Origin of the sequence: Sporocytophaga sp., from assembly GCF_017745095.1 — a bacterium.
In the GTDB taxonomy this organism is placed as follows: Bacteria; Bacteroidota; Bacteroidia; order Cytophagales; family Cytophagaceae; genus Sporocytophaga.
Genome location: NZ_JAGHZZ010000007.1, coordinates 173,015 through 230,685, shown reverse-complemented (window position 1 = coordinate 230,685; position 57,671 = coordinate 173,015). Strand labels below are relative to the sequence as shown.

The window sequence follows — 57,671 nt, the reverse complement described above, 5'->3', positions numbered from 1 at the left end:
ATTAATTCTGAACGGATTATACACCCATTGGTCCAGATACGTGCAATTTCAGATAGGTTGAGATTCCATTTGTATTGAGCAGATGCCTCTTTTAATAAATGAAATCCTGTTTCATGATTTATTATTCTTGCAGCTTTGTACGCATTTTTTATTTTATCTGAAAGAGAGTCTTTCAAATTATGAGCTGTTGGAGAATGACTGTTATAACTTGAGCTGATTTTTTGTCTGTATGATTTAAAAGAAGAGAGGGCTCTGGCCATTACAGCTTCTGATACAGTTGAAAAGGGAACGCCAAGATCCATGGCAGCTGTGGTTGACCATCCTCCGGTCCCTTTCTGTGCTGCCTTATCCAGTATTTTATCTAAAAGTAAATCCCCGTCTTCTTTTTTTCTCAATATATCAATTGTGATTTCGAGAAGATAACTATTCAAGCCTTCATGTTGCCATTGAGAAAATAAATCTGCAATTTTTTCAGCAGAAGAAAGTGAATAATAGCGAAGGAGAAAATAGACCTCTGTCAGAATCTGCATCTCGGCATATTCAATACCATTATGAACCATCTTAACAAAATGTCCTGCGCCTTCTCCTCCGATATATGTTACACATGACTTTCCTTGTTTATCTTTGGCTGCAATAAGTTTAAGGTAACTGCTGATTTTCTCATATGCATCCTTATCACCTCCAGGCATTATTGAAGGTCCATTGCGGGCACCTTCTTCACCCCCGGAAATACCAGTTCCGACGAAATGAATACCTACCTCATTAAGCTGTTTTGTTCTCTTGTTGGTATCTTTATAAAATGAGTTACCACCGTCAATAATGATATCGCCTCTGTCAAGCACAGGTAATAGTTGCTCTAATTGCTGATCAACTGCATAGCCAGCTTGTATCATCAATAAAATTTTTCTTGGCTTTTCAAGAGATGTAACAAAAGCCTTAAGATCATCAAAGCCATTCATGGCACCTTTAACGCTTTGTTCCTTCACGAAATTAACAGCGATGTTTTCTTCAGAACCGGTTACATGTCTATTAAATACTGAAACTTTAATTCCTTTTTCGGACAGATTTAAAGCAAGGCTTTTGCCCATAACTCCGAGTCCAACAACTCCAAATTGTGCTAATGAATTCATGCTTTCAATTTCTTTAAAATTTCCTGAACGATCAAATCTGGAGTTGATGATACATCAATAAGAATACCGTATTGAGGTCTTTCGAGTAAACCAAATTGAGTGTTCAATAAAGACGATGGCATGTAATGTCCTTCTCTGCAATCCAATCGCTTCTTAATGATATCCATATTGCCATCAAGGCATATCCAAGTTATTGGTGTTTGTTTTGATAATAGTATTTGCCTGTAATCTTCTTTTAATGCAGAACAGGCTAATACAGCTCCTCCGGTCAATTCCCATTTTGCAAGGTTTTCGGAGAGAGTAGTAAGCCATGGCAGACGGTCCTCATCTGTAAGAGGTACTCCCTTTGACATTTTATTTATGTTGTTCTCGGGATGAAAATCATCACCATCAAAAAATGGCAGGTTGAAATGCGATGAGAGCAACTTTCCAATAGTTGTTTTTCCGCATCCTGAAACACCCATTATTATATAAATCATTCTGAAAGTTAATGAAAATAATAAAATTTGGACACAGTTTAGAATGGAATAGAATAGTTTAAGATAAGTCAGGAAACAAGGAATTATGAATGAATTTTAAAATCTTTATTCTTTATTTATTGTTGATACATAAAGCGTAACGCAGTAAATTTAGGTATGAGTAAAGAGCCCAAGAAACCGGAAAAAATATTTTATGTATGTACTGGCAGTAAGTGTAAAAAAAAGGGAGGGAAGCTGATCCAGAAAAGTCTTAAAGCATTAATCAAAGAAAATAAATTAAGAGGTTTAGCTGTGATAAAGACAGGTTGTACAGATAGATGTAAATTAGGTCCCGTGGTTTGTGTACAGCCGGAAAATTCCTGGCACTTTTTTATGGATGTGCAAAAAGCGGCAGGATTGTTAGAGGAGATTCAGATTCCTGAAGAGGAAAAAAATAAGGAGTAACTTTTCAGTTGCTCCTTATTTTTATGTTTTTTTTCAAAAAACTATTCGTGAGTATATTTAATATCAGGAATCTTTTTATCGATCATATAAGTTCCAACTCCTTCTTCTCCTATAACCTCAAATAGCTCCAGAGCCCTTCTAAAAATGAACTCTTCTTCTATTTGTTCCTTTAGGAACCATTGCATAAAATTGGCAGTAGTATAATCTTTTACTTTATAACACACGTCAACCACCCTGTTTAATGCCTGGGTATTTGCAATTTCTTGTTCCAGCCCCCCTATAAATACAGATTTTAATGATTCGAAATCTTGAGGTATCCCTGTTATTTCCGGAGAGAAGGCTTTTCCTCCAACATCGTTCACATATTTAAAGATCTTAAGCATATGCTCTCTTTCTTCTCCGGATTGTTTGTAGAAAAATTCTGAGCTATATAAAAACCCATGCTGATCACACCAGGAGGCCATCGCAAGGTATAATGCAGAAGCTTTTGCTTCTAATTTTATTTGCTCGTTGAGGATGTTTTCAATTTCCTCAGTAAGGGATGTTTTTTGTCTGACTATATCTCTCATGTTCTCTACTTTGCTTTTACAGAGGTTATGATTTTACAAAACTGGGTAAATAGATAATAGTTTACCCTAGGTGTCAAGGTAAATCAATCTTTTATAAAAACAAAATATGAGATAAAAAAATTAAACCGTAACGCGATAAAGTCTTTCAAAAAGTATGCTGTTCAACTCCATCATCACCTTAGCTCCGTTTAGTAACTCTTTAAACTGAATGACTTCCATAGGGCTAAGAATGAATACTCGATTGCTCCCACAAGGACAAATAATTTCAATATCGGATGAAGCATCCGGATTTGAAAGCATTCTTTCAAGGTCAATCTGATTGATGCGCTTACGCAGAGAAAAGAAACATGGAAATTTAAAAGAAGAGATTTGGCCTGCAAATTCAAGAAGAAAATTACCTTCCTTATCGCATTGATAAACAGTACCCTGTGCTGTTGCAAAAATTTCTTTTAAATGTGTTTGTGTTGCTTCCATTTGTCTACTATACAAAGATACTTATTTAATTAGACTTGTTCCAAATAATTAATTAGAATTTTTCTAAATAGTTTTTATGTTTTTTAAATTGATGTAAATTGTTGATTTATAGTTTGTATGAAATGAAAAGGCTCCGGAGTTGCCGGAGCCTTAATGTTCTCAAACAAAAATTATGTCTAATTATTCTCAAGGATTTGGAATAATTCGTCAAGTTTTGGAGACAATATGATTTCTGTTCTTCTGTTTTTTTGTCTTGCTTCTGCAGTTTTGCCTTCAGCTACAGGTGAAAATTCAGATCTTCCTGAAGCTACAATTCTTCTTGGATTGATTCCTGAAGTACCTAAAATACGGGCAATTTCCGTAGCTCTTAACACACTCAGATCCCAGTTGTCTTTCATGCCGCCAGTGCCTTTAGAAACGGGTACATCATCTGTATGACCTTCCACCAAAATGTTAATGTCATTTTGATCTTTCAATGCATCAGCCAGCTTTTTCAATGCTTCTACACCTTTTTTATCTACATCGGTGCTACCTGATTTGAATAAAAGCTGTTCACTAAGTGAAACATACACTTTTCCGTTTTTCACATTTACAGATAAGTCACTTTCTTTAAAAGAAAGTAAAGCTTTACTTACCTTATTTTTCAGATCTGTTACAGCTTTGTCTTTTTCTGCCATTACTCTTTCAAGCTCTTTTACTTTAGCTTCTCTCTCTTGCAGATTAGCTTGAAGTTCATTTACTTTTTTCTCAGCGTCAAAAAGATCTTTTTCTCTTTTTGAAAGGTCTTTGCTCATTCTGTCTATATCTGAAGAGCTTTGTGACTGAAGTCTGTCATGATTTCTTAACAGTTGTTCGTAGGTATCATTCAGATTTTTATAATTCCGTTGAGTTTTCCTTAAAACGATACCTGTTTGGGTTGAATCATCTATTAGTCTTCTTCTTTCTTTTGAAAGGCTATCAATGTCCAGTGAATATTTTGAATTCATTGCTTGAGCAGTTTTAAGCAATGCATCACATTCCGATTTCTCGGCTTCCAGGGCAGACTTCCTAACGTTTAGATCATCAAATTTCTTTTTCGTAACACAAGAAAATGCTGTGCATGTAATAAGGATTCCGATAATTTGTTTTTTCATATGGTATTCTGGTGTTTTAAAAATTTTGTAAAATTTTTCCTGGCTTTAATGCTTAGGATAATGATTTATCTTAAAGAAATCAAAAATCTTTGAAATTATATAATCCTGCTCTTCGTCTTTCATCTCATAAAATAAAGGTAAGCGGATTAAACGGCCGCTTGCTGATTCGGTTACAGGAAGAGATCTTCCGTCATGTTTATTCATAAAGAATGGACTTAGATGTAGAGGTAGATAATGAAAAACAGCTTTTATTTTTTCTTGATTAAGAAATTCAAGCAAAGCATTGCGGTCTATTTCATCTTTACAGAGAATATAAAATAACTGTCCATTCATTGTAGTGCCCTCTGGTAATACAGGTAATGTAACTACTGATAACTCCTGCAGAGGTTTAAGTTTCTGAAAGTAATGATTCCAGAGGGTTATTCTCCTTTTTAGTATGGTATCCATATTTTCAAGCTGGGCATAAAGAAATGCTGCTATAATTTCAGATGGTAAATAAGAGGAACCAATATCCACCCATTCATATTTGTTGATCTCTCCTCGAAATAGCTTAGCTCTATTGGTGCCTTTTTCTCTAATAATTTCAGCACGTTCATAATACTGAGGGTCATTGATAATCAAAGCCCCTCCTTCCCCTGAAATGATATTTTTAGTTTCATGAAAAGATAATGTACTAAGTTGACCAAAAGAACCTAGAGCTTTTCCATTATAATAGGAGTCGATAGCCAGGGCGGCATCTTCAACGAGAGCAATTGAGTACTTCTGAGTTATTGCTGATATTTTTTCCATATCACAGGAAATACCTGCATAATGCACTATAACTAAAGCTTTTGTTTTTGGCGTAATCAGAGCTTCGATCTTACTTTCATCAATATTAAGAGTGTCTGGTCTTATTTCTGCAAAAATAATTTTAGCACCTCTTAATATAAATGCATTAGCGGTAGATACAAAGGTGAAGGAAGGCATAATCACTTCATCACCTTCTGAGATGTTAAGAAGGATAGCGGTCATTTCCAGTGCATCGGTACACGAGCTAGTGAGAAGAACTTTCCCGTATCCAAATCTTTTTTCAAGTAATGACTGAGAAAGTTTACTAAACTTCCCATCCCCGGAAATCTTTCCACTTTCTACTGCTTGACGTATATATTCTAGTTCCTTTCCAATGATGAAAGGCTTGTTATAAGGAATCATTAGTAACCAATAAAGCTAATTCAAGTATACTTTAATTAGCAGTTACAGATATATTCAATAAAAGCTAAGTAGTAGTTCGTGTTAAAATACAAAAACAAATTAGATAAGTAAAAAATCCAAAAATGTAATAACAAAATTTTATTTTTAAACTTTCATCTTAATTATTTTAAAGCTCTAAAACAATCTGATATGTACAATCAACCAATGTTAAAAGAAGGCTCGCTAAAGGGTAAGGTAGTCTTGGTTACGGGTGGAGGAACCGGCCTTGGCAGGTCTATGAGTAAATATTTTCTGGAACTTGGAGCCAAAGTAATAATAGCTAGCAGAAAATTGGAAGTTCTTGAAAAGACTGCTGAAGAGCTAAAAAAGGAAACAGGAGGTGATGTACTTCCAGTAGCTTGCGATATAAGAAATATTCTGGAAGTAGAGAATTTATTGAGTGTAATAAAGTCAAAATTTGGAAAAGTAGATATTCTCGTCAATAATGCTGCGGGTAATTTTATTAGTCCAACGGAGAGACTTTCCAGTAAAGCCTTTGATATAGTCGTAGATATTGTTCTAAAAGGTACCTATAACTGTACCCTTACTTTTGGAAAAGATTGGATCAAGGAAAAACTGAAAGGTACGGTATTAAATATAGTAACGACCTATGCTTGGACTGGCTCAGGATACGTGGTCCCTTCCGCTATTGCGAAATCTGGAGTGCTTACGCTCACTAAATCTTTGGCTGTAGAATGGGGAAAATACGGTATCCGAATGAATGCAATTGCTCCTGGGCCATTTCCAACTGAAGGGGCATGGAGCAGATTGTTTCCTGAGGAGGTTAGTAAAAAAATAGATTTGGTAAAAAGAATTCCATTGGGCCGAACAGGAGAGCATCAGGAATTGGCCAATCTTGCTGCATTTTTAGTGTCTGATTTTTCATCTTTTATAAATGGAGAGGTGGTAACGATAGATGGAGGTGAATGGATAAAAGGAGCAGGGGAGTTCAGTTATCTTGACGAAATTCCAGCTGAAATGTGGGATATGATTGAAAAGAAAGTACGCAATAAAGGTTAATTATTTGTAATACAGAGTGATATAAATATCGGGGAACTTTGGGTACTTCACTGCGTAAAAGCATCTTATTGATAATTATTTATACAATCCCTTATTCAATAAGATGAAAAAAAGTTTTTTTACGCCTTCTCTGCTTGTGGTTTTAACTGGTTTATTGTTATTTTCTTGCGGGAAAAAAGAAGATGAAGTAACTGACCAAGATTTGTCTGCTGCTGCAGATTATAGTTACTCCCAAAAGGAATTTGATGATATATTGAAAATAGGACAGGAGGCTCTTGAGGCTAATAACCTCAGGACATCAAATGGTTGTCCTTCTTATTCTTTAGTTGGAAGTGATTCTTTGATTATTGATTTCGGTTCGGGTTGTACTTTTAATAATAGAGTAAGAAGTGGGAAAATCAAAATACAGTATACTGGCAAATACAGTACAAAAGGCTCAGTTATAAAGTTTTCACTGGATAACTATTATGTAAATGGCAACCATATTGAAGGGGAAAAGACTGTTACAAATATTACCGATACCCTTCCAGCCTGGTCGATAAAAGTTGTCAATGGTAAAATTACATTTGAAGATCAAAAGGTGTCTTACTGGAATTCTGAAAGGGTAAGAACTTTTGTTGCGGGTTATAATTCAACCGCTATTTTGACAGATGATGAATATACGGTATCTGGAACAGCGACGGGTACTAGTAGAGATGGGGAAGATTATACTGCATTGATTACGAAGCCTTTGTTGTATTACGTTTCCTGTTTATTTATTGATAAAGGTCTTGTTTACCCTGTTTCCGGAACAATTGATGTTATCCCAGAAGGTAAATTGACAAGATCAGTAGATTTTGGGAAAGATGACTGTGATAAAATTTCAAATATTACAATAGCAGGAAAAAAAATGGTGTTTTTGCTTCCTTAAAAACTAAAATGCCTAAAGCCTAAAGCCTAAAGTGAGGTTTTCTAACCTTCACTTTAGGCTTTTAGTTTTATAGAAACTTATCAATATTTATCTTCCTAAATGCTCACCTTTTCCAATTTTTAATTCCGACTCCGACAATAATTAATACTATAATAAAGGGAAAGCTTTTTTTGACAGCCAAAGTATTTTTATAAAAAATGAAAATCTTTCTAAAAAAGGATTAGAATTTACCCAGATGAAAAAAAAAGTTTAAAAAAATAGTGAATATTTTTAAAAAGTATATTTCTCAATATCAGAAAGTAATGGATGTAAAGGGGATTTTCTTCCTTCAAAGCTCGAAGAAAAATGAAAAAAAATTTTGCAATTGTTTGGGATGAATCGAAAATCTTCTACCTTTGCAGTCCCAAACATCAAATGGGGGCCTTGTCCGATGGTGTAATTGGCAACACGTCTGATTTTGGTTCAGAAGAGTCCAGGTTCGAGACCTGGTCGGACAACACCAAAAATAAAATTGATCCCGGCTTGCAAAAGACCCGGGATTAATTTTTTAAAGGAAAAAGGGAATTAATTATATATGTCTTACATAAAGCTCTTCTCCGGAACTAACTCCAAATACCTGGCAGAAAAAATCGCTAATTATTACGGAAAACCACTTGGTGCTGTAACTCAACAAAGATTCAGTGATGGTGAAATATATGTTTCATTTGATGAATCTGTCAGAGGTTATGATGTATTTCTGATTCAGTCAACATTCCCCAATGCAGATAATCTTATGGAGCTTCTGCTAATGGTTGATGCGGCCAGAAGAGCTTCTGCGGCTTATGTAACTGTGGTTGTACCGTATTTTGGCTATGCACGTCAGGATAGAAAAGACAAACCAAGAGTACCCATCGCTGCAAAACTTGTAGCAAATCTTCTTTCTGCTGCTGGCGCTGACCGTCTCATGACTTGCGATCTTCATGCAGGACAAATTCAGGGATTTTTCGATTTTCCTGTTGATCACCTTGATGGGGCAGCTATCTTTATTCCTTATCTTAGATCTTTAAATCTTGAGAATTTAATATTCGCTTCTCCTGACGTTGGAGGTGTGGCAAGAGCAAGAGGTTTTGCAAAAATCATGGAAGTGGATCTTGTTCTTTGCGATAAGCACAGAAAGAGAGCAAACGAAATTGCTTCAATGCAACTTATTGGTGATGTTGAAGGTGCAAATGTCGTTCTTGTGGATGACCTTGTTGATACAGGAGGTACACTTTGTAAAGCATCTCAGATTATTATGGAGAAAGGCGCAAAAAGCGTAAGAGCAATTTGTACACACGGTGTTCTTTCTGGAAAAGCGCTGGATAATATAGAAAATTCAGTTTTAACTGAGCTTGTCATTACAGATACTCTTCCTTTAAAGCAGGAATCACCAAAAATCAGAGTGCTGACAGTTGCTGAATTGTTTGCAAAAGCAATCAGGAAACTTCAGGATAACGATTCTATCAGTTCGCTATTTATTATTTAATTAAATTATAAAACACAATGAATTCATTAGAGATTATAGGGTTTAAAAGAGCAAATCTCGGTAAAAGAGAGTCTAAGCAGCTTAGACTTGATGCTAACGTTCCATGCGTACTTTACGGTGGTGAAAATCAGGTTCATTTCTATGCGCCAATGTTTCTTTTCAGAGACCTTGTGTACACTCCAAATGCTTACAAAGTAGATCTTACTGTAGAAGGTAAAAAATATTCATGCATTCTTCAGGATATTCAATTCCATCCTGTAAATGATATGATCCTTCATGCAGATTTTCTTCTTTTGAAAGAAGATAAAGAAGTTAAAATGGATGTTCCAGTTAGAATTACAGGTACTTCTCCAGGTGTTATCAAAGGGGGTAAACTAATATCTAAACTGAAAAAAGTAAAAGTAAAAGCACTTCCTAAAAATCTTCCTGATTTTGTAGAAGCTGATATTTCTTCTCTTGAAATCGGAAAATCTTTAAGAATTTCTGATCTTAAGTCTGGTAACTTTACTTTCTTGAATAATAAAGCACTTCCTGTTGTTAGCGTTGAAACTACAAGAGCGCTAAGAGGAGCTGCTGAAGAAGAAAAGAAATAAGTAAGTAATTAATTTTATAATTTTAAATCCTATTTGTCTTTGACAGATAGGATTTATGTTTTTATAGACTTTAGTAAATCATCACTATGAAATATTTGATTTTTGGTTTGGGAAATATTGGCCCCGAGTATGAGCTGACAAGGCACAATATTGGTTTTTTGGTGCTGGATCGCCTTGCCGATAAGGAAGGCCTGAAGTTTCATTCAGATCGATACGCTTTTGTTACGGAATATAAATATAAAGGTCGGACACTCATACTTATCAAGCCTACCACCTTTATGAATCTGAGTGGCAAGACCGTAAATTACTGGATGAAAACCGAGAATGTTTCTGCTGAAAATATTATGGTGATTACAGATGATATAGCCTTGCCTTATGGTACTTTAAGGATGCGTGGTAAGGGTTCTAATGGCGGACATAATGGTCTTGGGAACATTCAGCAAGTATTGGGCAGTGAAGTTTATCCGAGATTACGCTTTGGAGTGGGAAGTGAGTTCTCTAAAGGACGCCAGATTGATTATGTATTAGGAAAATTTTCATCCAAGGAGTTTGATGAGTTACCCATTTTTATGGATAAAGCTATAGATGGAATTCTGGCCTTCTGTACCATTGGAATTGAAAGGGCAATGAATACTGTAAATACTAAATAACTGGTTTCGGTAAAAGACTTTATTTGTGATGGAGGAAATTTCTGTGGGCTGAGGTGGATTTTTGGAATCGACTTTTGTAAGCCTGTTTTTTATTTCCCTTAATTATTGGAGGTATCAAAAAAAAGACCCCTTAGATTTCTCGAAGGGGTCCCCAGGTAAAAAGATATTAAAAAAATATAAAAAAAATATCAAAAAGATTTGAGTTTTTATTTTCAGTCCCTAATTAAGACTTACAATATATAGATACATTTCACTGAAGAAAGGTTGTAGGTAATTGCAGGATTTTTTTTAATAAATATAAAATTTGATGTAATGTGTGTGCTATAAAAATTACTATTGGGTGTGTAATTTTTTATGGATATAGTTAATTTTTCTATAAAATGTTGTTTTGTTTAGATTACTTTATTATTTAATAGGTGATTTATTGTGCTTTTTGTTAAAAAAAATACTGTAAGTTTTTAACTTTTATTAACTTATGTGTTTAAACATTTATTTTCTTGTTTAATGTTCACGAAAAATGGGGTATAAAAAAAGCCCAATTTTAATCGGGCTTTAATAGTGGTTCCAAACTTGGAGTAGATACAGCTTAACTTACAGTTCCTCCGTTTGTAATTTTATTTATAGGACTTACAAAAGAAAGTTTTCCATCTTTATCTTCTGCCATTAAAATCATTCCTTTCGATTCGATTCCCTTTATTTCTCTTGGAGCGAGATTCGCGAGTAGGCAAACCTGTTGACCAATAATTTTTTCTGGTTCATAGTATTCTGCAATCCCACTTACAACCGTCCTTGTATCAATACCAGTGTCAAGTCTCAGTTTTAGTAGTTTTTTGGTTTTTGCTACTTTTTCAGCTTCAATAATGGTGGCAATTCGAATGTCCATCTTAGTAAAGTCGTCAAATTGAACCGCAGGTTTTTCCGGAGATACGGTCTTGCTTGCCAATTCATTGGCTACCTTGGTATCCTGAAGTTTTTTGATCTGAGCCTCGATAGTTGCATCTTCAATTTTGTCAAATAATAAAGCTCCTGCTTTTAGCTCATGACCGCTTGCTACCAGATTATCTTTGCCTGCATCTTTCCATGTCAGGTTTTTCAATCCTAGCATTTCAGAAAGTTTTGCAGCAGTATATGGCATAAATGGCTCTGCCAGAATAGCAAGGCTCGCAGATATCTGAAGGCTGATATTCAGGATGGTTTTAACTCTTGATTCATCTGTTTTAATCAATTTCCATGGTTCTGTATCCGCAAGATATTTATTGCCAACTCTTGCAAGTTCCATCATGAAAGTCAACGCTTCTCTGAATCTATATGCTTCTATGGAGCCAGCGACTTTTTCCGGAAGTTCTTTCAGTTTCTCAAGTACTTCTTTGTCTATATTTTCAAGTGTGCCCTGAGCAGGTACGATACCTTCATAGTTTTTGTGAGTAAGTACAACTGCGCGGTTTACAAAGTTTCCGAAGATGGCAACAAGTTCATTGTTGTTTCTAGCCTGGAAATCTTTCCATGTAAAATCATTGTCCTTTGTTTCGGGAGCATTAGCGCAAAGAACGTATCTAAGAACATCTGCTTTCCCAGGAAATTCCTGCAAATATTCATGAAGCCAAACCGCCCAATTTCTTGAGGTGGAAATTTTATTTCCTTCAAGATTCAGAAACTCGTTTGCTGGTACATTGTCTGGTAGTATATAATCTCCGTGCGTCTTCAACATTACGGGGAAAATAATACAATGAAATACGATGTTATCTTTTCCTATAAAGTGTACAAGCTTGGTGTCTTCATTCTGCCAATATTTTGCCCATGCATCCGGGGTTCCTTGCTGTTGAGCCCAATCCTTGGTTGCTGATATGTAACCTATTGGAGCGTCAAACCATACATAAAGAACTTTCCCTTCCGTGCCTGGCAGGGGAACAGGTACTCCCCAATCAAGGTCTCTGGTCACCGCACGTGGCTGAAGTCCCTGATCTATCCATGATTTGCATTGTCCATATACATTGGATTTCCACTCTTTATGTCCTTCCAATATCCATTCTCTGAGCCAGTTTTCATACTTATCCAGAGGTAGGTACCAGTGTTTTGTCGATTTTAGTACAGGTTTTTCTCCACTAAGTGTAGAGTGTGGGTTTATTAGTTCTGAAGGACTTAAAGTACTTCCACAGTTTTCACACTGATCACCATAAGCCTTTTCAAATCCGCATTTCGGACAAGTACCTTCAATGTATCTGTCAGCCAGAAACTGAAGCGCTTTGGGATCAAAATATTGTTCAGTTACTTTTTCTTCGAAAATACCTTTATTATAAAGTGTTTTAAAGTATTCGGAAGAGGTTTCATGATGTACTTTAGAAGAAGTTCTTGAGTATATATTAAATGATATTCCAAAATCTTTAAAAGAGTCCTTGATGATTGTATGGTATTTGTCAACTGCCTGCTGAGGTGTGATGCCTTCTTTTTTAGCTCGGATGGTAATAGGGACACCATGCTCGTCCGATCCGCAGACGAAGAGTACATCTTCACCCTTAAGTCTTAGGTATCTTGCGTAAATGTCAGCTGGAACATATACACCGGCAAGGTGACCGATATGTACAGGACCGTTTGCATAAGGCAAAGCAGCTGTAATTGTATGTCTTTTGTAATTTTTACTCATAAGCTAAAAATAAGAACAATTTTATTTGAGAAAACAGCACAAAGGCCGTTCGGTTTTTAATTAAGGAGTGCAAATATAACTGGTGCAATCAGAAATTTTACTTTTTCTTTTGCGAGGTCAACTATTTTTAAAAAAGTCGTGTTAGGACTAAAACAATAAGAAATAGGCTTTTGGGTATAGTTTAGGGCTATTAGGGAAGAATTATTGAGGTTCTTCGTCAGAATTTAACCTAATTACTAAGCAATTCGAAACTATTTTTTTAATTTTGTAGCTTAGTTTTCACAAAATATATGCAAAGCATCAGGAATATTGCAATTATAGCACACGTTGACCACGGTAAAACTACCCTGGTAGACAAGATCATTCACGCCTCTAAAATCTTTAGAGAAAACCAGGAGTTTAACGATCTGCTTCTGGATAACAATGATCTTGAAAGGGAAAGAGGTATTACCATTCTTGCGAAAAACGTTTCCGTAAGATATAAAGGGATCAAGATAAATATTATCGATACTCCCGGTCACGCCGACTTTGGTGGTGAGGTAGAGCGTGTTTTGAAAATGGCAGACGGTGTTATTTTGCTTGTCGATGCGTTTGAAGGGCCGATGCCTCAGACGAGATTCGTGTTGGGCAAAGCGCTTGGTTTAGGTTTAAAGCCGATTGTCGTTGTAAATAAAGTAGATAAAGAAAACTGTCGTCCGGACGAGGTACATGAGTCAGTATTTGACTTGATGTTCAACCTTGGAGCAAATGAAGATCAGCTTGACTTTGTTACTATGTATGGTTCATCTAAACAAGGATGGATGGGACCAGATTATAAAAATCCTACAGATTCTATCATTCCTTTGCTTGATGCAATTGTTGAGCATATACCGGAAGCCCCACGTCCGGAAGGAATTCCTCAGATGCAGGTAACTTCTCTTGATTATTCTGCTTATCAGGGTAGAATTGCAATCGGAAGAGTTTTCAGAGGCGAATTGAAAGAAGGTGCGAATATGGCACTTACAAGGGCCGACGGTTCTATTAAGAAAGTGAAGATAAAAGAACTTCACGTTTTTGAAGGTCTTGGAAAATTAAAAGTAGAATCAGTATCTGCAGGAGATATCTGTGCTGTTACAGGTCTTGATGATTTTGAAATCGGAGATACTTTAACAGATGCTGAAAATCCACAACCACTGGAAAGAATAGCAGTAGACGAGCCTACTATGAGTATGTTGTTTACTATCAATAACAGCCCATTCTTCGGTAAAGAAGGTAAGTTTGTTACTTCACGTCACTTAAGAGACAGATTAATGAAGGAAACAGAGAAAAACCTTGCGCTTAGAGTAGTTGAGACTGATACTGAAGATAAATTTCTGGTGTTCGGAAGAGGTATTCTTCACTTGTCAGTTTTGATTGAGACAATGAGAAGAGAAGGTTATGAACTACAAGTAGGACAGCCACAGGTAATTTTCAAAGAAGTTGATGGTCAGAAATGTGAGCCAGTAGAGATATTGGTTGTAGACGTTCCTGAAGCAACTGCTGGTAAAGTGATAGAGCTTGTAACTCAAAGAAAAGGTGAGTTATCGATCATGGAGCCAAAAGGCGATCTTCAACATCTTGAATTCAATATACCTTCAAGAGGAATTATAGGTTTGAGAAATAATGTACTTACTGCAACTGCAGGTGAGGCAATTATGACTCACAGATTTAAAGCATACGAGCCTTATAAAGGTACAATTCCTGGTAGATTGAGTGGATCTTTAATCTCGATGGAAACAGGAACTACAACTGCTTATGCAATTGATAAACTTCAGGACAGAGGATTTTTCTTTGTAGATCCGGGAGAAGAGATTTACATGGGACAGGTAATAGGGGAGCATACAAGAGGGAATGACCTTACTGTAAACGTGTTGAAAGGTAAGAAATTGACCAACATGCGTGCATCCGGTTCTGACGACAACGTTAAAATCGCTCCAAAAATAAACTTCTCATTAGAAGAGTCTATGGAATATATTCAAGGGGATGAATACCTTGAAGTAACTCCAAAGAGCATAAGAATGCGTAAGATTTACCTTGAGGAAGGTGAGAGAACCAGAATGTCTAAGAAATCAGAAGCTGTTTCTTAATCTTTAATGCAAAGAGAATATGGGTATCATGAGCACCGAAAGGCGCTCATGTATTACTCCAAATCAGGGAAAGGTAAGAAGGTACTTCTTACCTTTCATGGTTTTGGGCAAACCTCAAATCATTTTTATGAGTTGGAAGATGTTCTTGCAAGTGAGTATACTATCTACAGCTTTGATTTATTTTTTCATGGCAAAAGCTATTGGCCATTTAGAGATCAACCTCTCCAGAAAGATTTCTGGAATGAATTTTTTGCCGGGTTTCTGGAAAGTCAGCAAATAGAAAGGTTCAGCCTGCTAGGTTTTAGCATGGGAGGAAAGTTTGTACTTTCAACCCTGGAGTATTTTTATTCAAAGATTGATAAGGTTATTCTGATAGCTCCGGATGGGATCAAAACGAGCTTCTGGTACAATATTGCCACTTACCCGACCCTTCTTCAAGGAATATTTAAAAGAACCATTGTAAAGCCTCGAATCTATCATAATGTGGTAAATACCTTAAACAGGTTTAAGCTACTTGATAAAGGCCTCCACCGGTTTGCAAATACCCAAATGATTACCAGGGAGCAGAGGAGAAGGGTGTATTTTTCCTGGATAGTATTCAGAGATCTAAAGTTCAATACTAAGAAGGTTGCAGTTATCCTTAACGACAACAAGATAGAGCTGGAACTCTTTTTAGGGACTTACGACAAAATTATTAATCTGAAGAATATGAAGTATTTTCTTCGTAATCTGAATAATTATAAATTAGAAGTACTTACCGCCGGGCATTCCAATCTTATACATGCTGTTGCAAAGTATTTTAAGACGCGGATAAATAAATCAGAAGAACATTAAAATTTAATATTCATGAAAGATAAAGTAGTTATAATCACAGGAGGATCCTCAGGAATTGGCAAGGCTTGCGCAGAGGAGTTTGGAAGCAAGGGAGCAAAGATTGTCATAACTGGAAGAAATAAGGTGAACCTTGAAGAAACTGCATTATTGCTTAGAAGTAAAGGAATCCCGGTATTGTCTATACAAGCGGATTCGGCTATGGAGGAAGATAACGAAATGCTCGTCAAAGAGACGATTAAAGTTTTTGGAAGGATAGATATACTTATTAACAATGCAGGTATATCGATGAGAGCTTTATTCACAGATGCAGATTTGAGTGTATTGAAAAAGGTAATGGATATTAATTTTTACGGAACTGTTTATGCTACAAAGTATGCATTGCCTGAAATTATCAAAAATAAAGGCTCTGTGGTAGGCGTTTCTTCTATAGCTGGTAGTGTAGGCCTTCCGGGTAGAACGGGTTACAGCGCGTCTAAATTTGCTATGAATGGCTTTCTGGAAGCACTACGTGTAGAACTCCTGAATAAAAATGTGCATGTGCTGGTGGCTTGTCCGGGCTTTACGACTTCCAATATCAGGAATACATCTTTGTCTAAGGACGGAAGTATCATTGGAGAATCATCAATGGATGAAGGTAAGATGATGAGTGCGGAAGAAGTTGCTGCAAGCATCTACAAAGCTGTTGAGCAAAGAAAGAGAGATCTTGTATTGACCTCACAAGGTAAATCAACCATCTTTCTTAAGAAATTTTTTCCCGGTCTTGTTGATAGAGTAGTCTTCAATCATATATCAAAAGAGAAAGATTCACCGCTTAAATGATTTTCGTCTCCTACTAACAGGAGATGATTTTTTTTGATATAAACAAATTCTCCATTCCAGCTGATTCTATACCAAACATCATCTTCTGACCATACTATAACACGGTGACCTTTTTCTATTTCAGCTACAGGATCAGCACCTGCGGAAGGGCCGCTCATTAAGTAGGAATGGTCCTGACTTATGATTCCCTTCATAGGAACGATATCATAATTGGTAAGAATGTAGGCAAAGGATAATACAAAAACGAAGAAGAGAGGACGTAAACCTAGTCTTTTGCTATAAAACTTTTTGAAAATAAGATACAGATAGATAATTGCAGATACGATAAGGAAGAAGAAGATGATGTAATAGTAATACTGGTTGTAAAGAGAAATAAAGTACTCCAAATCAGTAAATGTATAACCAGTAAGCTGATGAGCAGATGCCAGTTCATCCATTTTTTCAAGCACTCTTTTATCTGGCTGGTATTTATAGAGGAGGTTTAGATAATAAAGAGCCATGGTATAATCACCTTCCTGTTCTTTAATCATAGCCATTTTGAGAAGCATTCTTGGGGAAAACTTTTCAGTAGAAGTAAGTATGCCAGAATAGATACTATAGGATTGTGGATATTTTTTTTCATTGAATAACGAATCTGCAAGCTTCAGGGAATCAGCGTAATTAGCGCAGAAGGCGAGAGGAGTTAGAAAAAAAACAGCAAGTATTGTAAATAAAATTCGCTTCATGTTTTGCAAATATAAAAAAAGCTTATACTTTTGCATCGCATTTACGGAAAACGATTTCGAAAAGGCAAAAAAAAACAAGAATCCGTAGCTCAGCTGGTAGAGCATTACACTTTTAATGTAGGGGTCCTGGGTTCGAATCCCAGCGGGTTCACATTCCGATTTAAAATCCTCACTTGTATAACAGGTGGGGATTTTTTTTTGCTATTGAATAAACAGTTTGTTGTCACAAGTCCTTGTTTTTTAAGTGTCGATTTTTATCCAGTAGGTTTAGATTTCATTTTTTCAAAAAATCAGAATTTATATATATGTAAGTATACTTCACTGGGGCAATTGAATATTGGTTAAGAAGAAGCTACTTTAGTTGAAGTAAATGAAATGATATCCGCACTTTATTGTGGCTATTGTTTGTTATTTATCTTAAGAGTGAATGTTTATGATTATCAAATAATTAATATTATATAAATGTAATGCTAAATTATTTGTTATTAAAAATGCTTATTGTTTTGTCTACTTTTTTTAGTGCAGTTCCAAAATTATTTTAATTAATATAGCGTTAGGGATTGAATGAAACGCCTACTTACATTTTTGTTTCTGTTCATTTATCTGTTAAATCAGACGGTATATGCGCTTTCTGTATTTAATAGTAATGATAGTATCTATGAATTTAAAAAGAAGTGCAAGTATGGCAGAAAGAATAAACAATTTAAAATATCCTCTTCAGGAAAATCAAGTTTATCAGATAAGCAAAAAAAGTCAAATAAGAAGCTTATAACTATTTGTTCTGCTGATATACATATTATTCAGCATAACGAATTTTTAATGATATCATCAAAGCTGATTAGTCATCATCAGGTTTACAAAGTTACTGATTACTCTTGCTGCAGTAACATTCATTCTCCTCCTCCCTGTTTTAATTAAGTTATAAATCAAGACTGATATTATTATTACGATGTAATGGGGATTGTTATATCCTGTCAATATTACTCTGTAAAATTTTTCACTTGTTATACTCTGACCTCATTCTAAATGAAGGCCTTGGGATAACTATGTCGATTATAAAATCTAACTAATTAAATATCCTATGAATTTACAAGATAAAAATAAAGTAAAAACTATTGTACTGAATGTATTAATCAGCATCTCATTATTGCATACGTCATTTATTTACAGACCTATACATGAAAGCACGATATTAAGTGATAAAAAAAAACTAAACTATGCGATTCTTATCAGTCAGCCTAATCACATAAAGGCAGTTGTTAATACAGCAGAGTCGATAACGAAGGACAGCAAATACAGAAGAGAAACTTTAGTAGTCATGGCCTGTGCCAAATCTGTTGAAGCGTTTGTGAAAGGCAGTGAATTTGCTGAACTGATTCAGAAGGGGAAAGCTGCAGGTATTCAATTTAAGATTTGTGGAATGTCTCTTCAACAATTCAATATTGATCCTTTAACAATAATGAATGGAATTGAAATTGTTCCGAATGGACTAACCTACATGTTTGATTTGCAAATGAATGGATATAAAACCGTCGAGTTGTAATTAAATTAAATGCGATTCTTATTTATTATTCCTTCACTTAAAAAGAAAAACGGAAATGGAAACAATTAAAATTTCAGATAAAAATTCTCAATACCAATTGTCCTCCTCAGCAGTTTTGCTAACGGGATTAAGATGGGTTACAGGCTGGCTCTTCTTCTCTGCATTCTGGAGAAGGTTGATTCTGGAAAATAAATTAGATCCTGATGGAATCGGCTATGTTGGTGAGAAGTTTAACCACTTCTTCCCCAATGCTATATTCGTTAAACCTATGATTCATTTTATGATCACTCATCCAGATTTCCTTCAGATATTCCTCATCGTATTTACGATCATTGAAGCTCTGGTTGGATTAGGGCTATTGTTTGGGATATTTACTCGAGCCTCAGCATTAGGAGTGTTTCTCCTCTCTTTTGGAATATTGTTTGGTGCTGGATGGCTTGGAACAACGTGCCTGGATGAATGGCAGATCGGGGCTTTTGGTATCATAGCTGGACTCATTATGATAGTAGCTGGCGCAGATAAGTTTTCCTTAGACAGACTCTTGCTTTCAAGGCTTACTAAACTAAAAGAAAAAAAATGGTTTAAATATATGGGGTCTGGTGACATAAACATTAGCAATAGAATATTTACATACATTTCTTTATTCATCGCAATGTTTTCTTTAATAATAACTTTGTATACCAATCAAGTCTTTCATGGAGGAGTATGGGGAAAACTTCATAACCTATCTATGAAGCCTAATATTGTAATTTCAGAAACAAAGTATGACAAAGTCAAAGGGCTTAGATTCGATCTGTTCAGAGATCAGGGTATTGATACGTATGGTGCATTTATCACACGAATTTCTTTAAAAGATGAAAATGGTGAATTATTAGAAGAGTATTCGTATAGTGAGCTTTCCAAAATACCTGATGGGGACATTGAGAATTATTACATTGCCAAAGTGAAGAAAGGCAAAAACAGTTTGATCATTCCATTAGGAGCCAAAGCCAAAGTAACTCTTCCAATTACCGTCTCAAAAGAAGGCGGGTATTGGATAGAGGTAGAAGACATAAGCGGTAAAGTATGGAAGGAAAGTTTTAGAATTCAGAATTAATACCTTCTGGATAGCTATCCTACAGCTTGACAAAGTGAGGATGGAGTTATATAAAAGTCTTAACTTAAAAGGTTCTAGGAAAGTCCCAAGAGATTCACATTCCGATTTAAAATCCTCACTTGTATAACATGTGAGGATTTTTTGTTAAAGCTTTTTAGGTTTCCTTAAGGGTCAAAAACCAATTATGTGTTTAATCTAAAAAGTAAACCTATGGATATTGATCAATTCTTGTTGTTCACTTGCAATATGAATCATATAGTCAGGCTCTAAATTAATTTCAAATAAGTGCCACCGTTTTTTATTTAAAATTGAAATAGCATCTTCAATTAAAATTTCATTTAAAGGAATGGAAAGACCTCTTCCATCTGCCTTTGCTGTACTTTCTTTCTTGGTCCAATAAACATAAAATGTTTTTAAAGGATTGGCTGATGTTAAAATTACATTCCATTCACTTTCTGTAAATAAAGTTTTAAAATCGCAGAAAGATATCTCTTTCATTTTTTCAATGTCTATCCCTATCGGAAACCCATTTGATACTGCAACTGCTGAAAATTGCTCAGAATGAGAAATGCTAAAATTTATGGTTGAATTGGAAATGTATGGACGGCCATATTTATTATATTCCAACTGATTTAATATATTTTCAGTATTGTAATAATTTTCAAATATTTTTTTTAATAAAATTTTTCCAAATAGGTGCCCTTGAATATCAAGTGGCATTTTAAATTTAAAAATATCTTTTCTCATTGAAAGGGGAAGAGTTCTTATGTATGCAATCAATTTCTTATGATCCAGTTTGTCCTCGAACTTAGTATAAAATATTTCCATTGAAATAATAAGTAAAGGAATGAGTATAATCTTCGGATTAGAGATAATAAAAGAAAGAGAGTGTTATTTAAATCAAACATTCATTCAAATACAACTCTCTTTCTTAAACTTGTTTCAATCAAATTTTAATCAAATTTCTTCAACATGATAATTTTGATTTTCCAAACACTTTTTAATTTGCGCAGCAGTAATACCAATATAAGGTTCTTTAAATAATGTATTATGATTTCCTGGAATTTTAATCAAAGTTATATTATGAGCTGAACAGTATCTATTCCAACCCATGTAAGGGTCAGATGAAGATGAGCTTACCAGTTCATCTAAAGCTTTGAACAATACAATCTTTCCATCATATGGTTTGAGCTTGTAATCACTTATCATACTTCTAAATTGATTAAGAAGGAAATATTGAAGGAGTTTCTGAGATTCATTATAAATCAATTTTATCTTAGCTCTGAAAGAATTATAAGAGAATGCGGCCTTCCAATGAGCAAACTTGTCTGATAAATATTTCTTTGATGCCTTAGAAACCGTGGCTTCTGGAGTATAAACTTCAAATAAAGATAACAGACCAATCTCATCTCCTGCGGCAGTGAGTTGTTGAGCTACTTCGTACGCGATGATTCCACTGGCACAAAATCCACCAATGAAATAAGGGCCTGTTGGCTGAATCTGTTTCATTTGCTTTATAAACATAGCCGCAACTTCTTCTGTTCTGTCTATATTTAATGGCTCAAATCCATACAGTGGCTGATCCTCTCCGAGATATTTTGCTAGATTATGATAGAATAAATATCCTGGCAATAAGAATAACGGAGGTTTATTTCCTTTAGGTTGTATAGGAATAATTCCTGTTTTTTTAATTCCAGAATCTCCTTTTATAACCTTACTGAGCTCTTTAATAGTAGGAGCTTCAAATAATATGGACAATGGATAATTTTGTCCAAACTCCCTTTCAATTTTGGCCATTACTTTTGTAGCGAGAAGAGAATGTCCACCTAATTCAAAGAAATTATCAGTAATGCTGATAGCGTCTCTTCCTAAAATCTCTTCAAAGATCGCCACAAGTTTTTCCTCTGTTGCATTAAAGGCAAACTCAAATGTTTTGTTTGCATTAATATAATTCTTAGTACTATTTGCTAATGCCTGACGATTAATTTTTCCGTTAGAAGTTAATGGAAAGCTTTCCTTTTTGATCAGGTAGACAGGTATCATAAAATCAGGAAGAGTCTTTCTAAGAAAAGTTTTTACATCAGCTTCCGTTAAATTCGTATTGCTTAAATAAAACCCTATAATCTTTTTATCACCATTGTCATCTTTTAAAATCACTACAGAATCTTCTATCAGAGGATGGCTAGATATAGCATTTTCAATTTCTCCCAGTTCTATTCTATATCCCCTAAGTTTAATTTGATTGTCTTTTCTTCCTCCAAATTCTATCGTTCCATTTTCCAGCCATCTTCCAAGGTCTCCGGTCTTATACAATCTTCCTTCAAAACTAAATGGATCAGGAATGAATTTTTCTTGCGTACGTTTTTCATCGTTTATATACCCTCTTGCAACTCCTTTCCCTCCTACATAAATTTCACCTTGCACTCCAATTGGAAGAAGATTAAGAGATTTGTCCAAAATATAAACGGTGGTATTCGTGATTGGCTTACCAATAGGAATGTCTTCTTCACTTGTATGCTCTATTTTATGATATAGAGAAAAAGTTGTGTTTTCAGTAGGCCCATATCCATTGACTATTTCAAGGTGAGGAATTGCTTGTTTAACTTTATTAATATGCTTCACTGATAATTTATCGCCTCCAACAAATACTGATTGAAGAGGCTTAAAAATGTCTACATCTATATCTACTAATTGATTAAACCAGGATACTGTAAACCACATCAAAGAAATTCCATTCTCTTTTATCTTTTCTTTCAGCAATTGATGGTCTAATAAATTTTCTTTTGGATATACAAATAATTCACCACCGTTCAATAAAATTCCCCATACCTCAAATGTTGATGCATCAAATGAAAAGGCGCCTGTTTTTAATAGCTTAGTGCTGCTTGTTAATGTAACATAGTTGGTGTTTTTCACCAGCCTTATGATGTTCTTATGTTCTACTCCAACTCCTTTTGGATTACCAGTGGAACCGGATGTATACATTACATAGGCCAGATGATTGGTAAGTATTCTACTTTCAGGATTGGTATCTTTTTCTTTACTTAATTCTTCACCAAGTTGATCCAAAACAATCCATTGGTAAGAAGAATCTGGAAGATAGTCAAGATATTTTTTCTCACTGATAATTGTTTTAACCTTTGAATCATTTAACATATAAGCAATTCTTTCTTTTGGATAGGCAGGGTCGAGAGGAAGGTATGCACCTCCTGTCTTTAAAACAGCAATCAGAGATATTATACTAAACTCCGATTCATCCATTAATATACCTACCAGTTCTTCAGAAGAGATTCCTTGTTTTTTAAGATAATGTGCTAAATGATTAGATCGAATATTTAATTCATTATAACTGATTTTTTTGCCATTCCAATTTAGTGCAATTGCATCCGGGGATGAGAACACTTGTCTTTCAAATAATTCATGTACTGAAAAATCAGGAAGATTTCTTTTTGTGTCATTCCATACTTTTGTAAGGACTTCTTTCACCGATTGATTCAATACTTCAATCTGAGATAACTTGATTTTAGGGTTTGACATTACTTGTTCTAAGAGCATATGGAATGAATTCAACATTCTTTTTATTGTAATAGAATGGAATAGATCAGATTTATACTCTGCAGATACCAGATAACCTTCTGCTTGTTCGGAAACAGAAACTGTAAGATCGAACTTAGCATGTTTATTTTTCAATAAAATATTCTCTGCTTTAACTCCTGTTAAATGCAATGGATCTTCATGTACATTTTGAAAAGCAAACATTACTTGAATGAGTGAATTTACATCAGCTCCTGTTTCCTTTCTTAATTCATTAGCAAGAATTTCATATGGCAGATCTTGATGATGAAAAGCTTCTAATAATGTTTGTTTAACTTCTTCTATCAATTCATCAAATGCAACATCTTTGGAAAAATCAGTGGGAACAATTAAAGTGTTTACAAAAAAACCAATTAGTCTTTTTGTTGCTGCATCAGCCCGATCTACAATTGGAATTGCAGTATTTATAAATTCGTTTTGGCTATATTTATATAGTAGGGATTGGAATGCACTAAAGAAGGTCATAAAGAACGTAACATCTTTTTCTTTACTAAATTTTTTTAGTGAATTGATTATGGTATTAGGTATTAAAATTTCTTCATATAAGGCGCTATCTGAAATGATATCTTTTCCAGTACGCTCATATGGTAATTTTAATTTGGAAATTTTATCACTTAGCTTATTTCTCCAATAACCTTATTCTTATTTAGATGTTGTTTCTGCGCCCCAACGTAGCTGTTATATTCTCTTGTCAAATCCTCAAGATTTATTTCTTCGTCGATGAGGTTGGAATTATAAAGCTTATTCAGTTCTTCTAATATGATAGCGAATGACCAGGCATCAGAAATAATATGATGAGCAGAAATAATCAGAATACTACTTTCTTTCCCTTTTTTGATCACAGTTAAACGAATAGGAAGATCTTTACTTAGATCAAATGCCTTTTCAGTTTCGTCATCTATTAATTTTTGGATAATTGTTTCTTCATCGTCAGAAGTTGATTTTAAAAAATCAGATAAACAGCATACTCTTACTTTAAAGGTCGCTTTATAATTTAATTTAGCTTTAGGTTCTCCATCTACTTCAATAAAGTTTTTTCTTAAATTTAAATGCTTATCCAGTAGTTGTTTTACACTTTTTTCTAATACACCTGTATTCAATTTGCCTGACAAATTATAGGCTTTAACTACATTGTAAGTAGCTTTATTAGGAAGAAATTGGTAGAGAAACCATAATCTTCTTTCGTTAAATGACAGGTCAAATAATGTTGGTTTTTTGAAGAACAACTGATATAAGCTACTTTCTTTATCTTTTGAGGTAATTAAACCTATCTCATTTTTATTTATTGAAGTATCCAAAGTTTGGGTTCTTATGTTTGATACTTCGATAGGAGTTATATTTTCTATACTTTGTTTTTCAGCAATAAAAGGATTCTTGTTTTGGTGGCTATTTGATATATTAATATTATCTTCATTTACTTGAGCTTTTGATGCTATTAAAGAAGTTAATTTTTCAATTGTAAGATTATTGAAAATGTCTTTCATCGAAAAATCTGTATTGAATTTCTTATTGATATACATTTTCAGTTGCATGGCATGAAGCGAATGTCCTCCTGCGTGGAAAAAATTTTCCTGAATATTGATTTCCTTATTCAGGATCTCTTTCCAAAAGATAACGAGTTCTTTCTCAATGCTATTCTTGCTGATAGATACCTTTTGTTGTTGAATAGGTTTTTTTTCGTCATATTTTTGAAGTAGAGCTTTTGAGTCTACCTTGTTATTCTGATTAAGGGGAAAATGGTCAAGAAGTATAAGGTCGGAAGGAACCATATAATCAGGTAAATATTTTTCAATAAAGTCTCTCATCGATTCTATTGACAAACTTTCTCCCTCTTTTGGAATTACACAGGCGACCATGAATTTATCTTCATTACTTGTGCCTTTAACAATGATTTTACCTTCGTTAACAGATGGGTGCTTTATTAATATCTTTTCAACCTCCTCTATCTGAATCCTGAAACCTCTTATCTTTATCTGATTATCATTTCTACCAATGAAATCGATATTCCCATCTGGTAGCCACCTGCCAATGTCTCCAGTATTGTACAATACTTCTCCCTCTACAAAAGGGCTTTTAATAAATCTTTGTGTTGTTAACTCCGGATTGTTTAAATAACCACGTGCTACGCCAATTCCTCCAATATATATTGTTCCATAGCAATTGACGGGCATACAATTTAAATGTTTATCTAATATATACACCTTGCAGTTAGGGTTGGGTTTTCCTATTGGGATGCGAGAAGTAATAGGGCTGGAGTTTTTCGGTATTGTATAAGTGCAGGAAGAAACGGTTGCTTCGGTAGGCCCATATATGTTAATTATAGGGACGTGTTTATTAAGATTACTAACATCTGAAAATTTCAACGCTTCACCTCCACAAGATATACTGCGTAGTTTCGATAAATCAGGATTAATTGAATTAATGACTCTTAATATGCTTGGAGGTGTAGAAAAATAAGGCATATTGTATTTATTGATTAATTCAAGCGTTTTTTCTACGTCTCTTATTTCTTCTTCTGTTGGAAGTACAACTGTTCCACCTATAGTTAATATCGGGAATAACTTGGAAACTGAAGCATCAAATGCTAATGAAGGCATAGAAGGAACAGTATCTTCTGGGGTAAGCATGTATCGATCCTTTATCAACATTATGTTATTCACAACACTATTATGTTGTATTACAATTCCCTTAGGAGATCCCGTAGAACCGGAGGTGTACATTACATATGCCGCGTTTTCAGGTTTAACACCCGTTTTCGGATTAGCTAAATAATCATTATTTAGCCAATCATTATCACTTATTATAAGTTTTTTCTCTTCTGGAAACTCTAATAAACCTTTTAAACTTGAATTGGTAATTAATAATTTTGGTTTGGAATCGTCCACTAGTAATTGTATTCTCTTAACAGGATAGTTGGTGTCAAGTGGAACATAAACAGCACCAGCTTTTAAAACTCCTATTATAGCTACGACAGATTCTAATGATAATTCAAACAATACAGCAACAAGGTCTTCTTCTTTTATTCCTCTATTAATTAAACGTGCCGCTACAATGTTAGCTCTTCTATTTAATTCCTTATAAGTTAGTGAATGACCGTTGTAAATGACGGCTGTTGAATCAGGAGTTTTATCTACCTGTTCTTCTATTAAATGATGTAAACATATATTATTGCGGTAATTTTTTTCAGTTGCATTCCATTCAAAAAGAATTTTATTTCTTTCAGCTTCATCCAACATATTACATTCGGAGATTCTCTTTTGAGGATTTATTATCGCTTCTCTTAAAATATTGCAATAGTGTTCATTACTATTTTCAGAGATAGAAATTTCCATCAAGTCTAGTCTTGCTTCAAGGCAACCACACATGACATCCTCTTCGGAATTAGATAAATTAATTGAAAGAACTGGTAAGGTATTTTGATTGTCTGTCCTTTGTAAATTTAAATTAAGATTGGAACTACCATCTTCAAGTATATCATCAAAGGAAAAATTAACAACAAATGGATAAGAGTCCTTTTTATCTGCTATTGTTCTCTCTGTATCTTTTTGAATTTTATCATTCAATTGTTGAATTAAAATTTCAAAAGTAGGATCTTCTGAAAGATCTATTTCTATATAGGAGATCCTTTGATTTGATTTGTTCAATACATTTCCATTGGGGTGTATTGAGTTATTATATGATACTAAGAATTTATCTTGATCTGTATATCTTTTTGCCAAAGCAATAAATGCACTTAGTGATAGTATAAATGAGGAAAATTTGTTTTCGTTGAGATGCGATAGTTTTTCTTTGAGTTTATCTAAACTATTTTTTTGTAACCTTACATTTTGTCTTAATACTCTTACTTCACTTTCCATAGTGTTTTTACTAAATTTAATTTACTAATTTTGTGATCTTTTAAAAGCTTGATATTAAAGAAACGTACTATAGATTTTCTTTGTTATTAAAATCATATTAAACCCGTCTTTATTGACTGTTGGTAGATCTTTAGATTAATTAAAGTTTTATAAAGCCATTTATTATTTTTTTAGTAAGTAATATAAAATTTTACAAAATGTTAAATCCATAACATTTTAGAATGTCAGCAAATATTTGTAAGCAAAAATTTTTTACATAGGGTAAATTTATAAGAGTAAGGGGAAGTTTTTTTACCAATGTTCAAGGAAGAAATAATTGATTTATTCTCCGCCATCGGTCTCTTTCTAGTATAATAGTAAATAATATTATAGATAAATGAGATAGAGTATTTCAGTGTATTTTATTTATCAGAAGCAATATTATTCTCCGGTATTGGTTTAATGGATCATTATATCCCATTTGTAAAATTAAATTAAACTGTGTGGTAAATGATAGGATTGGGGTAGAGTGATTAAAAGTCCTAGGGAGGAAATGATTACAAGGGAGTTATTATCGATGAGTGCAAGCTTTATATAATGAGTTTTTATCTATGTATGAACTTTAGTGAGTGAGACAAACAAAGCAAAAGCCTTAAATAGTCTTGTCCTAACTTAAATATCACATCACAGTTGATATTTTATAAATCTATAAAAATGCTAAAAGATCAAAATATAATCTGCCTTGGAAACAATATGTGGGAAAGTAATTTCACAAATACTATGGCAGAAATCATGACTGTTTTAAGTTCAGAAAATAAAGTACTGCATGTAGACTATGCATTTAGTTTTAAAGATTTTTTAAGGGGCCCTAAGGCTATTCCCTTTAAAAAGATATTAGGATTTGAACCAAGATTGCGAGAAGTGAAAACCAGGGTTAGTTCAACTATTAATGTCTTAAGTCCTCCCCCAGTGCTTCCCATCAATATGATACCCTCTCATCCACTTTTTTTAAAACTATTAAGGGTAAATGCTCGCATTGTTGAAAGTGAAATTAAAAGAGCAGTTCAACAACTTAAAATCAAAGATCCGATTATTGTTTCAGGATTTAATCCTTATTATGGAACAATGCTTGCAGGACGGCTTGATGAAATATTAAATATCTATTACTGTTATGATGAAATAGCAACAGGATGGAACTCCAATCATGGGATTCTGATCGAGAATGATTATATAAATAAAGCGGATGTTGTCATTACCACTTCAGAAATTCTGTTTCATTCGAAGAGTAGTAAAACCAAAGAATGCTATTTAATTAAGAACGGAGTTGACTTCAATCGATTTAATATGCATGCAGCAAATGTTAGGAATGCAAAAAGGAAAGTGATAGGGTATACAGGAAGTATTGACGATCGATTTGATATTGAAACGATGAAGTATTTGATAGAAAATTTACCTGATGTTGAATTTCTTTTTGCAGGAAGAACACCCGATGAAAATGCCTTTAGAATTTTATCTAAATTTTCAAATACGAGATGGCTAGGCGCTAAAAAGCCTGAAGAAATCCCAGTAATAATAGGAGGGATAGATCTGGGGATTGTTCCTTATTTAAAAAATGATTATACAAGGAGCGTCTATCCATTAAAGTTCAATGAATACCTTGCAGTAGGTAAGCCGGTGGTTTCGTCAAATTTTGCAGATCTTCCGGAGTTCGATTCCTTTATTCATTTTGTCTCTTCTAAGGAAAGTTTTCTTAATGCTATAAGAGAAGAATTGAATACCGATAATGAAATTAAGAAAGAGGCAAGAATAAAATTTGCATCTGGTAATTCATGGCAAAAAAGAGCAGAGGATTTTTCATCTATCATTGAAAATGCATTGGAGAGAAAAGGATTTTTAAAATCTGCAAGTTGAATTAGTTTAGCTATAAATAGAACTTCATTCTAGAAAAATGATAAACGGATGTTTTACTCAAAATTTAAAAAAAATTATTCCAGAAGTCATGTAGAGAAATGACTTGTGAATCCTTCCCTAAATCTAAATGATTATATCGCAATGAAAAAGAAAGTAATCATATTAGATTTAGGTTATACTTTTTAGCACACACCGACCAATAAGAGATGAAGTTTGCAAAACTCATTTCAGTTAATTCTATTTTTAGAGCTAACCGCTCAGTAATCGACAGTTTATTATTCAAAACAATATTTGCAATAAAATTTGACAAAATCTTAAATTTAATTTTTGCAGGATATTCATGATTTTTCCCCTTGCCAGTTTGTTTTTTTTTTAATTTTTAAACAGTGCCTGCCAGTCCACCTGTTAGCCTTATATATATAAGTAAATTAATTAAGTGCGTGGGAACGAATATCGATTATTTAGAAAATAAGCCTGTCGTAGTTATTGGTGCAGGCATTAGTGGTTGTACATTGGCTTTGTATTTGGCGAAGAAGGGTTATAAGGTACAGGTTTATGAAAAAAGAATGAACCTTATAAATAACAATGAAATTAAGAAAAGGACAGTAGGGATGTCGATCAGTGAAAGAGGAGTTACTACTCTTAAAGATTTGGGTTTGTATGATAGTTACAAATCATTGCTGGTGCCTAAATATGGACGTGCTGTTCATTTACGAAGCGGGCAGGTATATCCTCAGTATTATGGAGCTAACAAAGAGGCCATTTATACTGTCAATAGAAAACATTTTAATTTTTACCTGATGGACGCTTGTTTGGAAACAGGTAATGTAGAGTTCTATTATGGACATAAATTAGAAGGAATTAATGTAGATGATAAGGAGATTACATTTATCACAAATACCAATTATAGTATAGAGGGCCAAGATACTACCACTGAAAGAGTTGTTAAATATGAATATTTATTTGGCTGCGACGGTACTTTTTCTTGTGTTAGACAAAGGTTGGTGGATCAGGGTTTGGTAGATGCAACCCTTTCGACTCTGGACTACAGATTCAAAGAGATTTATATACCTCCGAGAAACGGTGAGTATGTATTGGATCCGAATTATGTACACATTTGGAATATAGCCGAGCTATTGTTCGTTGCGCTGCCTGATGGTAAGAAGGGCTTTAATGGTACTTTGTTCTATACAGAATCTTGTGAAGTAAATAAATTGAAGGATAATGAAAAGTTGTTTGAATTCGTACAGGAAAACTGCCAGTTCCTTTCATTTATTGATAAGGAGCAGTTCATATCCGAGTTCAACAGCAATCCCGAATCTAAAATCTCTGAGATAAAATGCACCAATTGGAACTTTAAAGATCAGGTCTTGCTGGTAGGAGATGCGGCCCATGCTATGCCTCCTTTCTATGCTATGGGTATGAATACCTGTATGGAAAGTGTTAGGGTGTTTGCTCATCTTATCGATGAATTTGGTGGAGATATTGGCAAAGCTATTACTCATTTTACTGAAAGAAGGATTGGCGACACTGAGGCAATGAAGGCTATGGCAAATAAGAATTATAAAAAGCTTAGAAAGTGCCATAACAAAGATTTTGATGAGAAATGGAATCAGGCACATGAGGCCATGAAACATTCCAATGGAGAGTATGAAACAGAGTATTTCCAGGTAGCATTCACGAATAAACCATTCAGCCAAATAGTTGAAAAATATGGACAGGGTGTTGATGCTGAAGAAAATGGTTTACCGCTTATTAGTCATTAATCACTTGCTTTAATAAAGGCCAACTGAATAAAAGAAAATATGATATAAGGGCTTAATAAAGTCAGTCGAATGTAGGAGTTGAATAGCTTGTGTTAAAGCTTGGAAATATTGCAAGAGAAAATTAACTATAGGTAGTCTTTACCGCACGAATCCCAATGAATACAATATTGTAAAATTTATGTCTTTGTTAAGTTAGCTGAAAATAGATTTATTTCTTAGGTTTATCTTAAATCTTCATATAAAAGTATGAATAGATTTTAAAAAGGTTTTCATTCCGATTTAAATTCTTATTTACATTTTCATATGAAGATTTTTGCCTTTATATATTATTTATTATTTTGTTATACAAATTTTAAGATTCTCAATAGGAATTTCTGTACGAAAAAGTTTTGAGTAAGTTATTTTTTCATTAGGTAGTGAATATGGTAAATGAAATTTTACATATTCAGGAGGATTTTGAATCTGAGTTTGACCTAGTAAAAATTTTGTATATGGGAATTTTCTAACCTATTCAAGATATTTTAAGTATACTCATTCTTACCAAAACTCTAGTTTCTCTAAATTTCAATATTTGTAAATAACTTTTTAAAATAAAAATAAATATGGCCAACATCAAAAACATTCAAGGACTATCTGGCAGTGATATTGAAAGAGAATTAAACAATGGAGGAAAATTCGTTGTGTTTCAATATTGCATTTCGATTGTTGTAATGACTTTTAGACGCTCAAGTGATGTGTATTTTATTAAACCTGGAGAGTCAACTGTGAAACATGGTATTGGGTTTACATTACTAACATTTCTTTTGGGATGGTGGGGGATTCCCTGGGGACCTATTTATAGCATAGGTGCTTTATATACCAATATCACGGGAGGAAAAGATGTAACTCAGGAGGTACTGAATTCAATTCAGTCTAAAGATAGTAAGTCTGTAAACCAGCCCATAGGCCAGTCTTAAGCATGAAAAACTAAGGTTTTTGCAAAATTTTAGTATAAAATTAGATGCCCTTCAGGATTTGAAACTTGGTGGGCATTTTTAATTCACGAACATTTAATTTTGTCTTTAGATTAAATATTCGACAACTGTGAGTGTATTTTCCTAACAATTAGGTTAGTACAAGGTTTTTTGTTTTATACCCAATCGTTGATGACCTTATTAAGTTTGCTTTTTGGGAGGATTACTCAATTTATTTTAGGGAAACTTGACACTATGTGGATCAATGTTATTTCTGACGCCATTACTTCCCTCGTTTTTTTTATTATCTCTTTCATTATAGGATATATTATTTGGAAGAGAAAAGATTTTAGACGATACTGGTGGGTCCTGCTCATTTTTCTTTTTATTACAGGGACTGGAATTAGTCATCTTATCGATGTATTAACTGTTTGGAATCCAATTTATAGGCTTGAGTTTATTGTCAGGGGCATTACTTCAATTGCTTCATTAGGGGTGATTTATGCCTTATATGTGCTTGCACCAAAAATTCTGACTATTATAGATAATCTTTCATTTCGTAGTTTAAAAGACCGGCTGAATGATCACGTAAAAGCTTTGGAAAAACATAAGCACTTTATACAAAATCTGGCTGAAGCTAGTCCTAATAAATTGTATGTATATGATATAAATGAAAAAAAGAATATCTATTCAAATAAAGAATTGAATGAATCCCTTGGCTATAGCTCCGACCAATTGAAAAGTATGGGGAAATCGATTGTATCAGAGTTAATACACCCGGATGATGTTCAGCTGATAGAAGACTATTTTGATGGCTTTAAAAGTGCAGAAGATGATGAAGTAAGGTCATTGGATTATAGAATAAAGGATGTAAACGGGGAGTATAGATGGTTTTATTCAAGAGAAAAAGTTTTCAGAAGAGATAAAAATGGAAATGTTTGCCAGATTATAGGAATCGTGATGGACATCACAGATAGAAAGGAGGTAGAGGAAGAATTAAAGGAGAGCCAATTGTTCAGTCAAAAGGTTGCAGAGACCACACCTGATTCCATTTTTATAGTTGATTTGAATACAGGAGAAGTTGTTTATATTAATCGTGAGCCAGAAAAATATTTGGGAGTGACTGCTGATATGCTTACGGAATGGGGCATTTTACATCCGGATGAAAATTCAGCAATAAAAGCCAGGTATGAAAAATATAGAAAATTAAAAGATGATGAGATCACTACATTTGAATTTAGTGTGAAGGACCCTAATACCGGGAAATGGAATTGGACAGCTTCGAGAGAAATCCCTTTTCAAAGGGATGCAGAAGGCAATGTAACCCATATCCTTTCGATTTCAAGAGATATAACGGAGCTTAAAGAAATTCAGGATAAATTAAAAGCGGCGAATCAAAATCTGGAGGAAAAAATAAGGGAAAGAACCTATGAGCTAAAAAAAAGAGAGAGCCAGTTGAGTCTTATAACCAATGCAATACCTGCAATGATAGCGTATATCAATAAAGATAATGTATGTCAGTTTGCCAATCAGAACTTTAAGAAGATCAGAAATGTCTCTGATAGTATTGAGGGTAAAGCAATTCAGGATGGGATGGATGAAGAAACTTATAACATATTTCATGAATTGTTGAACGGATCATTATCTGGAAATGAAACTTCTGCTGAAATTGAATTGGAATTAAAAAGCAAGTTATCAAAGACTATTAGCCTCAATTTTATTCCTGATATATTTGAAAATAAGGTAAGGGGAGTGGTGATTATGGGAATAGATCTTACAGAAAGAATTGAAAATGAAAAAAAACTTGAAAAGAAAAATTTTGAATTACTTAGGATTAACAATGATCTTGATAATTTTATTTATACAGCCTCTCATGATCTGAAAGCTCCTATCATTAATATGGAAGCATTGGTGGATATTATTTTTGAAGGGAGTAAAAATATTAAATCAGAAGAACAGCAGTCGCTTATTGAGATGATAAAAACTTCAATTGAAAGGTTAAAAATTACTATAGAAGAATTAACGGAAATTAGCAGAATTCAAAGAGGTGTACATGATGCTGCTGAAGATATTTCATTTAATACTATTATAAATGATTTTAAGCAAGATTACAGAGAGCAGATAAAAATGGACAAAGTAACTTTTATAGAAGATATTCAGATTGCTTCAATTCATTTTTCTAAAAAAAATCTACGAAGTATTATGTATAATCTCCTGAGCAATGCTATTAAATATAGAAGTGAACGAGACCCTGTAATCAATATAAAAACGGAAAGGTTAGAAGAAGGCAATATAATACTTTCTATTAAAGATAACGGTCTGGGATTGGATAAACGGCAACAAGGCAAATTGTTCCAGATGTTTAAACGTTTGCATACTCATGTGGAGGGGACTGGAGTGGGACTATATATTGTGAAAAAAATGATTGAAAACACAGGTGGGCATATTGAGGTGGAAAGTGAATTAGGTAAAGGCTCGACTTTCACGATTTTTTTCTAATATTTAGACTCTCTGGGTTTTTAATTAGTTGATTTTTAGAAGGAATTTTAAATGGTAAATTGTGAGAATTTAAAGAAAATGAAATTTTGTAAGGGGGAATTTCATATCAAATTATCAGCTCATAAATGTTTATAAATTACCAAACTTGAAGTGATTAATCTCGTATTTTTTGATTAGATTAGTTAAGAATATTAAAAGTATGATTAATTTTTACAATAGTTATTGATCCGTTTTCAATAAAATCTTTTTCTCAATTCATTAATATTATCATGGAAATATATTATCCTAAAGGTCCAAAGTCCGTACCTGAGAACCTCACTAAACCGACTTCCAAATATAAGCTTCATGCTTGGCTTGCACTTAGTGGTTTGTGTGTATTCGTACTTCTTTATTTTTGGTTCATTTATTTTTTTGCCTCTACCTCAGTAAAATCATTTATGAATGTTGGCACAGGAAGTAATCCATTCCTGAATTTGATTGTAGGGGTAATCATGGCATTCCTTGCGCTCTTTTTAACCAAGGCCTTATTTTTTATTAAGAGATTCGATAAAGGTGATGATTTTGAAATAACAGAAAAGCAAGAGCCTGAGCTATTTAAATTTATTAATGAGGTTGCTGATAATGCAGGAGCACCAAGGCCTCATCGTGTATATTTATCAGCACGAGTAAACGCTTCGGTTTTTTATGATCTTTCTATTATCAATCTGGTATTTCCGACCAAAAAAAATCTTGAAATAGGTTTAGGTCTTGTAAACTCACTTACACTTAATGAATTTAAAGCTGTTCTTGCGCATGAATTTGGCCATTTTGCCCAAAAGACAATGGCTGTGGGCAGGTGGGTATATATATCCAGACAGATAGCTTCTCACATAGTTGGCGCCAGAGATTGGTTTGATAATATGATTAAAGGGATTTCAAGCTTTGATCTGAGAATCGCATGGATAGGATGGTTATTAAGTATATTTGTTTGGGCGATCAGGTCCTTGATGGATACTTTATTCACGATTGTAATATTGGCTGAAAGAGCGCTTTCCAGAGAAATGGAATTTAATGCAGACCTGGTTGCTGTATCATTAACAGGTAGTGATGCAATTGTAAATGGTTTATATAGACTAGAAGCAGCGGATAATGCATGGGATCAATCGGTTCAGTATGGTGTAGAAGCTTTATATGAAGGGAAGGCAGTCTCAGATGTATTTAACCTTCAGAAATATTTTATAAAGAAGATTGGTGTCATAATCGATAAACCGGAATATGGGAATCCACCGGTAATAGAAAATTCTTCCTCTCAGCGAATTTTCAAAAAACATCTTGCAAGTCCTCCTAAAATGTGGTCTACGCACCCTTCAGGTTTTGAAAGGGAGGAAAACGCTAAACGAACTTATATCGATGCTCCAAAGGACGAACGTAGCTCATGGATATTATTTAAAGATGCTGAAGAACTTAAGAAAAAGATGACCAAGCATCTTTACAAGCATATTGTTATCAAGGACAAGCAGATAGTAGATATTAGCAATGAGCAAGCCATTGAGGAGATAGATAAAAGATATAATAAGATTTTCTATAATCCCAAATACAGAGGTTATTATCTTAAGTATTCTCTTGCCAGAGATGTTGAAAAAGTTGATGAACTTTATTCTAATCAATATAGGAATGAAGAGATTCATGAGTTTTTGAAAGATTTGTACCCTGAGTCATTGAAGCAGGAACTGGAGTTGCTTGAAAGCAGAAACGAAGAAATAATAATGCTTCAGGCATTATTTGATAAAGTGTATGATGCTCCGGGAGGCGTAATATTGCATGAAGGCAAGGAGATAAAAAGAAAGGATTTACCGGAATTAATTTCTCGACTAAAAAGAGAAGTGAATGAGCAGCAGCAAAAATTTCTGAAATACAATCAAAAACTCAGATCTATACATTCTAATATTGGTGAAAGTTTTGATCCTTCGTGGAACACCTATCTGAAGGGACTTGTAAGTCTCATACATTATGCAGAACATTCTGTTGCTATCATTGCAGATTACAAAAGAGTATTTGATAACACTCTAAGAGTAATTCTGGCAGATGGGAATGTTTCTTCTTCCGAAATGAACAGATTATTGAGCGACGCGAGAAATATTACAAGGTCGCTTGAAGTCATTTATAATAATACATCAAGTGTAAATCCGGGGACTTTAGTCCTGGCTAGAATGAATGCAGAAAGTTGGTCTTCACTCCTTGAAGAATTTAAACTTGGATATGCCAATAATGAAAATATTAATGGTTGGATAGGAGTTGTGGATAGCTGGATTAATCTTGCGGTTAATAGTCTTGAAAAACTGAAGGATGGGGCATTGGAAGAACTGATTGCAACAGAAGAAAAGCTAGCTTCTGCTTATCAGACATCTGCTAATCCTGGCGCAGCTCCTTCTGTTTCCAGTATATCTTATACATATCCTCTTTTATTGAATGGCAATGAAAGTAAAGTAGAGCTTAAACTGAATCTGTGGGATAGGTTTTACTCTGCTGATGGGTTAATACCAACTATTGCCAGATTTTCAGTTGCAGCATCCATTATAGGTGTTGCTTTTTTTGCGGGACAATCAGTAACTGAAACTGATCTGATTATATACAATGGCTTATCAACACCTGTATCGGTAAATATTGCAGATGAAAGTATAAGGTTGGAACCATTGTCCAATGAAAAAATATCTATTTCAACGGATGGGAAATTTACTGTAGAATCCAGAACGGAAGATGGGACGCTGATTGAAAAATTCGAGGAAGAACTCAATAGCGAGAGCGGGACATTAGTGTACAATATAGCCTCAGCTGCAGTGATGCAGAAATGGACAACTTTTTATTCCTATGCTACTTCAATAAGTTCAAGTTATGCTCCTCAGCAGAAAGTATATGGAGCTCCAAGGTGGTTTAAATCGGATGCGGATTATTTTTTTACAGACTTTCCTGAAACTATTAAATTAAAAAGAGGATCCTCTGAATTTAAGTCATTACTTACTGATTATGGAAATAGCCCCTATGAAGTGCTTTCTGTTGTCAATGATAAGTTAGACAGTTTAAATCTCATCAGGAGTCACATACTTTGGGATGATACTAAATCCAAAAGTCTTGGTTCTTGGTTGTCAGTGGCAGCAACTATGAAAGACGGAGATACCTTACTTGCATTAAGATTAAAAAGAAACAAAAATGAAGTAATCACTCTCAGAAGCATGCAGGATGCAGTGTCAGAGGTGCAGGCAAAAAAAGTCTGTCGTGATTGTGAGGAAAGGTACAAGAAAGATCCTGAAAATGCAGATTTGTATTACCTGGCAATTCGTTGCATGGAAGATGGTCCGGAGCAAGATAAGGCATTTATAGATGGTTATAACAAATGGCCTGACAATGCATGGCTTTCTTTGGCAGGAGGATACGTTTTGACAAGTCAGGAAAATTGGACACTTGCAGAAAAGGCTTTGAGAAATGCAATAGAAAAAGAACCTTCTCTAAATAGTGTTTGCGTAGATATTGCGCGGATACATAAGATGAATTATAATAAGCTGGTTGAAAATTCATGGAAATCGGATTATCTTGAATATATAACCCAATTAGAATGGGGAACTTTGACAGACTCCGTTTCTTTAATCTATGTTAATTTGTCTAAAGGCTATCTTAATGAAGCTTTAAAAGTATCAGGTAGTAGTGGGGATAATCGTTCATTTGCTCTCAGGCTGGCGGCAGCATCAGACGGAGTTTCCGAAAACATTGTTCAAGAGTTTCTTAATTTAAGTCCTGAAGAAGGCTTAAATATGAATAGTATAACTCCGAGTATTGGGTTATTAGCAAGAAAAGGAAAAGATATTAGTCCTTATATGGTTATTCTGCGCACCTACTCTCCATCGGATTTTTATAGATTTGACGCATTTGTGAAATCTCTTCAAAATGGAGAAGCTCCTGAAAAAGCAGAAGAAAAAATCAAAGAGTTATCAATTAAAATGAAAGGACATGCCTATGTTTTAGGTGCTGTTTATTTGGGAGAAAAGTCTCCGAAAAGCTGGAAGGAAAAGGCTGATAAGATGTTATTTGTTACTGAGAGACCATATTTTGTTTATTAGAGTAATCGTTCAGTCGTTCATTTCTAAAGTGAAAAAGTAATACACAATATTAAACTTTATAGCTCCATATTTTAGGAGCTTAATCTAAAAAATTACAATAGGAATATGTTTGGAATAAAGCACATTAAATTTGATTCAATGACTTACGTTCTTCATTATAAGAACGGAAGTATAAAAAGAGAGGGTAGAGGTCTTTCATTTTTTTATTTTTCACCCAATAGCTCAATTGTTGCCATTCCTATGGGAAGCAACGATTTACCTTTCATCTTTAATGAATCTACCAACGACTATCAGACCGTTAATATTCAAGGACAGATCAGTTATAAAATCCGCCAGCCTAAGACTTTGGCAGATGTATTAGATTTTACTGTTAATGACAACGGACAGTATAAGAAGAACGATATAGAAAAGTTGAATCAAAGGATCATTAATGATGCCCAAACGGCGACCTCTTCATTTATTCATGAAATAAAACTGAAAGACGCTATCCGTTCAGCAAAAGGTATTGAAGAACAAATATTGGAAGGTCTTAAATCTTCACAAGCTATTGCAATGCTAGGTATTGAAATTTTAGGAGCAAACATTCTAGCAATTAAAGCTACTCCTGAAATGTCCAGAGCACTTGAAACTGAGACAAGGGAGAAGCTACAACAAGAGGCGGATCAGGCTATTTACGAACGTCGGAATTTTGCTGTTGAACAAGAACGAAAAATCAAAGAATCAGAATTAAATACTGAAATCGCTGTTGAAGAGAAGCAAAAGCAAATTGCAGAAAAGAAGATGGAGTCCGAAGTGCAAAAGGCAGAAAACGACAGGAAACTCCGGGAGATGAGACTAGAAGCAGATATAGCAGTTGAAAATCATAGAAAGCAATTGATTGAGCAGAAAACTGCTAATGATAAGAAAGAAGCAGAAACGAGAGGATATGTAATTGAAACTACATTAAGACCATATAAAGACATCGATTGGAAGACCTTGACAGCTTTAAATAATAATCCTGATCCAAAGTTTAATATTTCGCTTGCCTTTAGACAATTGGCTGAAAATGCGGATAAAATAGGAAGTCTAAATATTAGTCCGGAGCTTTTGGATTCAATCCTTAATGATAAGAAAGACATCAGAAAATGAATATAGAGTATGCCATTATTGTAAAAAATAAGACTAGGCTTGAATCTTTAATTGAACGCTTTAATACAAAAGCTCAGGCAAAGTTCTATATTGAAAGTCTTGGCGGAAATTTTGATGATTATGAACTGGAACATGAAATATTTCAAAGTTCACTTATATCCTTACAGACACAATTATCAAAGGTTGTAAAGAATAAAACTGTTGAACGGATATATCTTCCTTCTTTCATTTTCTCAGAGAAAAATCTAATTGTCGTAATAGGACAAGATGGCCTAGTTGCAAACACTGCAAAATATTCGAAGTCTTGTCCGATCGTTGCAGTAAATCCTGACAAGGGAAGGTACGACGGTATTCTTCTACCTTTTGATACGTCAAACTTTATGTTGGGTATTGAAAATGTAATCAGTAATAAATTTCAATCAAAGACAATGAGATTTGCCGAAGCCAGATTAAATGATGGACAAAGGCTTTTGGCGTTTAATGATCTTTTCATCGGAGCATCTTCACATATTTCCGCACGATATAGAATATCATTCAATAAAAAAACGGAAGAACATTCTTCTAGCGGGCTTATTGTTTCAACACTGGCAGGTTCAACAGGCTGGTTAAGTTCCGTTTTTAACATGGCCTATGGGGTCGCAGGTTTGTTGGAAAAAAATTTGAAACCTAAAAAGCCTGCTCTTAATGACAATGAATTATTATTTGCTGTCAGAGAGCCGTTCCAGAGCATCAGGACGCAAACAGGAATAACAGCAGGATTGATTAAAAATCAAAATTATCTGACTATTGAATCACTCATGCCAGCTAGTGGAATCATATTCAGCGATGGTATCGAAACTGATTTTCTGAGGTTTAATAGTGGATCGGTTGCTACAATAGGAATTGCAAAGGAGACAGCAAAGATAGTTGTAAAAGATTAACTGTTGCTGTATAAATAAAATCAAGATGTTAAGAAAGATATTCATTTTTATACTACTCATTAATTGCAGGCTAAATGCGGAATGTGGGAATAGTTTCTTATACCTTGAAGATGTTCGTTATGATGACAATAAAAGTTGATTGGGCAGGTGGTGCATATCCTCCGGGTCAGCAACCGATAACCTACAGTTCGATTTGGAAAAAGGGGAATTGATTTTATTACCTGATTTGATTGATGGTACCCAATATTTTGATTTTTAGAAAAATATTGGTTAGGCGATTGTCGTCAATCTATAAGGGAAATGCATCAATGTGCTTATGGTAATGAAACCGGTGATTTTGAATCCAAAAATGCATACAAGTTAGATGGTCAATGTGAGTTTAGGTGTCATATAATGAATCATGGGTTTATTCTTGGTAAGGAATCTATTTTTACAAGTTATAATGGTGAGTGCTATCCGCATGCCTGGCAGAACTGCAATTATAGCTCATCAAAGTATCTCCGGGTTATCGACATAAATGAATACTTGAGCGACTATGGTAAATGGCTATTAGGATTAAGTACTTATGCCAGGAGGTAAAACCATATTACCATTTTGTTGAAAAAATAAATAAGAAGTACAAGGTATCAATGACATTATACGAATACAAAGATTATAGCATCACAGGGGAGTATTTTTATTGGACTCAGAATAAAAAGATACCTCTAAAGGGACAAAGAAATATTGAAGCAAAATTCATTTCTCTGAATGAATTTGTTGGTACTACTAAGACTGAAAGTTTTAAACTAGAGTGGGATAACTTTCTTTATTCCACAGATGGATTCTGGTATGATAAAGCCAGTGAAAAAAAACTCTTCGTTGATCTCATGAATATATACTACTATATGGATCGAGAGTATCGACGATAAAATCCAATAAGTGGTATCTTTCCCGAAATCTTAGGTATGAATTCGGAAGAGTTTAGCGTTCATCAGGCTGTTATTCGTCAATCTATTTTTTTATATTCTCCTTTTTGGTATGTTTGTTCACCACCAGGCCGTTCAGCCACCAAACTGCCTTTCAGACTTTATTAGTTTAATTTATCTATGGTTTTATTTGACCTATTAGAATGCTATTGTCATTTTAATAAGAATTGTGAATAAATGATAAAACACATCAATTCTCTAGCATCATTTTCTTTTAAGGATGGTGTATATAGAGTATTGAATACAATGAGCATTTATATTATATGCTCATTGTAATAATGAACTCTTGTTAAGATCTAAAGAATGTACTTAGCCCTTCAATACTTTGAAGGGCTTTTATAAGGATTTAATCCCTATTTAGTCAATAGAGATAGTATAAATTAAACCTTCATTTTAATCACTATGAAAAAACAAATACTATTTTCATCCATGCTTTTGCTCGGAGCACTAGCATCCCAAGGACAACAGACACAAGAATGGAAAGGCAAGGTTGCCAAAAATGCCTCCGAGTCTTTACCATATAAACTCGAGTTTAACAAAGCAGCTCCAGAAGGAGCTCCTAATGTAGTGTTGATCCTTTTAGACGATGTGGGGTATGGAGCAATAAGCACTTTTGGAGGCCTGATCAATACTCCCAATCTGGATACACTAGCCAATAATGGACTTCGATATACAAATTTTCATACTACAGGAATCTGTTCACCTACACGTGCAGCCCTACTTACAGGACGTAACCATCACTCAGTAGGTATGGGATTATTTCCACCTCCGTTTATCTATGCCGACTTTCCAGGCTACAACGGATATATTCAACCTGAGAATGGAACTGTAGCAGAAGTTTTACAGGCCAATGGGTATAGCACTTATCAAGTTGGGAAGTGGCACTTAACACCGGGCTCAGAATATTCGGATCTTGGGCCATTTCTGAGATGGCCATCTGGTAAGGGCTTTGATCACAACTTAAGTTTCCTGGGTGGCGCAACGGATCAATATAAATTGGATCTTGTAGAAGACAATCAACATGTAAAAACAGATGGAAGTCATTTAAATAAATTGCTTACAGATAAATCTATCAGTTATATCACCAAACAAAAAGCTATCGCTCCTAATAAGCCATTCTTCCTCTATTATGCAACAGGAGCAGCACATGCGCCTCACCAGGTAGCGAAAGAATGGAGTGATAAATACAAAGGGAAATTTGATGCAGGTTGGGATGTTTATAGAGAAACAGTTTTTGCCAATCAGAAGAAGTTAGGTGTAATTCCGGCCAATGCTAAGTTACCTGATAGAAACAGTTTCCTTCATGCATGGAAAGACCTTTCACCTGAAGAAAAAAAGGTGAATGCTAGATTCATGGAAGTCTATGCTGGCTTCTTAGAATATACAGACTTTGAGATAGGACGTTTGATTGCACACTTGAAAACAACCGGACAATTTGATAACACTGCTTTTTTTGTCATTGTAGGGGATAATGGTGCAAGTAAAGAAGGGACCGAATATGGAGTAACCACGCAAAACCCTAACGTAACTTCAGGTGTGACAAATGCTTTGACTCGTGAAGATTATAAAAAGTTTATTCAGAGTGAATATGATAAAATTGGTGGTAAAGAAGTTATCTCTTCCGCTAATTACCCTTTAGGATGGGCTCAAGCAACTAATACTCCTTTTAAGTTATGGAAGCAAGATGCAAATGCTGAAGGTGGAACACACAATCCTTTGATCTTTTCTTATTCCAAGGCTATTAGTGAGAAAGGTGGAATTCGTAATCAATACGGACATGTGATTGATATTTATCCAACCATTCTTGATTTAACAGGGATTCAGCAGCCGGAAAAAATTAAGAATATCAATCAGAAGCCTCTACATGGAAACAGTCTGGCTTATGCAATAAAAGACAAGAATGCTCCGAGTACACATACACAACAGTATTATACAATATTCGGAAACCGAGCAATAGTAAAGGATGGTTGGAAAGCTTCTGCTGCACACCATCCAAATCCATTGGATCTTGCTTCATATCTGGGGGAAACCAAGCCGGTATTTGTAAACAATGCTGATAATGATGTTTGGGAATTATACAATCTGAACGAAGACTTCAATGAACGTAATGATTTAGCGAAGAAATATCCTGAAAAGTTAAAGGAGCTGAAGGCCTTGTATGATCAGGAAGCTGAAAAATATAATATCTATCCTTTGATAGACATAGAGTATTATATCAAGCAAAATATCAAGACTACAGCAGAACAGAAAAAATAAAACAATCAAACTAAAAATGAGATCAAATAAATTTAAAATACTTGCATCGGCAAGTTTACTTACAATTGGTTTTTATGCCAATGCACAGCACAGTCCTACACAACCCTTCCAAGGAAAGATAGGAAAAACACTTGCGGAAACTAAAGAGTCCCGGCCACAAACACAACCAAAAGCTCCCGAGGGTGCTCCCAACATTATATGGATACTTATCGATGATATAGGTTATGGAGCTTCCACTGCATTTGGTGGTTTAATTGAGACACCTAATTTTGATCGTCTGGCCAATCAAGGACTACGTTATACAAACTTCCATACTGCGGCATACTGTGCTCCGACTAGAGCAGCATTGCTAACAGGAAGAAATACCCATTCTGCCCATTTTGGATTTTTTGCAAGTACTTCTTATGATACGCCTGGCTATGATGGATACTTACCTTTTGAAAAAGCCACTGCAGCAGAAATTCTTCGTGAAAATGGATACAATACATTTGCTGTTGGTAAATACCATTTAACGCATCCATCTGATGCTACGCAGGCAGGGCCATTCAACCGCTGGCCTACAGGGCGTGGTTTTGATCACTTCTATGGGTTTCCTCCTGAAACAGGAGCTGGTGATCAATGGCATCCGATTCTTTACCGTGATACACAAAGAGAACCGGAAGATCCCAAAGGAAGACATGTAAATGAACTTTTTGCCGATGAAGCAATTAATTTTATTGCTGGACAGAAGGCAGCAGCTCCTGATAAGCCATTCTTCCTTTACTTTGCTCCTGGTGCAGTACATGCGCCTCATCAGGTCTCCAAAGTATGGATAGACAAATACAAAGGAAAGTTTGATGCTGGTTGGGATAAATACAGGGAAACAGTATTAAAGAATCAAATAGCAAAAGGTGTTGTTCCTGCAGGCACTACATTGCCTCCAGCCAATCCGGGTGTGAAGCCATGGGAGAAATTATCAGAAGATGAGAAGAAAGTTTATTTGCGTCATATGGAAGTATATGCAGGTTTTCTTTCTCAGACAGATCATGAGATCGGTCGTATCATTGACTATGTTGAAAAATTGGGTCAGCTTGATAACACTCTTATAGCTCTACTTATTGGAGATAATGGGGCAGAAGGTGGTGCAAAAGAATTTGGAAGATTTATTACCACAAACCCTGATGATACTCGTGAGCAGGTCTTAGCGCAGGAAGTGAAGAATCTCGACAAGTTGGGTACTGAAAGTTCTTCGGCTCTATGGCCTGACGGATGGGCAGCAGCAACGAATACACCTTTCCGTTTTTATAAGAGTTATGGAAACTTCGAAGGCGGTACTCATGATCCTTTAATTCTTTTTTATCCGAAAAAGATTAAAGATAAAGGAGGAATTCGCAATCAGTATTCCTATGTAAATGATATTCTTCCTACTACAATTGAACTTGCCGGAGTGAAAGTACCAACAGTCATTAATGGTTATCCACAGGAGCCGATCGAAGGTACAAGTCTTGGATATACTATAGATCCTGCCAATAAGGGTGTAGCAGAAAGACATAATATTCAGTATCAGGAAATGACAGGTTCTCATAGTCTTTATAAAGATGGTTGGAAAGCATCATTCCCGCATGATCGCACAAAAAGAATTCCTGCATCTGAAGAGAGATGGTATTTGTATAATGTACGTGAAGATTTTAATGAGCAAAACGACCTGGCAGCAAAATATCCTGAAAAGGTTAAAGAGCTTGCAGAAGCTTTTGAAGCAGAAGCATGGAAGTACAACGTGTATCCGTTAAAAGATGACTGGGCAGTAAAAAATCAAACTGTTTTTGGTAATTCTAAAAAAATAGTTCTTTATAAAGATAACTTCTTATCAAGAAGTGCAGCTCCTAAATTCTATAATGACTCTTACTCAATAACAGCCAATGCAGAAGTAACATCTACTACACAAGGAGTATTATTCTCTTTTGGAAATGTATTGTCAGGAATAAGTTTGTATGTTAAGGATAAAAAACTTGCCTTTGCTTATAATGCAGATGGAAAACTGATTGAAATTAAATCAGAGAAAGAAATTCCTGCAGGAAAAGTATCATTAAAGGCTGAGGTTTCTTATAACAATGATGGAAAGAATAAATCAGTCGCTTTATTTATCAATGGTCAACCAGTAGCTTCAAAGAATCTTGGAAAGATAAGTAATGCAAGTAGCGGGTATGATGGACTGGAAGTAGGAAGAGATCTGGGAACACCTGTTACTCCTGCATATAAGGCTCCGTTTGCATTTACCGGAAAGTTAAATGAAGTTGTACTTGAATTAATTGAAACTCCTAAATTGGCGGAAGAGCCTGCAAAATAATTGTGAATTGAAAAAAAGCGTTTCAGAAATGAAACGCTTTTAATTTCTTATCGCTTTTATCATATCAAACAGCTTTCAACCATCAAAGTATTCAAGTAAGATGAACCTGCAGTTGAATTACAAATAACTCAATAGTGAACCAAATAAAATTAAACGATGCAAAAGATACAACAAATATCAACTGCCTTGTTCCTGGCAGCGACAACTTTGTCGCCTTCATTTGCACAGGAAGAAAAAACAGGTGAAGGTAAAATTTCCATTTCATGGCAGGAGTCACAACCAGCTTATAAAACTATATATGGAGGTAAGAAAGCACCTGCAGGTGCGCCCAATGTCATTTGGATTTTAATAGATGACGTTGGCTACGGTGCTGCCAGTGTTTTTGGGGGATTAGTCAATACTCCCAACCTTGATAGCCTTGCTAATAATGGTCTTCGGTATACAAATTTTCATACAACAGGTATCTGTTCTCCTACACGTGCGGCTTTGCTGACTGGTAGAAACTCACATTCTGCCCACATGGGATTATTTCCCAGTAATTCAGTAAGGGCGGATTATCCTGGTTATGATGGCAAAATACCTAGCGAAAAAGCTACTATTGCGGAAGTATTGAATGAGAATGGCTATGCAACTTTCCAGCTTGGGAAATGGCATTTGACACCTGATGAAGAAACAACCGATGCAGGTCCATTCACACGCTGGCCTTCAGGCAAAGGATTTGATCACAACTATGGCTTCCTTGGCGGAGCTACAGATCAATACAAACCTGACCTGGTTGAAGATAATGAACACATTAAGCCTGATGGTACACATCTGAATAAGCTGCTTGCAGATAAAGCAATCAGTTACATTACGAGATTAAAAAGCAAAGCTCCTGACAAACCATTTTTCATTTATTGGGCTCCTGGCGCTACTCATGCACCTCATCAGGTGGATAAACAATGGAGTGACAAGTATAAAGGTAAATTTGATACTGGTTGGGATGTATACCGTGAAAAGGTATTGGCTAATCAGAAGAAACTTGGTACCGTACCTGCGAATGCTACGCTTCCTGCTCGTAACTCACTTGTTAAAGCTTGGAAAGACCTTCCTGAAGAAGAACGTAAACTATTCGCGCGTTTCTTTGAAGTGTATGCAGGATTCCTGGAGTACACTGATTATGAGATTGGAAGAGTATTAACTTATTTAAAGGAAACCGGACAGCTAGAAAATACGGTGATATTTGTTTCCATTGGAGATAATGGAGCTAGCAAGGAGGGAACCGATTATGGGGTAACAACGAAATCTATTGCTTTTGGAAGAGATAAACTGACACGTGAAGAATATAGAAAACTTGTTCTAAGTGAATATGATAAGATTGGCACGAAAGATGTTATTACTTCAGCGAACTATCCATTGGGATGGGCGCAGGCAACAAATACGCCTTTTAAATATTGGAAGCAAGATGCTTTTTCAGAAGGAGGTACGCATAATCCATTAATTGTCTTTTATCCAAAGGGAATCAAAGAAAGAGGGATCCGAAATCAGTATGCGCACATAACTGACATATATCCAACCACACTTAAACTGATAGGATTGAACTTACCTGAGAAGGTAAAGAATTATGTACAGACACCTTTAGAAGGACAAGAGCTAAACTCTTCTTTTGCCGATCCGAATGCTCCAACAAAACATACTCAGCAGTATTATACGATTGCAGGTTCGAGAGCTATTTATAAAGATGGTTGGAAAGCAGCAGCAGCTCATCATCCTGATTATATTGATTTTGCTCAATTCGAAGGAGAAAGAAAATCAATTGTCTCAGATCCTACCAAAGATGTATGGGAGTTATATAATCTGAATGAAGATTTTAATGAACGTAATAATCTGGCTGCAAAGCATCCTGAGAAGCTGAAGGAGTTGAAAGACCTTTATGAAATCGAAGCGAAGAAATATCATGTTTATCCTTTGATTGATTGGGATTATGCTGGAAGAATAAGAATGCAACAGAATGCTGTTGTTAACGATGCTAATATAGATAAGAAATAGTTTTATAAAGATAAAAAAAGCGTTTCACTGTTAATGTGGAACGCTTTTGATTTTTTTGATTATTCAACTCTATTTGAATGTTTATAGAATAACTAAAGATAGGGGAAAGAAGCTTAAAGTTTTATTTCCACAATACTACCATTGAAGCTGCTTAAGAACCTTGTAAGGTGCTTTATCTCCATTGTTCGTATCCTTATTTTTTCTTGATAATGCGTGAGTTAATGCTTCATCGTAAGAGTTGCCATATCCTATGGTTACGAATACACTATAACAGTCCCAACCAGATATTTTCTTTTTATACTCAATGATTACTGCATATCTGTAATTAACATTATAATCAGCAGATGATTCAACTGAATAACTATATTTGTCACCATAATATTTAGCTTTCATTTGGCCATCAAGGCTTGTTTTCGCCTGATCATAAGAAGCTTTTGTATACTTTCCTTCCACATACAAAATTCCATAAGCCTTATAATCTTGGAAGTAGTTGCTTCCTTCACGGCAGTCCTGTTTAGCTGGTCCAAATACTCTTCCGAACATAAGATAACGATCACCGGTTCCGGGAGTGAAACCGCCGCTACCATCAGTTCCTCCACCATTATTAGGAGGTGTAGGCTCTTGCGGGTCTGGTGCAGGAGGAGGTATGTTATCATATGTTAGGGTAAAGCCCATAATAACTCTTCCGTAAACAGTCTTTCCGGCATTGGTTATAGCATATGCTCTGTAGTAGTATCTTGTAGAGGGCTGTAATCCGCTTAATAAAGCTCCGAAGGCACCATTGCCGGAACCACTGATTACTTTGCTATCTGATGTTGTTGGTGTTGGATTTGTTGCATCATAACAAATTCCCCTTGAAGTGACGACTTCACTTCCTTCATTTATAACCTCTCCACCAATTAATAAACTGGTAGTCGTTTTTTCAAAAGAACCCCTTGTTTCTACCACAATTGTCGCATGATCTCTTGTTATAAAGCCCATTACTTCACCATAAATGGTCGTACCACTGCTTGTGATTGCATAGGCTCTGTATGCATATATAGTGCTTGTCGATAGCCCAGTGATCTTAGTGCTGAATAATCCGGACACTGTGCCCTGAGAGGTTTTGTTATCAGTTATAGAAGGATTCATGTTGGTTGCACTCCAGCAGAATCCTTTATCAGTAATTGTAGCACCACTATAAAGGGTTATATTCCCATTCAAAGTAGCCGACATTCCTTCCAATTGTGAGTTGTAAGTGTCAACCTTCACGCTGCCAGAAGTAAAGGTAATTTGATTTCCATAAAAGATTTTTCCACTTGGAGCAGCAATATATGCTCTCACATAATATAGCGTATTCGGTTGTAACGGACCAAGATGCCCTTGAAAAGTAGTTGTTTCAGATGGCATCTGACTGGTTCCGGTTCCGGCTGAATAAGCGATAGGATTAGGGCTGATTCCGAATGCTACACCTTTGTCCGTTATAATTCCTGGCCCGCTATAGGTTCCTCCTCCCATTACCCAATTTGGCTGAATGTCGCTTACCGGAGCAGTAGTGATGGTATAAGAAGGACCTAATGGTGTAGTAAAGGAAATTTGATTGCCATATACTGTTTCTCCATTACTCAGAGTAGCATAAGCTCTGGCATAATAGAGAGTGTTTTCAGTTAATCCTGTAGCTTTTAGATTAAATAAATAATCAGTTGACCAGGTATAGGCTGTTATGATTTTATTGCTTAAAGAAGGATTCTGCACAGTTCCATAACAGATGCCTCGAGCCTGAATGTTTTCCTGTCCTATAACTTTGCCACCTATTTCGGCGCTAATGTCAGTGAGATTAGAAGCAGCAAGGGTTGCTACGGAAACTGTACCTGCCTGATATGTTGTTAAGGAACGTTGATTTCCATAATAGGTATTTCCTGTACTTAATGTAGCATAAGCTCTCACGTAATAAGTGGTGTTGACCGTTAATCCGGTCATCGAACTTGAATAGGTTCCAGGGCCTGTGCCATCGGATGTTTTTGAATTGACAATTGTAGGATTCTCTGTTGTGCTCCAGCAAACTCCTCTTACTGTAATGGTACCGGAAGCTGGTGTAGGAACGTTACCTCCTGATGATGCAGTATTACCCTGCACATTATAAGGTAACTCTGTTGTAATGGTAGTTGCATAATATACAGAATACTGTTCGCCATAAACAGTTGTGCCTGTGCTGCTGGTGGCATAGGCACGGTAATAATATGTAGTTCCAGGATTAAGTCCGGTAACAATGCTGCTGAATGCACTTAGACCTGTGCCATTAGTAGTTTTAGAATTGTCGATTGTTGGATTTTCAGCTGAATTCCAGCACACACCTTTCGCAGATATTGTCCCGGTTCCACTTACCGTTCCTCCTGAAGTGCCGCTGTAAGTGGGAGTTAACAGCTGAATGTTAGTCATAGGAGTAGTTGTGACCTGAAAGGTGGTAGCTACTGGAGTTGTAAAACTTACCTCATCTCCATAATGCGTCTTATTTGTATGATCTGTTGCGTATGCTCTTACATAGTAAGTTGTATTGACAGTAAGATCTGTTAATGTACTTGTATAAGTACCTGCACCCTGACCATTGCTGGTTTTACTGTTGCTGATGGTAGGGCCTCCTGATATGCCATAACAAATACCTCTCTCATTGACGGCCATGCCGCCCTCTAATATAACAGAGCCTCCTGACATAGCGCTGTTAGGAGTAATACCGCTTACTGTTGAGGTAGAAATCGTTATTGGAGTGATTTCGGTAGTAAATGAAACCTCATCTCCATACATCGTGCTACTGCTATTTGTAATAGCATAGGCTTTTGCATAATATTTCATGCCAGGTGTTAGTCCTGTTAATGCAATAGTGAAAGATCCGGCACCGGCACCTTCAATAACTTTGTTACCTAGTATGGAAGGAGAAGGAGACAAGCTCCAGCAAATTCCACGTTCAGTTACAATATCACTAACTATTATTTTACCACCCAGCACAACAGAGGTGTTAGCAATAGAAGAAGGAGTTTCTGTAGTAACCGAAGCCAATGGAGAGGGGAATGTAGTAAATGAAAGTTCATCGCTATAGTATGTTGAGTATCCTTCTCCATAAGCATTGACTACGACATAAGCTCTTGCGTAATAAGTTGTATTAGGTTTTAAACCTGTGATTGTTGTCTGTATATCACCACTGCTGTTAGCTGCAATTACTTTTGAATCTCCGACAGAAGGATTAGGCTCCGTACTGTAACAGATTCCTCTTGAGCTAATCGTGCCTCTGCCTGTTCCTTCAATAAGTTCTGCTTTGCTGCTGAAAACTGCAGCATTATGCTGAATTGATACAATCTTGTTGAACTGCACATCAGCATCAATGAAGTCGTAAAAGAAGAAGTATTTGTAACCGGAGTAAATAGTTGTTCCGTTATTGAGCGTGGCATAAGCTCTATAAAAATATGTCCCTTCTTTGGTAAGTCCATTAAGTGCGCTTGAAAAAGCACCACTTCCAGGACCTTCTGAAGTTTTATTATTGTCAGTAGTTATGATTACGACCGGTTGATCTTCAGGAACATCATAACAAATTCCTTTATTTATGATTGTTCCAGATCCTTCAATGATAGAGTTGGTATAGACAATACCTGCTTCCAGAGTAGCCCCGAAATTCGTTATTATCAGAGGCTGAGAATTTAGTGGAAGGGTTGTGAATGAAATTTCATTTCCATATATAACAGTGCCAATGGAATCGATCACATAAGCACGAGCATAATATTTGCTATTAGGATTCAATGGTAGAAGAATTCCTGTCTGTGAATTCGATCCTGCAATGGTTGGTGTAGGAGAAAGTCCATAACATACTCCCTTTTCAGAATAAGATCCTGTTCCGTAAACAGTAATACCTATGTCTGCACGATTACTTTCAAGACGACCCACACCGGAAAGTACTGCAGTTAATGACTGAAGTGTTTTAAAGGTCCATCCCTCGCTATAATATGTCACTCCATCTGCTGTCGTAGCATATGACCTGTATATATAATATCCACCTGACTTTAGATTGGTAAGATTAGTTATAAAGGGACCATTTCCGGAGCCGTCAACTGTCTTGGTATCTGATAGATCTGGATAGCGTTTATCAATCCTGTAATCGGAAACAGTTCTATAAACAATGCCTTTTGAAACAATCGGAACACTCGATCCATTGAATGAAATATCGCTTTTCAGAGTAGCGGTATTAAAGGTTGTTTCAGGTTGTTTGTTGTCTGTGACATTTACGCGATATGGTGTTTTGAAGGTGAAATATGGAATGTTGGGAGGATCAGCGCCATAATAGCTGTATATGTTATCTGTAGTGATATATCCTCTAACATAATAGGTCGTATTCTCTTGAAGGCCTGTTAGGACGGCATTAAATGAACCTGTTCCTGTTCCATTAATGGTCTTGGTATTTTCTATCGTGGGATTGATGCTGGTGCCCCAGCATATACCTCTTGCTGTAACTTTTGCATCTCCTCCTAAACGTTGAACAAGTGCTGCAACATTGGCGGTACTGTGTGTGACATTTGTAGGTGCTGTTACTGTGATGGATACTCCTGGCTGTGAACTGATCAATACAAGCTTTTCTGGAGAATATACCACGGGATTACAAGTGCCTTCCGTAACCTTTGCTCTGTAAAAGGTGTGCTCTGTCGGTTTTGCCCAATAATTATTGAAAGAAGCTCCAGGAATATCAGACCATGTAACAGGCAAACCACTAAATTCAGCGGCCTTTTGCCACATTACTTGTCCTCTATAAGTATCAAGAGATAGTTTTATGGAATCTCCCTTGTATATTATAGTATTTTGAGCCCTTAGGTTTCCGGTGAAGGAAAGTATAAGCAGAGTTAATATTATACTAATTATATTGAATGAACTTTTGAATTTCTTTATCATAATCCAGCAGACAAATTATTCAACCATTATTTTACGAACTAGCAACAAGTCATTGCTGGAAAGCTTGATCATGAGCAAGCCTTTGATGTCTTCCGGAAGATCTATCATTGCATCCAACGTTCCATTAGTGGAAGAAAGAATATCTTCATAAACAGAAATTCCCTGAGGATTGAAGACCTCTAGTTTGAGCTCTTTATCAGGAATAAGGTCAGAAGATATAAAAAGCCTGCTGGTTGTAGGATTGGGATATAATTTGACAGAAGATGCATAGCCATTAAAAATCCCAACAGGAACTCCATCGACTGTAACTGTTATACTTTTAGAATTGCTACACCCTTTGCTGTCTGTTACTGTCATGGTGTAAACTGTAGAAACAGTAGGACTAGCAGCTGGATTTGCTGTATTGTCCTGATTTAAGCCTAGTGGCGGTGACCAGCTGAAGGTATATGGAGATGTGCCTCCACTCACACTTGGCGCTCCTCCAAGCACGGCCTGCTGTCCGTTGGTAATTGATATATTGGTCCCGGCATTAACAGTAAGTACACTGGGATTTTGAGTAACAGAAAAATTTAATGTAGTCTGTGCCCTCATTTGAAAAGATACCAGAAGTAAAAGGAATGGTATCATGTGGATTAGTCTCATATTCAATTGGAATTAGGTAAATACGTTTTCAGTCGCATCAAAGTTTTGGCTGAAATCCATTAAAAATATCTATTTAAAGGGAGATACAACAAGCGGATAAGTCTCTTTTATTTTTTGATTTATGTATGATTGTGGAACTGAGTTGTTTAGTATGTGCAGGATCTTGTAAGTTAATGGTAATGTGTATGGGAGGAAGATAGATCACTAATTGGCTAAAATATTTGATCGAAGAATAGAGCTTTTTTATTTCAATTCACTTTAACCTTTATCAAGCTTGTTAATGTACTTTCTTTTTTATTTCAATCATGATTTTCTCTTCAAGGTCTTAATATTGGAAATTGAGTACTTTTGATATATATTGTAAAGTGTTTATAATAAGGGTTTTTGTTCTTAGGATTAAGCTGTACGAAAGACAAAGTACTTCCTTTAAGCACAATATGACTACGTGAGTAGCTATATTGAATTTTTGAGATTGATTTGATTACTTTTTACATAAGAATTCATTAATATAATATAAAAGAGAAAAATGATAGCAAACCTACCGGTATTTATTACACTTATTTTTGGGCTAACGACACTCGCAACATTAACATTTTTTGGCTGGACAATAAAAAATAGTAATTCAGTAGTTGTAAAAGCTAAATCAAACAGAATTATAGCTGGGCTTATAGTTTGGTTAGCTTTACAAGCAGCGTTGACACTAAAAGGTATTTATAATACTGAAATAAATTCATTGCCTCCTAAAATTTTTCTGTTTGGTTTATTGCCCGTCATAATAACAATCGTTTTCCTGTTTACAACTCAAATGGGGAAACAGTTCGTTGATAGTTTACCACTTAAAAATTTAACCTACATAAGTATTGTCAGGGTTCCTGTTGAGCTAGTATTATTTTGGCTTTATCTCAACAATGCAGTACCAGAGCTAATGACATTTGAAGGACGAAATTATGATATCATAGCAGGGATAACTACACCATTAGTCGCTTATTATGGTTTGACAAAAATGAAATTAAGCGGCCAGGTAATTTTAGTCTGGAACTTTGTATGTTTGGGACTTCTATTGAATATCGTCGTAAATGCATTTTTATCTACACCTTCACCTATGCAAAAATTTGCATTTGAACAACCAAACATTGCTATATTGAATTTTCCGTTTATTTGGTTGCCAACCTTTATAGTGCCGATAGTTTTAATAAGTCACCTGACTTCAATTCGACGGCTGTTAGGGTTTGGTCAAGTTGACTTAAATAAAAAAGCATTAAGTGATCATTAATTTTTCAAATAATCATTCTAAATGATAGATAAATACTCAATATATAGAGCTTCCACCGAGGATTCCTTTGTTCTTTCTGAATTAATCTGTGAATTGTTAAAAGGATTCAATCAAAGGAGTGGTAGTAATTTTGTCATTGATGCATCGAAAGTAGAAGTAACATGTAAAGATTTATTAAGCAGGGATAATTTCGCAGGATTCATTGCCGCAGATAATGAGACAAATGAAGCAGTTGGGGGAATAACAATTACTCAGGCAACTGCAATCTATAATGGAGGAGACTTTGGGGTAATAACAGAATTGTATGTTAATGAAACTGTCAGAAGTAAAGGGATTGGGAAGCTTTTAATAGATGCTGCATTAGGGTTCGCTAAAACAATGAACTGGAAGAAGGTGGAGGTTGGAGCTCCTAACAAAGATGAGTGGCCAAGAACAATTGAATTCTATAAAAAGCAGGGATTTGAAATGAAAGGTCCAAAGCTTAGAATTGCTATATGAAAAAAGCTTTCTTAGTTATAGATAATTTTAATTCATTAGGAAGCAGATAAAGTTAATTGAATAATCTAAATTTCCAACACTTCATACAGACAGCTTAGATCTTATCGAAATAAATCAAGAACACTTAGGTGAACGTGTTTAAGCTCTTTGGAGATCATCAAGTGGCAAAATTTTATAACAAAGTAACTTTAAGAACGGAACAAGAAGCACAAAGATTTCTGGATCTATATCGAGATAGATTTAATAACAAAGTTAGAAATCGTTGGGGAGTTGCGTTAAAGGCTCAGAAGAGCATAGTCGGAACAATAGATTTAATAATTTTACCAAGCGACATAGAACAAACATTGGATATGAATTGTGCTCTGAATTTTGGAATAAAGGTTATTTAACAGAGACATTGAAAGTAGTTACAGGATTTGGATTTAGTGAGCTTGATGCTAATTGGATAGAGGCAGAGGTAATGCAAGGGAATATTGCTTCAGAAAAGGTGCTTTCAAAATTAGGATTCAAAAATGAAGGAATATTTCGAGAATGGATGTAATGGAATGACAGGCATTTTGATATGACTATGTTTTCTTAATTGAAGGACGGTTTTAAATAAAGATTAAATTTGCTAATTTCCTTGAGATATGAAGACTTGTTGGTAAATTAAGTATTATATGTAAGTATAGAATTTCAGATGATAAAATGAAGTATTTCGCCGCTCTATTATTGTTATTTCATTACACTTTTGTTCAGGGGCAAGAGTTTCAGTATCCTCTTGTTAAAAAGGAAGGCAAAAAGGTAATCGATTTTATACCTAAAGGCTGGAATCTCGTTGATACTGTTGAGGGTGATTTAAATAAAGATAGTTATAAAGATATTGCATTTGTCATTGAGCACAGAGATGATAGGAAAATTAACACAGAATCTTTTCAGCATTTTATTTTAATAATTGCCTTTTATAATCCTGAAAGCAGCAATTTCAGGTTTATTGAGCAATGTAATAATCTTATATCATATCATCAGTTGGAGCCTGGCCCTTGGTATGAGGGAATGGAAATTGTTAAGGGTGTTTTGAATATATCTTTTTTACAGGGAGGTAGTACAGATATTATGATGAATTATAAATTTCGTTATCAGGATAATGATTTTTATATGATAGGTGCTGATAGAAGTCAATATAATCCGTCTTCTCAGGATTATAAAAATTATAGTTTTAATTTTTTGGCAAAAAAATGGAGCATATCAAAAGGGAATGATGAGTCCCCGGAGAAGTCAACTGTGGAATGGCGAAAGCTTGAGATAGAACAACTAATGAAACTTAAGGATTATGAAGGCCCATTTACCTGGGAAGTCGCAAAGGGTATGTTTCTGTAATTTTAAACGATGATTTTTAGTTGATGTATAGAGAAATATAAAACCAAAATAAAAGTGAGATTGATAATGTTAATTGTATTTGATTATAAAAATTGATATCAATATGAAAGATAATTTAAATCAATTAGAAATCGCTGATGAAACTTTAGAGGAAAAGACATTCCAGTTTGGAAAGCAAAATTCAAAGTATAGCTGATTAAATGGATTATAGGTAGCGTTGCACTTGTTATTGTAACAGTTATTATTGACAAAGGATTTAAGGAAAGAGCTGCTGGAATTCAGGAAATGCAGGCTTTTGATAGATATGTTGAAATTATCATGAAAGCTGATAATATTGAAGAAAGATGGAAACTATCTGAATATTTCGCAGTCGTAATGCCGACAGAAAGGCTTCGTGATAGATGGCTGAAATACAAAGAGTTTATATCTGCTGACTATACGAAATTCAAAGAATTGAAAGATGCAGAATTTAACTTGAAGAATACATCTTTATCAGAAGACTCTCTGAATCCTACAGATATACAACTTAAAGAGATTCAAAAACAGTTAGCTACATTTGAAAGAAGTATGACTGATAATAAGGCATCTGTTGCTGCATCCTTTGAAGAAGAAGGTTTTTCTTATTTGCTGATGGGTTGAATAAATATTATTATTTACCGATAACTTTTTTACGGTGAGCCAATCCCCAGACGTGCAGCTCATCCAGAACTTTTTCCAGTGACAAACCGTGTGGAGTTATGGAGTATTCCACAGTTGGAGGAAAGGTGTCATAAACTTCTCGTTTAATTAGTTTGTTGGTTTCCAGACTTTTTAACTCCT

At 35.1% G+C, this 57,671-nt stretch carries 43 protein-coding genes and 2 tRNA genes (2 of these 45 running past the window's edge); 31 read left to right on the top strand and 14 right to left on the bottom strand.

From position 1 onward, the window contains the following. Both gndA and J7604_RS12730 read right to left on the bottom strand, forming a co-directional pair. Positions 1–1,130, bottom strand: partial view of an NADP-dependent phosphogluconate dehydrogenase gene (gene gndA / locus J7604_RS12735; protein WP_293896567.1) — the 5' portion only. It extends 289 nt beyond the left edge of the window; only the first 1,130 of its 1,419 coding nucleotides appear in the window; its start codon is at positions 1,128–1,130; the stop codon falls past the left edge of the window. Beyond that, positions 1,127–1,609 carry a gluconokinase gene (locus tag J7604_RS12730; RefSeq protein WP_293896564.1) on the bottom strand — a complete coding sequence of 161 codons (483 nt, stop codon included), beginning with the start codon at positions 1,607–1,609 and terminating at the stop codon, positions 1,127–1,129. Before J7604_RS12730 ends, gndA begins: the two co-directional genes overlap by 4 nt. Positions 1,610–1,765: 156 nt before the next feature. Between J7604_RS12730 and J7604_RS12725 the strand changes: the two genes are divergently transcribed. Beyond that, positions 1,766–2,053, top strand: coding sequence for a (2Fe-2S) ferredoxin domain-containing protein (locus J7604_RS12725; protein WP_293896561.1), 288 nt, complete (start codon positions 1,766–1,768; stop codon positions 2,051–2,053). Between the two features lie 41 nt (positions 2,054–2,094). On the opposite strand, the gene J7604_RS12720 is transcribed toward J7604_RS12725, so the two are convergent. From J7604_RS12720 to rffA, 4 genes are all read right to left on the bottom strand, one after another. Next, positions 2,095–2,622 carry a ferritin gene (locus J7604_RS12720; RefSeq protein WP_293896559.1) on the bottom strand — a complete coding sequence of 176 codons (528 nt, stop codon included), beginning with the start codon at positions 2,620–2,622 and terminating at the stop codon, positions 2,095–2,097. Positions 2,623–2,742: 120 nt separating this feature from the next. Continuing rightward, positions 2,743–3,096: a hypothetical protein gene (locus tag J7604_RS12715; protein ID WP_293896556.1), complete on the bottom strand. Its 354-nt coding sequence runs from the start codon at positions 3,094–3,096 to the stop codon at positions 2,743–2,745. 176 nt (positions 3,097–3,272) lie between these two features. Continuing rightward, positions 3,273–4,229, bottom strand: coding sequence for an OmpA family protein (locus J7604_RS12710; RefSeq protein ID WP_293896553.1), 957 nt, complete (start codon positions 4,227–4,229; stop codon positions 3,273–3,275). A 45-nt stretch (positions 4,230–4,274) separates the two neighbouring features. Beyond that, on the bottom strand, positions 4,275–5,420 hold the full coding sequence (gene rffA, locus J7604_RS12705; protein ID WP_293896550.1) for a dTDP-4-amino-4,6-dideoxygalactose transaminase: 1,146 nt from the start codon (positions 5,418–5,420) through the stop codon (positions 4,275–4,277). Between the two features lie 189 nt (positions 5,421–5,609). Here rffA and J7604_RS12700 point away from each other — a divergent pair, with 189 nt between their 5' ends. From J7604_RS12700 to pth, 6 genes are all read left to right on the top strand, one after another. Continuing rightward, on the top strand, positions 5,610–6,479 hold the full coding sequence (locus tag J7604_RS12700) for an SDR family oxidoreductase (protein ID WP_293896547.1): 870 nt from the start codon (positions 5,610–5,612) through the stop codon (positions 6,477–6,479). Between the two features lie 103 nt (positions 6,480–6,582). Continuing rightward, on the top strand, positions 6,583–7,389 hold the full coding sequence (locus J7604_RS12695; protein WP_293896544.1) for a hypothetical protein: 807 nt from the start codon (positions 6,583–6,585) through the stop codon (positions 7,387–7,389). Between the two features lie 424 nt (positions 7,390–7,813). After that, positions 7,814–7,886, top strand: a tRNA-Gln gene (locus J7604_RS12690). 77 nt (positions 7,887–7,963) lie between these two features. Beyond that, entirely contained in the window at positions 7,964–8,893 is a 930-nt protein-coding gene (locus J7604_RS12685) for a ribose-phosphate pyrophosphokinase (protein WP_293896541.1), read from the top strand. Between the two features lie 17 nt (positions 8,894–8,910). After that, positions 8,911–9,486, top strand: a complete 576-nt coding sequence (locus J7604_RS12680; RefSeq protein ID WP_293896538.1) for a 50S ribosomal protein L25/general stress protein Ctc — start codon at positions 8,911–8,913, stop codon at positions 9,484–9,486. 86 nt (positions 9,487–9,572) lie between these two features. Continuing rightward, on the top strand, positions 9,573–10,136 hold the full coding sequence (gene pth / locus J7604_RS12675; protein WP_293896535.1) for an aminoacyl-tRNA hydrolase: 564 nt from the start codon (positions 9,573–9,575) through the stop codon (positions 10,134–10,136). A 586-nt stretch (positions 10,137–10,722) separates the two neighbouring features. Here the strand turns inward: pth and metG are convergent. Then, complete coding sequence (gene metG, locus J7604_RS12670; protein WP_293896532.1) at positions 10,723–12,777, bottom strand: methionine--tRNA ligase; 2,055 nt, start codon at positions 12,775–12,777, stop codon at positions 10,723–10,725. Between the two features lie 290 nt (positions 12,778–13,067). Between metG and typA the strand changes: the two genes are divergently transcribed. From typA to J7604_RS12655, 3 genes are read left to right on the top strand one after another with little or no spacing between them, the layout of a single operon-like run. Continuing rightward, positions 13,068–14,882, top strand: coding sequence for a translational GTPase TypA (gene typA / locus J7604_RS12665; protein WP_293896529.1), 1,815 nt, complete (start codon positions 13,068–13,070; stop codon positions 14,880–14,882). A gap of 6 nt (positions 14,883–14,888) precedes the next feature. Beyond that, complete coding sequence (locus tag J7604_RS12660) at positions 14,889–15,716, top strand: alpha/beta hydrolase (protein WP_293896526.1); 828 nt, start codon at positions 14,889–14,891, stop codon at positions 15,714–15,716. A gap of 12 nt (positions 15,717–15,728) precedes the next feature. Then, on the top strand, positions 15,729–16,535 hold the full coding sequence (locus J7604_RS12655; RefSeq protein ID WP_293896523.1) for an SDR family oxidoreductase: 807 nt from the start codon (positions 15,729–15,731) through the stop codon (positions 16,533–16,535). Here the strand turns inward: J7604_RS12655 and J7604_RS12650 are convergent. After that, positions 16,499–17,260, bottom strand: coding sequence for an SH3 domain-containing protein (locus J7604_RS12650; protein ID WP_293896519.1), 762 nt, complete (start codon positions 17,258–17,260; stop codon positions 16,499–16,501). The genes J7604_RS12655 and J7604_RS12650 overlap by 37 nt on opposite strands. Positions 17,261–17,338: 78 nt before the next feature. Here J7604_RS12650 and J7604_RS12645 point away from each other — a divergent pair. From J7604_RS12645 to J7604_RS12635, 3 genes are all read left to right on the top strand, one after another. Then, positions 17,339–17,411: transfer RNA gene (locus J7604_RS12645), tRNA-Lys, on the top strand. 930 nt (positions 17,412–18,341) lie between these two features. Then, entirely contained in the window at positions 18,342–18,803 is a 462-nt protein-coding gene (locus tag J7604_RS12640) for a DsrE family protein (RefSeq protein ID WP_293896516.1), read from the top strand. Between the two features lie 55 nt (positions 18,804–18,858). Next, positions 18,859–19,899 (top strand): TQO small subunit DoxD, encoded by a 1,041-nt coding sequence (locus tag J7604_RS12635; protein ID WP_293896513.1) that lies wholly within the window; start codon positions 18,859–18,861, stop codon positions 19,897–19,899. 195 nt (positions 19,900–20,094) lie between these two features. Here J7604_RS12635 and J7604_RS12630 read toward each other — a convergent pair whose 3' ends face one another. The 3 genes from J7604_RS12630 to J7604_RS12620 all read right to left on the bottom strand — a co-directional run bounded on the left by J7604_RS12630 (position 20,095) and on the right by J7604_RS12620 (position 27,350). After that, on the bottom strand, positions 20,095–20,646 hold the full coding sequence (locus J7604_RS12630; RefSeq protein WP_293896510.1) for a 4'-phosphopantetheinyl transferase superfamily protein: 552 nt from the start codon (positions 20,644–20,646) through the stop codon (positions 20,095–20,097). A gap of 210 nt (positions 20,647–20,856) precedes the next feature. Then, the gene (locus tag J7604_RS12625) at positions 20,857–24,099 is read right to left on the bottom strand and encodes an amino acid adenylation domain-containing protein (RefSeq protein WP_293896797.1); all 3,243 of its coding nucleotides are present in this window, start codon (positions 24,097–24,099) and stop codon (positions 20,857–20,859) included. Positions 24,100–24,107: 8 nt separating this feature from the next. Further along, the gene (locus tag J7604_RS12620) at positions 24,108–27,350 is read right to left on the bottom strand and encodes a non-ribosomal peptide synthetase (protein ID WP_293896507.1); all 3,243 of its coding nucleotides are present in this window, start codon (positions 27,348–27,350) and stop codon (positions 24,108–24,110) included. Between the two features lie 693 nt (positions 27,351–28,043). Here J7604_RS12620 and J7604_RS12615 point away from each other — a divergent pair. From J7604_RS12615 to J7604_RS12560, 12 genes are all read left to right on the top strand, one after another. Continuing rightward, complete coding sequence (locus J7604_RS12615; RefSeq protein ID WP_293896504.1) at positions 28,044–29,240, top strand: glycosyltransferase; 1,197 nt, start codon at positions 28,044–28,046, stop codon at positions 29,238–29,240. A 440-nt stretch (positions 29,241–29,680) separates the two neighbouring features. Further along, on the top strand, positions 29,681–31,006 hold the full coding sequence (locus tag J7604_RS12610; RefSeq protein WP_293896501.1) for an NAD(P)/FAD-dependent oxidoreductase: 1,326 nt from the start codon (positions 29,681–29,683) through the stop codon (positions 31,004–31,006). Between the two features lie 602 nt (positions 31,007–31,608). Further along, on the top strand, positions 31,609–31,962 hold the full coding sequence (locus J7604_RS12605; RefSeq protein ID WP_293896498.1) for a hypothetical protein: 354 nt from the start codon (positions 31,609–31,611) through the stop codon (positions 31,960–31,962). Between the two features lie 252 nt (positions 31,963–32,214). Continuing rightward, the gene (locus tag J7604_RS12600) at positions 32,215–34,458 is read left to right on the top strand and encodes a PAS domain S-box protein (protein WP_293896495.1); all 2,244 of its coding nucleotides are present in this window, start codon (positions 32,215–32,217) and stop codon (positions 34,456–34,458) included. Positions 34,459–34,727: 269 nt separating this feature from the next. Further along, entirely contained in the window at positions 34,728–38,549 is a 3,822-nt protein-coding gene (locus J7604_RS12595; RefSeq protein ID WP_293896492.1) for a M48 family metalloprotease, read from the top strand. 138 nt (positions 38,550–38,687) lie between these two features. Beyond that, positions 38,688–39,677, top strand: coding sequence for an SPFH domain-containing protein (locus J7604_RS12590; protein ID WP_293896489.1), 990 nt, complete (start codon positions 38,688–38,690; stop codon positions 39,675–39,677). Continuing rightward, positions 39,674–40,597 carry a sugar kinase gene (locus J7604_RS12585; RefSeq protein ID WP_293896486.1) on the top strand — a complete coding sequence of 308 codons (924 nt, stop codon included), beginning with the start codon at positions 39,674–39,676 and terminating at the stop codon, positions 40,595–40,597. Before J7604_RS12590 ends, J7604_RS12585 begins: the two co-directional genes overlap by 4 nt. A gap of 300 nt (positions 40,598–40,897) precedes the next feature. Further along, positions 40,898–41,176 carry a hypothetical protein gene (locus J7604_RS12580; RefSeq protein WP_293896483.1) on the top strand — a complete coding sequence of 93 codons (279 nt, stop codon included), beginning with the start codon at positions 40,898–40,900 and terminating at the stop codon, positions 41,174–41,176. Positions 41,177–41,226: 50 nt separating this feature from the next. Then, on the top strand, positions 41,227–41,505 hold the full coding sequence (locus J7604_RS12575) for a hypothetical protein (protein ID WP_293896480.1): 279 nt from the start codon (positions 41,227–41,229) through the stop codon (positions 41,503–41,505). A 459-nt stretch (positions 41,506–41,964) separates the two neighbouring features. Then, a complete protein-coding gene (locus J7604_RS12570) occupies positions 41,965–43,818 on the top strand; it encodes a sulfatase-like hydrolase/transferase (RefSeq protein ID WP_293896477.1) in 1,854 nt (617 codons plus the stop codon). 16 nt (positions 43,819–43,834) lie between these two features. Continuing rightward, complete coding sequence (locus J7604_RS12565) at positions 43,835–46,144, top strand: arylsulfatase (RefSeq protein WP_293896474.1); 2,310 nt, start codon at positions 43,835–43,837, stop codon at positions 46,142–46,144. Between the two features lie 156 nt (positions 46,145–46,300). Beyond that, a complete protein-coding gene (locus J7604_RS12560; RefSeq protein WP_293896471.1) occupies positions 46,301–48,172 on the top strand; it encodes an arylsulfatase in 1,872 nt (623 codons plus the stop codon). Between the two features lie 135 nt (positions 48,173–48,307). Here J7604_RS12560 and J7604_RS12555 read toward each other — a convergent pair whose 3' ends face one another. Both J7604_RS12555 and J7604_RS12550 read right to left on the bottom strand, forming a co-directional pair. Further along, positions 48,308–53,080: a hypothetical protein gene (locus J7604_RS12555; RefSeq protein ID WP_293896468.1), complete on the bottom strand. Its 4,773-nt coding sequence runs from the start codon at positions 53,078–53,080 to the stop codon at positions 48,308–48,310. A gap of 15 nt (positions 53,081–53,095) precedes the next feature. Further along, positions 53,096–53,722: a T9SS type A sorting domain-containing protein gene (locus tag J7604_RS12550; protein WP_293896465.1), complete on the bottom strand. Its 627-nt coding sequence runs from the start codon at positions 53,720–53,722 to the stop codon at positions 53,096–53,098. Positions 53,723–54,248: 526 nt separating this feature from the next. On the opposite strand from J7604_RS12550, the gene J7604_RS12545 reads away from it, so the two are divergent. The 6 genes from J7604_RS12545 (at position 54,249) to J7604_RS12520 (ending at position 57,491) form a co-directional block, all read left to right on the top strand. Continuing rightward, positions 54,249–54,995: a hypothetical protein gene (locus tag J7604_RS12545; protein ID WP_293896462.1), complete on the top strand. Its 747-nt coding sequence runs from the start codon at positions 54,249–54,251 to the stop codon at positions 54,993–54,995. Between the two features lie 21 nt (positions 54,996–55,016). After that, a complete protein-coding gene (locus J7604_RS12540) occupies positions 55,017–55,493 on the top strand; it encodes a GNAT family N-acetyltransferase (RefSeq protein WP_293896459.1) in 477 nt (158 codons plus the stop codon). Between the two features lie 134 nt (positions 55,494–55,627). Continuing rightward, entirely contained in the window at positions 55,628–55,882 is a 255-nt protein-coding gene (locus J7604_RS12535; RefSeq protein WP_293896799.1) for a hypothetical protein, read from the top strand. Then, entirely contained in the window at positions 55,849–56,034 is a 186-nt protein-coding gene (locus tag J7604_RS12530; protein WP_293896796.1) for a GNAT family N-acetyltransferase, read from the top strand. The genes J7604_RS12535 and J7604_RS12530 overlap by 34 nt, the downstream gene beginning before the upstream one ends. Before the next feature lie 146 nt (positions 56,035–56,180). Beyond that, positions 56,181–56,852, top strand: a complete 672-nt coding sequence (locus tag J7604_RS12525) for a hypothetical protein (RefSeq protein WP_293896456.1) — start codon at positions 56,181–56,183, stop codon at positions 56,850–56,852. A 285-nt stretch (positions 56,853–57,137) separates the two neighbouring features. Beyond that, positions 57,138–57,491 (top strand): hypothetical protein, encoded by a 354-nt coding sequence (locus J7604_RS12520; RefSeq protein ID WP_293896453.1) that lies wholly within the window; start codon positions 57,138–57,140, stop codon positions 57,489–57,491. A 10-nt stretch (positions 57,492–57,501) separates the two neighbouring features. Here J7604_RS12520 and J7604_RS12515 read toward each other — a convergent pair whose 3' ends face one another. Further along, positions 57,502–57,671, bottom strand: the 3' portion of a protein-coding gene (locus tag J7604_RS12515) for a helix-turn-helix domain-containing protein (RefSeq protein ID WP_293896450.1). 169 nt of this gene lie beyond the right edge of the window; the window shows 170 of its 339 coding nt (coding positions 170–339); its start codon lies off the right edge, out of view; its stop codon occupies positions 57,502–57,504.

Excerpts from the sequence above, each read along its gene's own strand:
- typA (WP_293896529.1), top strand. The coding sequence starts at position 13,068 with ATGCAAAGCATCAGGAATATTGCAATTATAGCACACGTTGACCACGGT.
- J7604_RS12685 (WP_293896541.1), top strand. The coding sequence starts at position 7,964 with ATGTCTTACATAAAGCTCTTCTCCGGAACTAACTCCAAATACCTGGCA.
- J7604_RS12605 (WP_293896498.1), top strand. The coding sequence starts at position 31,609 with ATGGCCAACATCAAAAACATTCAAGGACTATCTGGCAGTGATATTGAA.
- J7604_RS12620 (WP_293896507.1), bottom strand. The coding sequence starts at position 27,350 with ATGGAAAGTGAAGTAAGAGTATTAAGACAAAATGTAAGGTTACAAAAA.
- J7604_RS12680 (WP_293896538.1), top strand. The coding sequence starts at position 8,911 with ATGAATTCATTAGAGATTATAGGGTTTAAAAGAGCAAATCTCGGTAAA.
- J7604_RS12695 (WP_293896544.1), top strand. The coding sequence starts at position 6,583 with ATGAAAAAAAGTTTTTTTACGCCTTCTCTGCTTGTGGTTTTAACTGGT.
- J7604_RS12725 (WP_293896561.1), top strand. The coding sequence starts at position 1,766 with ATGAGTAAAGAGCCCAAGAAACCGGAAAAAATATTTTATGTATGTACT.
- J7604_RS12595 (WP_293896492.1), top strand. The coding sequence starts at position 34,728 with ATGGAAATATATTATCCTAAAGGTCCAAAGTCCGTACCTGAGAACCTC.
- rffA (WP_293896550.1), bottom strand. The coding sequence starts at position 5,420 with ATGATTCCTTATAACAAGCCTTTCATCATTGGAAAGGAACTAGAATAT.
- pth (WP_293896535.1), top strand. The coding sequence starts at position 9,573 with ATGAAATATTTGATTTTTGGTTTGGGAAATATTGGCCCCGAGTATGAG.
- J7604_RS12570 (WP_293896477.1), top strand. The coding sequence starts at position 41,965 with ATGAAAAAACAAATACTATTTTCATCCATGCTTTTGCTCGGAGCACTA.
- J7604_RS12560 (WP_293896471.1), top strand. The coding sequence starts at position 46,301 with ATGCAAAAGATACAACAAATATCAACTGCCTTGTTCCTGGCAGCGACA.
- J7604_RS12575 (WP_293896480.1), top strand. The coding sequence starts at position 41,227 with ATGACATTATACGAATACAAAGATTATAGCATCACAGGGGAGTATTTT.
- J7604_RS12540 (WP_293896459.1), top strand. The coding sequence starts at position 55,017 with ATGATAGATAAATACTCAATATATAGAGCTTCCACCGAGGATTCCTTT.
- J7604_RS12650 (WP_293896519.1), bottom strand. The coding sequence starts at position 17,260 with ATGAAGCGAATTTTATTTACAATACTTGCTGTTTTTTTTCTAACTCCT.
- J7604_RS12700 (WP_293896547.1), top strand. The coding sequence starts at position 5,610 with ATGTACAATCAACCAATGTTAAAAGAAGGCTCGCTAAAGGGTAAGGTA.
- J7604_RS12715 (WP_293896556.1), bottom strand. The coding sequence starts at position 3,096 with ATGGAAGCAACACAAACACATTTAAAAGAAATTTTTGCAACAGCACAG.
- J7604_RS12655 (WP_293896523.1), top strand. The coding sequence starts at position 15,729 with ATGAAAGATAAAGTAGTTATAATCACAGGAGGATCCTCAGGAATTGGC.
- J7604_RS12565 (WP_293896474.1), top strand. The coding sequence starts at position 43,835 with ATGAGATCAAATAAATTTAAAATACTTGCATCGGCAAGTTTACTTACA.
- J7604_RS12630 (WP_293896510.1), bottom strand. The coding sequence starts at position 20,646 with ATGAGAAAAGATATTTTTAAATTTAAAATGCCACTTGATATTCAAGGG.
- J7604_RS12660 (WP_293896526.1), top strand. The coding sequence starts at position 14,889 with ATGCAAAGAGAATATGGGTATCATGAGCACCGAAAGGCGCTCATGTAT.
- J7604_RS12590 (WP_293896489.1), top strand. The coding sequence starts at position 38,688 with ATGACTTACGTTCTTCATTATAAGAACGGAAGTATAAAAAGAGAGGGT.
- J7604_RS12520 (WP_293896453.1), top strand. The coding sequence starts at position 57,138 with ATGCAGGCTTTTGATAGATATGTTGAAATTATCATGAAAGCTGATAAT.
- J7604_RS12635 (WP_293896513.1), top strand. The coding sequence starts at position 18,859 with ATGGAAACAATTAAAATTTCAGATAAAAATTCTCAATACCAATTGTCC.
- metG (WP_293896532.1), bottom strand. The coding sequence starts at position 12,777 with ATGAGTAAAAATTACAAAAGACATACAATTACAGCTGCTTTGCCTTAT.
- J7604_RS12555 (WP_293896468.1), bottom strand. The coding sequence starts at position 53,080 with ATGATAAAGAAATTCAAAAGTTCATTCAATATAATTAGTATAATATTA.
- J7604_RS12545 (WP_293896462.1), top strand. The coding sequence starts at position 54,249 with ATGATAGCAAACCTACCGGTATTTATTACACTTATTTTTGGGCTAACG.
- J7604_RS12730 (WP_293896564.1), bottom strand. The coding sequence starts at position 1,609 with ATGATTTATATAATAATGGGTGTTTCAGGATGCGGAAAAACAACTATT.
- J7604_RS12600 (WP_293896495.1), top strand. The coding sequence starts at position 32,215 with ATGTGGATCAATGTTATTTCTGACGCCATTACTTCCCTCGTTTTTTTT.
- J7604_RS12710 (WP_293896553.1), bottom strand. The coding sequence starts at position 4,229 with ATGAAAAAACAAATTATCGGAATCCTTATTACATGCACAGCATTTTCT.
- J7604_RS12615 (WP_293896504.1), top strand. The coding sequence starts at position 28,044 with ATGCTAAAAGATCAAAATATAATCTGCCTTGGAAACAATATGTGGGAA.
- J7604_RS12580 (WP_293896483.1), top strand. The coding sequence starts at position 40,898 with ATGCATCAATGTGCTTATGGTAATGAAACCGGTGATTTTGAATCCAAA.
- J7604_RS12525 (WP_293896456.1), top strand. The coding sequence starts at position 56,181 with ATGAAGTATTTCGCCGCTCTATTATTGTTATTTCATTACACTTTTGTT.
- J7604_RS12550 (WP_293896465.1), bottom strand. The coding sequence starts at position 53,722 with ATGAGACTAATCCACATGATACCATTCCTTTTACTTCTGGTATCTTTT.
- J7604_RS12720 (WP_293896559.1), bottom strand. The coding sequence starts at position 2,622 with ATGAGAGATATAGTCAGACAAAAAACATCCCTTACTGAGGAAATTGAA.
- J7604_RS12640 (WP_293896516.1), top strand. The coding sequence starts at position 18,342 with ATGAATTTACAAGATAAAAATAAAGTAAAAACTATTGTACTGAATGTA.
- J7604_RS12585 (WP_293896486.1), top strand. The coding sequence starts at position 39,674 with ATGAATATAGAGTATGCCATTATTGTAAAAAATAAGACTAGGCTTGAA.